The organism is Pseudomonas sp. UFMG81 (assembly GCF_015354575.1).
Classification (GTDB): domain Bacteria; phylum Pseudomonadota; class Gammaproteobacteria; order Pseudomonadales; family Pseudomonadaceae; genus Aquipseudomonas.
Genome location: NZ_JACAFQ010000001.1, coordinates 168,671 through 226,341, shown reverse-complemented (window position 1 = coordinate 226,341; position 57,671 = coordinate 168,671). Strand labels below are relative to the sequence as shown.

Below are 57,671 nucleotides of genomic sequence, written 5' to 3'. Positions count from 1 at the left end.
GCTTCCGCAAGATCACCTACTACCTCGACCGCCCGGACGTGATGAGCACCTTCACCACCACGGTGATCGCCGAACAGCATCGCTACCCGGTGCTGCTGTCCAACGGTAACCCGATCGGCAGCGGGCCGGCTGAAGACGGCCGCCACTGGGCGACCTGGGAAGACCCGTTCAAGAAGCCGGCCTACCTGTTCGCCCTGGTGGCCGGTGACCTGTGGTGCGTCGAGAGCGAATTCACCCGCCAGTCCGGCCGCGACGTCACCCTGCGTATCTATGTCGAGGAAGAGAACCTCGACAAGTGCGACCACGCCATGGTCAGCCTGAAGAAGTCCATGCGCTGGGATGAAGAGGTGTACGGCCGTGAATACGACCTGGACATCTTCATGATCGTCGCGGTCAACGACTTCAACATGGGCGCCATGGAAAACAAGGGCCTGAACATCTTCAACTCCAGCTGCGTGCTGGCCCGTGCCGAAACCGCCACCGACGCCGCCCACCAGCGCGTCGAGGGTGTGGTCGCCCACGAGTACTTCCACAACTGGTCGGGCAACCGCGTGACCTGCCGCGACTGGTTCCAGCTGTCGCTCAAGGAAGGCTTCACGGTGTACCGCGATGCCGAGTTCAGCGCCGACATGAACTCGCGCACGGTCAAGCGCATCGAAGACGTCGCCTACCTGCGCACCCACCAGTTCGCCGAAGACGCCGGCCCCATGGCCCACCCGATCCGCCCGGACAGCTTCATCGAGATCTCCAACTTCTACACCCTGACGGTGTACGAGAAGGGCGCCGAGGTGGTCGGCATGGTCCACACCCTGCTGGGGGCCGAGGGCTTCCGCAAGGGCAGCGACCTGTACTTCGAACGCCATGACGGCCAGGCGGTGACCACCGACGACTTCATCAAGGCCATGGAAGACGCCAACGGCGTCGACCTGACCCAGTTCAAGCGCTGGTACAGCCAGGCCGGCACCCCGCGCCTGGAGGTCAGCGAGCAGTTCGATGCCGCCGCGCAGACCTACAGCCTGACCTTCCGCCAGAGCTGCTCGCCGACCCCGGGGCAAGTTGAGAAACTGCCGTTCGTGATCCCGGTGGCGCTGGGCCTGCTGGACGCCCAAGGCAAAGACCTACCGCTGCGCCTGGCCGGCGAAGGGGCCGCCACCGGCACCAGCCGCGTGCTGTCGGTGAACGAAGCCGAGCAGACCTTCGTCTTCGAAGGCATCACCGCCAAGCCGCTACCCTCGCTGCTGCGCGGCTTCAGTGCGCCGGTCAAACTGAGCTTCCCCTACGACCGCGACCAGCTGATGTTCCTCATGCAGCACGACAGCGATGGCTTCAACCGCTGGGAAGCCGGCCAGCAGTTGTCGGTGCAGGTGTTGCAGGAATTGATCGGCCAGCACCAGCGTGGTGAAGCGCTCAAGCTCGACCAGCGCCTGATCACGGCGCTCGGCACGGTACTGGGCAATGAGTCGCTGGACCCCGCCATGGTTGCCGAGATGCTCTCGCTGCCTGGTGAGGCCTACCTCACCGAGATCAGCCAGGTGGCCGACGTGGACGCCATCCACGCCGCCCGCGAGTTTGCCCGCAAGCAGATTGCCGAGCAGTTGTTCGACGCCCTGTGGTCGCGCTACCAGGCCAACCGCGAAGTGTCGCGCAAGACCCCTTACGTAGCCGCTGCCGAGCACTTCGCCCGCCGCAGCCTGCAGAACATCGCCCTGTCGTACCTGATGCTCAGCGACAAGCCGCAGGTGTTGGAGGCGACTCTGGAGCAGTTCGACCAGTGCGACAACATGACCGAGCGCCTCACCGCCCTGGCGGTGCTGGTCAACTCGCCGTTCGAGGCCGAGCGGGCCAAGGCGCTGGAGGCCTTCGCCGAACACTTCAAGGACAACCCGCTGGTCATGGACCAGTGGTTCAGTGTGCAGGCGGCCAGCAGCCTGCCGGGCGGGCTGGCGCGGGTCAAGGCGCTGATGCAGCACCCAGCCTTCACCTTGAAGAACCCGAACAAAGTGCGCGCGCTGGTCGGTGCCTTTGCCGGGCAGAACCTGGTGAACTTCCACGCCGCCGACGGTTCGGGGTATCGCTTCCTGGCGGACCTGGTGATCGAGCTCAATGCGCTGAACCCGCAGATCGCCTCGCGTCAATTGGCGCCGCTGACCCGCTGGCGCAAGTATGACGATGCGCGCCAGGCGTTGATGAAGGGCGAGCTGGAGCGGATTCTCGCGTCCGGGGCGCTGTCCAGCGATGTGTATGAGGTGGTGAGCAAGAGCCTGGCGTAAGCCTGGAGAGATTGGGGCTGCTGCGCAGCCTTCGCGGGTAAACCCGCTCCCACAGGGTACGTGCAATCCCTGTGGGAGCGGGTTTACCCGCGAAGGCCGCGCAGCGGCCCCAATTGTTTTCACGGTTAACAAAACATAACGTCCCGCTCGTTGTTTTCTGTCAGACAATCCCGATAGCATGGCCCGAAGCTATTCCAGGGCTCTGGAACAGGGATTTCACAGCACCTGGCAATAGATTGACCCACCACAAGAACACAACAGGGGGCAGTCATGAGAGAGCGGGCACACGCACGCCAACGCCTGGCGGCCGGCGCGATGCTGGCGCTGGCGATGGCTATCGGGGCGGGTAATGTCCAGGCGGCAGTGGCCGCCGAGGAATACTCGGTGGAATCGGCCAAGGCCAGCCAGAGTCTGCTGATCGGCGCCGCCCACGCAGGCCAGCGCCTGGTGGTGGTCGGCGATCGCGGCCATATCCTGTTCTCCGACGACCAGGGCAAGACCTGGACCCAGGCCCGGGTGCCCACCCGGCAACTGCTCACGGCGGTGTTCTTCCTCGACGACAAACGCGGCTGGGCCGTCGGTCACGACGCCCAGGTGCTCGCCAGCAACGACGGCGGCGCCACCTGGAGCAAACAGTTCGAAGACCTCACCCGCGAAGCCCCGCTGCTCGATGTGCGCATGCTCGACCCGCAACACGGCTTTGCCGTCGGCGCCTACGGCGCGTTGCTGGAAACCCTGGATGGCGGCCAGCACTGGCAGGACGTCGCCGAGCGCCTGGACAACCCCGACCAGCTGCACCTGAACGCCATCACCCAGGTGAAGGACGCCGGCCTGTTCATCGTCGGCGAGCAGGGCAGCATGTTCCGCTCCAGCGACAACGGCCAGAGCTGGTCGAAGGTCGAAGGCCCTTACGAGGGCTCGCTGTTTGGCGTGATCGGTACTGCACAAGCCAACACCCTGCTGGCCTACGGCCTGCGTGGCAACCTGTTCCGCTCCACCGACTTCGGTGACACCTGGCAACCGATCGAACTGCAGGCCGAACGCGGCCCGCTCGAATTCGGCCTGGCAAGCGCTACGCTTCTCGAAGACGGCAGCGTAGTGCTGGTCGGCAACGGCGGCAGCGTGCTGCGTAGCCATGACGGCGGGCAGACCTTCAGCGTGCGCAACCGCGCCGACCGCATTGCCCTGGCCGGAGTCAGTGGCCTGAGCGGCGGCGGTCTGCTGCTGGTAGGGCAGGGTGGTGTGCACCTGGCTTCTGCCGATGGCACCCAGGAGGCACGCCCATGACCAGCCGGGAGAGCTTCGACATGCAGCACAAGGACAAGGCCACCCTGCTGGAACGCCTGATCTTCAACAACCGCCCCATGGTTATCGCCATCTGCCTGCTGGTGAGCGTGTTCCTGTTCTGGCAAGCCACGCAGATTCGCCCCTCCACCAGTTTCGAGAAGATGATCCCGCTGCAGCACCCGTTCATCGAGCAGATGATGGAGCACCGCAACGACCTGGCCAACCTCGGCAACACCGTGCGTGTCTCGGTGGAAGCGACCAAGGGCGACATCTTCGACAAGGCGTACATGGAGACGCTGCGCCAGATCCATGACGAGGTGTTCTACATCCCCGGCGTCGACCGCGCCGGCCTGAAGTCACTGTGGAGCCCCAGCGTACGCTGGAGCGAAGTCACCGAGGAAGGCTTCTCCGGCGGCGAGGTGATCCCCAACACCTACAACGGCTCCCAGGACAGCCTCGACACCCTGCGCGACAACGTGCTCAAGTCCGGCCAGGTGGGGCGCCTGGTGGCCAACAACTTCAAGTCGAGCATTATCGACATCCCGCTGCTCGAGAGTTACCCCGACCCGCAGGACCCTGGCCGGCAGATCAAGCTCGACTACCAGCAGTTCTCCCATCAGCTGGAAGAAAAGATCCGCGACAAGTTCCAGGCGCAGAACCCCGATGTGAAGATCCACATCATCGGCTTCGCCAAGAAGGTCGGCGACCTGATCGATGGCCTGGTGATGGTGGCGATGTTCTTCGGTATCGCCCTGGTGATCACCTGGGCACTGCTGTACTGGTTCACCTGGTGCATCCGCAGCACCATCGCCGTGCTGATCACCACGCTGGTCGCAGTGGTCTGGCAGCTGGGCCTGATGCACGCGGTGGGCTTCGGGCTCGACCCGTACTCGATGCTCGTGCCGTTCCTGATCTTCGCCATCGGTATCTCCCACGGGGTGCAGAAGATCAACGGCATCGCCTTGCAGTCCAGCGACGCCGACAACGCCCTGACCGCCGCCCGGCGCACCTTCCGCCAGCTGTTCCTGCCGGGGATGATCGCCATCCTGGCTGACGCCGTGGGCTTCATCACCTTGCTGATCATCGACATCGGGGTGATCCGTGAACTGGCCATCGGCGCCTCGATCGGCGTGGCGGTGATTGTCTTCACCAACCTCATCCTGCTGCCGGTGGCGATCAGCTACGTCGGCATCAGCCAAAAGGCCATCGCCCGCAGCAAGAAGGACGCCACCCGCGAACACCCGTTCTGGCGCCTGTTGTCCAACTTCGCCAGCCCCAAGGTGGCGCCGGTTTCCGTGGTGCTGGCGCTGCTGGCCTTCGGTGGCGGCCTCTGGTACAGCCAGAACCTTAAGATCGGCGACCTCGACCAGGGCGCCCCGGAGCTGCGTCCGGACTCGCGCTACAACCAGGACAACAGCTTCATCATCAGCAACTACTCCACCAGCTCCGACGTGTTGGTGATCATGGTCAAGACCCCGGCCGAGCAGTGCTCGATCCACTCGACCATGGCCCCCATCGACGCGCTGATGTGGACCATGGACAACACCCCGGGGGTGCAGTCGACCATCTCCCTGGTGACCGTGTCGAAACAGGTCATCAAGGGCATGAACGAGGGCAGCCTGAAGTGGGAGACGCTGTCGCGCAACCCGGACATCCTCAACAACTCCATCGCCCGCGCCGACGGCCTGTACAACGCCGACTGCTCGCTGGCACCGGTGCTGGTGTTCCTCAACGACCACAAGGCCGAGACGCTGGAACGGGTCACCGCCGCGGCCAAGGCCTTCGCCGACAGCCACAACAAGGATGGCCTGCAGTTCCTCCTGGCGGCCGGTAACGCCGGCATCGAGGCGGCCACCAACGAAGTGATCAAGTCGGCCGAGCTGACCATCCTCATCCTCGTCTACCTCTGCGTGGCGGTGATGTGCATGATCACCTTCCGCTCCTTCGCCGCCACCCTGTGCATCGTGTTGCCGCTGGTGCTCACCTCGGTGCTGGGCAACGCACTGATGGCGTTCATGGGCATCGGCGTCAAGGTCGCCACGCTGCCGGTGGTGGCCCTGGGCGTGGGTATCGGCGTGGACTACGGCATCTACATCTACAGCCGCCTGGAAAGCTTCCTGCGTGCCGGCCTGCCGTTGCAGGAGGCCTACTACCAGACGCTGCGCTCCACCGGCAAGGCGGTGCTGTTCACCGGCCTGTGCCTGGCCATCGGCGTGTGCACCTGGATCTTCTCGGCCATCAAGTTCCAGGCCGACATGGGCCTGATGCTGACCTTCATGCTGCTGTGGAACATGTTTGGTGCGCTGTGGCTGCTGCCAGCGCTGGCGCGGTTCCTGATCAAGCCAGAGAAGCTGGCGGGCAAGGAGGGCGGGTCGATCTTCGCCCATTGAGGCCTCGGGGCTGCTCTGCAGCCCTTCGCGGGCAAGCCCGCTCCCACAGGGTCGCGCAGGTTGTGAAACCGACGCTGTACCTGTGGGAGCGGGCTTGTCGGAGCGCCGAACCGCCGCGAAGGGCCGCAGAGCGGCCCCGTTGGTTATAATGGCCGACCCATTTTTCCGGACATACCCATGACTCTCGCTACCGCCCTCACAGCCTGCGACATGCTCCTGATCGACGGCCTGCACGCCTTCGACTTCACCTTCGACCAAAACGGCCTTGTGATCGAATGCATGGACGGTCGCCAGCTACGCCGCTGGACCTTCACCCCCGAGCAAGTCACTGCCGCTACCGGCGCGGGCGACGACTGGAGCCTGAGCGCTGCCGACGGCGAGCATCGTCTAGTCTGTATGAGTGCCTTTCGCGCCCCGGATGAAGACGATGATGAACAGGAAGTGGAAGAGCCTGCTGACCGCTAGCCTGATGACCCTTGCAATCGATGCCCACGCCGCGACATTGCTGGTGGGCAGCTACACCGATGGCGCCAGCCAGGGCATCTACCGTTACGACTTCGACGAAAACAGCGGCCAGATCGCCACGACGCCCAAGCAGGTGGTCAAGAGCGTCAGCCCATCGTGGCTGGTGCTGTCCGCCGACCAGCGCTGGCTGTTCGCCGTCAACGAAACCCCACAAGGCCATGCCAGCAGTTTCTCGTTGGGCAAGGGCGGCCAGATCAAGCCGCTGAACCAGGTTCCCAGCCAGGGTGACGAGCCAACCCACGCCAGCCTCAGCCACGACCAGCGCTACCTGTTCGTCGCCAACTATGCCGTTGCCCCCGACCCCGGTGGCAGCCTGGTGGTGCTGCCGGTGGCCAGGGACGGCAAGCTCGAGCCGCAAGTGCAGCAACTGCGGCACACGCCCAGCAAGGTCAACCCCGAGCGCCAGGCCGGTGCCCATGTGCATTCGCTGGTGCTGTCGCCCGATGGGCGCCACCTGTACGCCTGCGACCTGGGTGCGGACAAGGTGTTCATCTACCGTTACGACGGCGCCAGCCCGGAGCACCCGCTGAGCCCGGCGATCCCGGCCTCCGTGGCGCTGCCTCCGGGCAGCGGGCCACGCCATCTGCTGTTCGATGCCAAGGGCCGGCACGCCTACCTGACCCTGGAAATGAGCGGTGAGGTGGTGGTGTTCAATGTCCAGGATGGCGCGCTCGACGAGCGCCAGCGCCTGCCGTTGACCGAGCGCAAGGAGGCCGCTGCCAAGGCGGCGGGTGGGCTGCACCTGTCGGCCGATGGCCGTTTCCTCTACGTCAGCAACCGTGGCACGGCCAATGAGATCGTGGTGTACGCGGTGGGCAAGGACGATGGCCAGCTGAGCCTGCTGCAACGGCGTTCGGTGGAGGGTGACCACCCGCGCGAGTTCGCCCTCGACCCCAGTGGTGATTTCCTGCTGGTGGCCAACCAGAAGAGCAACCAGATCGTGGTCATGCGCCGCGATCCACGCAGCGGCAAGCTCGGTGACACGGTGCAGAAGCTTGAGCAGCAGGCGCCGTCGGACCTCAAGTTCCTCGAGTGACTCACGCCCCCTGTAGGAGCGGCCTCGTGCCGCGAATGGGCCGCACCGCGGCCCCAGATCTTAATGCCAACTCAAGATTGCTGGGGCTGCTACGCAGCCCTTTGCGGCCGCTCCTACAAAGGGCGAGAGGCAATTATCGATGGCCGTGATAATCGCTACTGCCGCAATGAATTTCAGCAGGCGCCCCCATCGGCGTAAGTTTTGACCCAAGGCCCCGACGGGCCAACGTCAAACCACCGAAGTCGAGGTCAGCCCACATGAACTTCAATCTCTTCTCGCTCATCGCCGCTTCCGCCATTTCCGCCTCGGTCGTGCTGCCGGCACACGCGCAAGCCGAACACGGCAGCAAGCCGTCCACGACCCACAGCTACACCGACAAATACCTGCAACAGAGCGCGCACTTCCACGCTGCCCTGAGCAAGCACTCCAATTGAGTGTGTAAAGCCATTGGTAATAGCACAAAGCCATGTGATTTAATTTGACGCTAAATTTTTGACTCGCCAAAGGGGCTGAGCATGATGTGGCGTATCACGGCGGTAGTGTTGTTGCTGATGTCGGCGCCGATCCTGGCGCTTTGAGCTCGAAGCCTGGTGGCCGGCAAGCCGGCGCCTACGGGAACGTGCTTACATCGCTGTAGGAGCCGGCTTGCCGGCGAACAGATCCAATCACTTGGCCATGACCGCCTTGAACAGCGGCGATGCCAGCCATCCCTGCAACCAGCTCCGCAGCCGCGGATAAGCCGCCTCGGCGAACCACGCAGGTTCGACCCCGGCAAACTGGCGCATCAAGGGCAGCAAGGCGGCATCGGCCAGGCTTGGGTGATCGGCGAACAGGTAGGGCCTGCCTGCAAGCAGGTCTTCCAGTTCCTGTAGCCAGGTTTCGGCCTGCCCACGGTAGTACTCCCGGGAATGCTCGGGATAGCGCTCGGCGTATTTGTACAGGTTCACCTGCGCCTTGAACGTGCTGTCGTTGCGCGCGATCAGCGTTTCGGCGCGTTGCGCCGCCGCTGGGTCGGCCAGCAGCTGCCAGTCCTCGGGGTCATGCCGGCCCAGCGCCCAGCGCATGATGTCCAGGCTTTCCTCCAGCACACCCTCACCCGTGTCGAGTACCGGCACCGTGCCCTTGGGCGACAGCGCCAGCAGCTCGGCCGGCTTCTCCTTCATCTTCACTTCGTGAATCTGCACGTCGCACCCGGCATAGCGCAGGGCCAGCCGCGCGCGCATGGCCCATGGGCAGCGGCGGAAGGAATACAGGATCACCCGCACACCTCCACGTCGCTCAGGCCGTTGCCCTGGCGGCGCACCTGGATCTGCACCGGAATGCGCTCGTGCATCTCTTGCACGTGGGAGATCACCGCCACCTTGCGGCCCTGGGCCTGCAGACCGTCGAGGGCATCCATGGCTAGTTGCAACGACTCAGGGTCGAGGCTGCCGAAACCTTCGTCGATGAACAGCGACTCGATGCGCAGGGTGCTCGAGGCCATCGACGCCAGGCCCAGGGCCAGGGCCAGGGACACGAGGAAGGTTTCGCCACCGGACAGCGAGTGTACCGAGCGCAGTTCATCGCCCATTTCGGTGTCCAGCACCAGCAGGCCAAGGGCGCTGCCGCCGCGTTTGAGGCGATAACGCCGGGCCAGCTGGCGCAGCTGGCTATTGGCGTGGTGCAGCAGCAGGTCGAGGTTGTAGCCCTGGGCGATCTTGCGGAACACGTCGCCGGAGGCCGAGCCGATCAGCTGGCTCAGGCGTGCCCAGCGTTGCCACTGTTGGCGTGCCTGTTCGATCTCTTGTGCCAAGGCCTCGCTGGCCTGCTGCCGGCGCTGGTCGTCAGCCTGCCTGGCGCGCAGTTCGGCACACTGCTGTTCATGGGCCGTCAACTGTTGCAGCAGGTCGGCGAGGTGCTGCTCCAGCTCCTCGGCGGGTAGTTCGCCATGGGGCTGGGTGGTGTGCTGCTGCAGGCGCTGTTCGCGCTCCTGGAGTAACACGCGGCTCTGCTCGACGGCTTTTTCCGCGGTTTGCAGGTGCTGGCGCAGCTCACCGAACTGGGCGTCGTCGATGGCCAGCAGGCGGTCGAGGCCGGCATCGTCCAGCTCGGGATGCTCAGCTCGCCACTGGGCGATATCGCCCTGCAACTGCTGGTGCTCCTGTTCCAGTGCCTGCTGACGCTGGCCGTTGGCCTTGAGTTCGCCGGCCAACTGCACACCCTGGGTCTGCAATGCTTGCAGGCGCTGCGCGGTGTCGGCCTCGGCGGCGCGGGCCTGCTCCAGCTGCGTGTCCAGGTGCTGTTGCCAGGCCTCGGCGCTGGGGTGCTCGCCGAGCAGTTCGGCAAGGGCGGCCTGGGCCTGCTGGCGCTGGCGCTCGAACGCAGCGAACTTGTCCTGCAATTGCTGCTGGTTGCGCAGGCGGCCCTGTTGCTGATCGTGCAGCTTATCCAACTGATGTTGGCGGGCCTGTTGTTCTTCCTGCTCGTCCTTGCGCTGGTCGAGCTGTTGGCGGCGCAGCGAGATTTGCTGATCGAGGCCGAGGAAGGCGTTGGCCGGGTCGTCGCGCAGGGCCTGGAGAATGTCCGCAGGCAGCACGCTGGCCAGGTCGCCCAAGCCTTGCTCAAGCTGTTGCTCATCGCTGGCCAGGGCCTGATGCTGCTGGTCGAGGTGGCGCTGGGCTTGTTGCTGGGCATCACCGGCAGCCTGCAACTGCTGGTTGAGGCGGGCGGCATCCTTCTGCAGGGCCAGCAGGGCTCCCTGGCGTTTCTCGTCGCGGTCGATCTCTTCGCCAAGACGGCGCAGCTGGCTGTCCAGCCAGGTGCTGCGGGCCTTGTCGTCCTGGGGGGCAAGGGCTGGCCAGAGGGCGTGGGCCTGGACCTGCTCGGTCAGCGGTTGCAGCTGTTCGCCCAGCTGGACCTGCTGCTGTTGATAATCCTTGAGCTGGGCATTGACCACGCCCAGCTGGGTACGCAGCTCCACCAGCTTGCCGTTGAGCTGTTCGACTTGTTGCTGCGCCGTGTCCTCTTCGGCCTGGTCATGGCGACCCAGGCTCTGCAACAGGGCTTCAGGCTGATGGAAGGGGTGCTCGGCGCTGCCGCACACCGGGCAGGGCTCGCCGTCGCGCAACTGCGCACGCAGCTCCTCGACACTGGTGTTGCGTGCCAGGCGCTGGCGTTCGAGCAACTGGCGGGTGAGGGTCAGTGCCTGTTCGGCGCTTTCCAGCTCGGCCTTGGCCGCGGTGCCTTGGCTGATCAGTTGCTGGCGCTCGTGCATGGCCTGCTGCTGGCGCTCACGCAGGGTATCGAGGGTTTGCCGCAGCTCCAGTTCGCGGCCGTGCAGGCGCGACAGTTCCTCGACGGCGCGCTGCTGTTTGCGGTTGTCCTGGAGCATGGCGCCAAGCAGGTCGATCTGCTCGGCCAGCGCCTGCGGCTCGGCGCCGGCTTCGCGGAACAGCAGGTCAACATGCTCGCGCTCGGCCTGCAGCTGGGTGTTGGTCTGGCTGAGCTGGGCTTGCAGCCCGGGGAGTTCCTCGCGGCCTTTGGCCAGGCGGCCGCCGACCAGCATCACCTGCTTGAGCTGCGGCAGATAGGCCTGCCAGGCGTCGGCCAGGCCGGCGAGGTGGGCGCTGTCGGCCAGCGCGGCGTCGATCTGCGCCAATTGCACAACGCTGCGCTGCTGGTGTTCTTCCAGCTGTTGCAGGTGCTGCTGGCCCTCGGCAACTTCCGCTTCGGCCTGCTGGCAGGTATCGCGCTGCTCGCCCAACTCCCTGTCGATGCGAGTCACGTCGCCTTGGCTGGCGAAAGCCTGGCGCAGGCGCGGTGCGCTTTCACTGTGCAGGCCCTGGCTGTGGGCCAGGAGTTCGCGTGCGCTGGCCAGTGCTTGTTGCTGCTGCTCGGTGTGGGCTTGCAGTTCGCCCTGCTGGCGCTGTTGCTCCGTGATCTCGTTCAGCAGCGGCGCCAGTTGCCCGGCCAGGTGCTGCTGGCGGTGGAACTGGTGACGCTGGGGGGCAAGGCGCTCCAGACGTTGCAAGTCCACGCGCTGCTCTGCCAGTTGCTGCCATTGCAGTTCGGCGCTTTGCAGGGCCTGGCCTGCCTCAGCGCACTGGGCCTGCAATCGACGTTGCTCATCGAGCCAGGCGCGTTGCTGCTCAAGCTGGCGCTGGCGTACCTGATCAGCCTTGAAGCGCTGTTGCGCCTGCTCCAGCTCCTCGTCGAGGGCGATGCGGGCTTCGGCGGGCATGGGTAACAGATGCTCGGCCTGCTTTTTCAGGTCGTTGTGCACTTCGCCGGTTTCCCGGGCCTTGCTGAACGCACGCTGGCCAAGGCGGGTGTAGATCGCCGTGTTGGTGAGCTTTTCCAGCAGCTCGCTGCGTTCTTTGTCGTCGGCCTTGAGGAAAGCGCCGAACTCGCTTTGGGCCAGCATCACCGCGCGGGTGAACTGCTCGAAGTTCAGCCCAAGGCGGGCCTCGACCAGTTGTTTGTACTCGTTTTTGCCGCTGCCCAGCAGTTGCTCGCCGTCCAGGTCGTAGAGGCTCTGGCGGCTGTGCTGCAACTTGCCGTTGGCCTTGTCGCGGGCGCGGTTGGCCTCCCAGCGGGCGCGGTAGCGACGGCCATCGATGCCGACGAAGTCGACCTCGGCGAAGCCGCTGCCGGTACCCCGGCGCAGCAGGTTGCGCGGATCGCCCGTGAGGATGTCGCCGTCGGCATCGGGCACCCGGGCTTCCCGGGCAATGTCGTTGAGCCGTGGCACGCTGCCGAACAGTGCCAGGCACAGGGCGTCGAGCAGGGTACTCTTGCCGGCGCCGGTGGGGCCGGTGATGGCGAACAGGCCGGCGCTGGCCAGGGGTTCGGCGGTGAAGTCGATGTCGATCGGGCCGGCCAGCGAGGCCAGGTTCTTCAGGCGGATGGCGAGAATCTTCATGGCTGCTGCTCCTCGTGCAGGACGTCCTGCAGCAGTTCGGCGAAATCGGCCAGGGCCTGCTCATCGACGGGGTTGCCGTAGGCCTGCTCCCAGGCGCGGCCGAACAGGTCCTGCGGGGTCATCTGCGACAGCTCGACGAAAGCCAGGTCGTCATCGTCCTGGCGGCCGAGGCCTGCGTATTCGGCGCTGATGCGCACCAGGCGCACGGCCTTGCCCTGCAGGGCGGTCTCGATCTGCTGGCGCAGGTCGGGCTGCGGCTCGTCCAGGCGCACCCGCACCTCCAGCCAGGGCTGGCGGTTGGGGTCGTCGAGCAGGTCGACCACCGGCAGTTCGGCGAGCTGTACCAGCAGCTCACCCAGCGGGGCCGGGCCGACCCGCTGCAACGCCACGGCCCGCGGCACCAGGCGCGGCTCGACGCTCACCAGCTCGCTGCCGTCGAGTTCCACTTCCAGCACCTGGTGCGGGTAATTGATCTCGGCGAACGACAGCGGGATCGGCGCGCCGCTGTAGCGGATGCGGTTCTCGCGGTTGACCTTCTGTGGTTTGTGCAGATGGCCCAGGGCGACGTAGCCGATGGCCTTGTCGAACAGCCGCGCCGGCAGGGCTTCGGCGTTGCCGATGATCAGGCTGCGCTCGGAGTCTTCCGAGATGCTGCCACCGGCCATGTGCGCATGGCTGATGGCGATCAGCGCCTGCTCCTTCTTGCGTTTCTTCTGCGCCGCCGCGATCAGCTGCTCGTGTACCTGGGTGATGCCTTGCAGGTAGTCGTCCCCCAACGTCGGGCCGGTGACTTCGGCCGGGCGCAGGAAGGGCAGGGCCAGGCACCAGGCCGCGACCTTGCCACGGCCGTTGGTCAGCGGGATGAGCAGGCGCTCGGCGTCCAGCTGGCCCTCGTCGAGCCAGTGCACCCGGCCCAGGGCGTGGGTGCGCAGGCGGCGCATCAGCGGCGCCGGCAGCTCGATGCGCGAGCCGGAGTCGTGGTTGCCGGCGATCATCACGATGTCCAGCTTGGGCTGTTGTTCGTGGGCCTGGACGATGAAGTCGTACAGCCGTTCCTGGGCTTTCACCGGCGGGTTCACGGTGTCGAAGATATCGCCGGCGATCAGCAGCGCGTCGGGCTGGCGCAGGCGCAGCTGGCCCAGCAGCCAGTCGAGGAAGCAGGCGTGTTCGAAGTCGCGTTCCTGGCCGTGCAGGCTCTGGCCCAGGTGCCAGTCGGAGGTGTGAAACAGACGCATGGAGGATCCGTTGGGTGAGCGGCAGGGGGGGCGGTTGGAGGGCGGTATGGTAACCCATTGCGGGGTAAGCTCGCTTTCGCTGTGCCACCTTGATTCCGCGCCTTGTTTGTACGGCGCGGTTTCTGCGTGGACGCTACCGTAGCCCCACATGACTGAAGACATGCACCAAGGCGGACGGCGGAGATCTCACAGACATAACTGGCCTGAAACAGATGTAGGAGCCGGCTTGCCGGCGAAGCGCCGCGCGGGCGGCGCTCGATCTTGAGAGCGCTGAAAATCTGACAGCAGGCACTTGGTGGCCCTCATGCGATCCCAAGACAGGCGCCTGGGCGCCACACCGCTGGAATTGGACAAGCAGAATCGCGCGGTGGGCTGCGGGTGCCTGTCGGGATATCCGGTGAGGGCCACCAGGTGCNTGNCGGTGTTTTTGCAGCGCNCTTGAGATCGAGCGCCGCCCGCGCGGCGCTTCGCNGGCAAGCCNGCTCCTACAGTTTGTTTCGGGCCAATCCATCCTGTGAGGTCTCCACTGTCCGCCTTGGTGCATGTCTTGAGTCATGTGGGGCGGCGATAGCGTCCACACAGAAACCGCGTCGCACAAACAAGGCGTACAGCCGCGGCGGCGCTGGCATAACTGGCCCGAAACAAACTGTAGGAGCCGGCTTGCCGGCGAAGCGCCGCNCGNGCGGCGCTCGATCTTGAGGGCGCTGCATATCTGTCGGCATGCGCTTGGTGGCCCTCATGCGATCCCAAGACAGACGCCTGGGCGCCACACCGCTGGAATTGGATAAGCAGAATTGCGCGGTGGGCTGCGGGTGCATGTCTGGATATCCGGTGAGGGCCACCAGGTGCTTGCCGGTTTTTTTGTAGCGCTCTCAAGATCGAGCGCCGCCCGCGCGGCGCATCGCGGGACAAGTCGCAGCGGCGAACCGCCGCTCCCACGTTTGTTTCGGGCCAGTTATGTCTGTGAGGTCTCGACCGTCCGCCTTGTTGGCACGACGCGGCATCGCGTTGGCGCTGCTGGCGCAGCGCATGGCTTGTGAATGCGGCGCAAAGTGGTTCCACCCTTCTGACAGATCACAACTCGAGGATGTTTGTTGTTCAGCGCAAGCCATGGCCGAGTGAGTATTCCGCCTTTTCCGTAGGACGTTTCCTGATCTGCTTCCGGCGCCGCCGGAAGCGTCATCGAGCTGCTAGCGTTCGGCGTTTTCTGCGCACAAGGAAAGGCCGCATGACCAGCAACCGCTTCAAGGGCATCGCCGCAGGTGAGCGCCCATGACCTATCGCATCGTGATCTACGGCAAGGGCCAAGGCCTCGACGGTGACCGCACCACCACCGGCGCCATTTGTATCGGCAAACGGGCAGCGGGTAACGTGAATGGCCATGCCTGGCTGCTCGAAGGCGACCAGACCACCGCCTGCCCGAAGTGCGGACAGGTGGGGACCCTCATCGATGGCGAACAGCGCTTCCTCCAGGATGGCGTACCCACCGTCGTCGATGGCGCCCGCGTACGCTGTGGCTGCCCGCTGGGCAGCAACCGCCTGATCGCATCGTCGGATGCCGCCCCGGCCAATGCTCCTGCACCCTCACCGGTGGCTGCCGAGCGCACCACACCCACCCCACAGGCCGCCATGGCGACCCCTGCCGCGCTGCAACCCGGTTTCTATATCGTGCCGCGCAGCATGACCGGCGAGCAGGTGCTGCAACAGCTCGCCGCGCTGCCGGGCAACCTGCCGCTGTCGCTGGTGCGCCGGCTCAACCCCACCTTCGACCAGGGCTTCAAGGCGGGCGAGCTGTTCGTGCTCGGCGCCCCCGAGCACAGCTACGCCTGCACCCGTGAAGAAGCCGAGCTGATGGCCGCGGCGCGCAGCGCCCGGGCGTCGCTGGCGCTGCTCAGTACCGAGGAAGCCGACTTCATGATGCGGCACATGGCCGAGATCGCCGGCGTGCTCAACGGCGCGAGCCAGTCGATGGGGGTGGGCAAGGACATGCTGTCGCGAGGGCTGGGGCAGGTGACGGACACGCTCAAGGGCATCGAGCGTTTGCACCAGCGCGAGTTCATCGCGCATCGGCACCTGAACAGCCCGCAGTTCTTCGCCGAGCGCAAGGCGCTGTATGGCCAGCTGAACGCGCAACTGCGCAGCGCGTTTCTCGGCAAGTACCTGAACCTGGGGCAGCACGAGGACCTGCGTCGCGGGCTGGGGATCTCGACCAAGAGCCTGGTGCATCACTGGTCGAAGGCCGGCGCACCGGGGGCGATCCCTGGGTATGCGACGCACCTGGATGAGGTGGCGAAGATGACCAAGTACCTGAAATACGGCGGGCATGTGGCGGTGGGGTTGGGGGCGACTTCGTCGTACATGAAGATCTACGAGGCGTGCCGGGCGGGGGAGACCGAAGAGTGCAAACGGATTAGGTTCACTGAGACAGGCAGCTTTGCGGGTGGGTTGGCCGGAGGAACAGCTGGCGCTTTGGCCGGGCAGTCGGCAATCAAGTACGTTTGCTACTTCGGCCCTTGGGGGCGAGCAGTCTGCGGAATAGCAACAGTTGGGGCAGGTTCTTTTGCAGGCAGTTCGTTGATGGGGCAAGCCGGCGAGCATGTTGGAGAGACAATTTACGAGACATTCTATGATTGATCTGAGCAATTGGCCGGCAGGTGTGAAAATCGCAGTGTTGATTACACCCTTTTTAACTGGGCTCACAGGCATAGGAATCAGTGCGCATATCGCTTCCTCAAGGCACTTTGACTTGATGTGTGAAGCACTTCAGAGAAGTAAATGTCTGCATGATGAGTTGAGGCGGGGAGGAGGCTTTACATTAAAACTTCGATGGATGACGGTAGGCGCTATTGCGGGAGTGCTAGTCTGGCCAGGGTTATCAATTAGGCGGGGTGATCTAGACTCGGAGGACTACCGCAATTTTCCTGTCTATCTTAAGAGACGTATAAGAATCGCTATTTTCTGTGTCTATATTTCTTTGGCTTGGGCAGCTGTCGTTGAACTGTTTGTCGAACTGAAGCGGACATAATAGTTGCGGGCTCAATTATCTTGGCTAGATAGATGAAGGGTATCACTCGGCTCAAAGCGGTCATGGGATCGAGCGGCGCCCGACTTGGTGCATGCCTTGAGTCATGTGGGGCGGCGGTAGCGTCCACACAGAAACCGCGTCGTACAAACAAGGCGTACAGCTGCGGCGGTGCTGGCATAACTGGCCCGAAACAAACTGTAGGAGCCGGCTTGCCGGCGAAGCGCCGCGCGGGCGGCGCTCGATCTTGAGAGCGCTGCATATCTGTCGGCATGCACCTGGTGGCCCTCATGCGATCCCAAGACAGGCACCCGGGCGCCACACCGCTGGACTTGGATAAGCAGAATTGCGCGGTGGCCTGGGTGTGCATGTCGGGATATCGGGTGAGGGCCCCTAGGTGCCTGGCGGTGTTTTTGCAGCGCTCTTGAGATCGAGCGCCGCCCGCGCGGCGCTTCGCCGGCAAGCCGGCTCCTACAGTTTGTTTCGGGCCAATCTATCCTGTGAGATCTCCACCGTCCGCCTTGTTGGCACGAAACGGACCGCGAAGTGAGCAGCCGAAAAGGACCTACTTCGGATACAGCGGCGGCAAGCTGCCCGGCTCGCCCGTCGGCGTCAGCACTTGCTCGGCCGGGGGGATGTCCCCGATCGCGCGCCACAACTCATCGCCATGCCAGTACTGCCCGCTTTCGCTGTACAGCGCGCCGTTCAGCCCGTCGAGGGCATCGGACAACGGCACGAAGCGCGCCGCCATCTCGGCCAGGGTTTCCGGCTGCTGGCGCGCCCAGGCATCCAGGGCCTGGCGCGTGGCCTGGGGGTCGTTGGCCTGGCAGGCGCGCTTGAGGTCGTCAAGCAGGGTGCGCGGGCTTGGGCCGGTCTGCGCGGCGCGCAGCACCGCCGGTTGTGACCGGGCGCGCCACCACAGGGCAAAGCCGAGCAGCGTGGTCAGGGCGAACACCAACGTGGCCAACTGCCAGGGCCACAGCGGGCGGTTGCTGGTGGTGCCGTCACCGACCGGGGTGTCGGCGCTCAGTGCCGGGTTGTCCTGCACATTCAGGGTGCGCGCCGGCAGGCTGCTGTGTTCCAGGTGATTTTCGCGGGTGTTCCACCAGGTGACCTCCAGCGCCGGCAGGGCCAGTTCGCCACTGTGAGTAGGCACCAGGGCTTCGCGTTCCTCGCGGTTGGCGACCATGCCGCGTTCGCCGATCTCGTTGCGCAGCAACGGCTGGTCGGGGTAACGGCGCAGGCCGAGGGTCTCGGTGGCGGGCAGCGGTGGCAGCTGGGTGCTGGAAAGCCCCTCGGCACGCAGGGTGATATTGCGCGTCAGCGAGTCGCCGATCTGCGTGGGCTGGCTGGCCGGGTCGGGGTTCCAGTGCTCTTCCAGGGTGAGGCCGCGCGCCGGTAGCCAGGGAGTGTCCTTGGGGTAGCTGGCCGGGATCGGTTTGACCGTCAGGCGCAACGGCAGCGAACTGACCTGCACCTGGCGCCCGACCCGGGGTGTGCCGGCCGGCTGTTCGCCGTTGTCGGCGGCGGTGGCGGTGAAGGCGAGCGGGGGGATGTCGAGGTTGCCGCTTTGCTGTGGATAGATCGCGTAGCGGGTCTCGATGACGCCGTGGCGCACACCGTTGATGTCTTTTTCATAGGTACGCGACTCGCCCAGCGGGTCGACCTTGGCATTTTCCAATTGCAGGGGGCTGAGGCTGCTGTCGTCATACAGCGCCACCGAGTGGTAGATGCGCAGGGTGAGCACGGCCTGGGCCTGGACGTAGACCTCGCTGCTGTCCAGGGTGGCTTCGACGAACACCTGGGAGGCCGCATCCGGGCGCTGGCTGTCGGCCTGCTGCACCTGCAGCTCGATGGCCTGGCTGTGGGACTGGCCAAGTTGCAGTTCGGGGATGCGCAGGCTGCCGCTGCGCCGAGGCAGCAGGGTGATGATCCAGCGCGTGCTGGCGCGGGTCTCGCCGTCGAGGGTGTGCAGGCTGTTGAGCTGGCGCGTGCCGCGCACTTCGAAGTCAGGCTCCAGGGCGCGCAGGTCGGGCTTGCCGAACTGGGTGACGTCCTGGCTTTCGAGGGTCAGCTCGAGGGTTTCGCCGGCTTGCAGGCGGGTGCGATCAACGCTGGCCTGCAGGGTGAGTTCGGCCTGGGCCGCGAGGCTCAACAGCAGGGTAATGAGAAAGACGCCGAGGCGACTCATCGTGGGGTTTCCTGATGCAATTGCTGTTCATACCAGAATTTGCGCCGCAGCAGTTCCGCCGGGTTGTCGGGGATCTCCCGCAGCCACTGTTCCAGGGCCTGGCGCTGTTCGGCGTCGAGGCTGGTGGAGAGTGGCCGCTGGGGCGGCCGGGTGACACTGTCATCGTCGCCGCCGGCGGTACCGGGCGGCGCCTGGGTGTTGCCTTTGCCTTCGCTCGACTGCTCGGCCTGGGCCCGTTCGTCGCTGCCGGGCGTGCCCTGGGCCTGGCTGCTGGACGAGCTGCTGTTGCCTTCGCTGTCTTTGTCCGGCGTGCCCTGGGCGTCATCGTTGGCCGGCTGTTCCTCGGCGCTGGCCTCGCGCTGCTGCAACAGTTGCTGGACCAGGGCCTGGTTGTCCAGTGCCGGCTTGAGATCGGGCTGGCGCTCGAGCGCCTGCTCGTAGGCGTCCAGCGCGGCCTCCAGCTCGCCTGCACGGGCCAGGGCATTGCCTCGATTGTAGTGGGCGGCGGCGGTGCTGCCCTGGGCGAAGGCTGCGGCGGCACCGGCGAAGTCGCCGGCCTGGTAAAGGGCCATGCCGCGCCATTGCGAGTCAGCGAAGTGACGTGCGGCTTCGGCCGGTCGTTGGCGTTGCAGCAGGCGCTGGCCCTGCTGGTCGGGGCGTAGCCACAGGTCGTTGAATTCGAAGGCCTGGCTTGGTTGCGGCAGCGCCAGCAGCAGCGGCAGGCAGAACAGCCAGCCGCGCCGGCCGGCGCAGGCAGCGAGCAACAGCAGGGGCAGCAGCAGCCAATAACCTTGGTCGGCCCAGCTGTCCAGTTGCACGGTCTGGCCGTCGTCACGCAGCAGCCGCGGATTGTCGTACAGCCCCAGGCCGCGCAGGTCGAGGTCGTCGATGCGGGCATGGCGGTAGCGTCCGCCGGTGCCGGCGATGAAGCGCTTGAGCGAGACGCTGTCCAGGCGTGGCAGGAGGATGCCGCCCTGGTCGTCCTTGAGGTATTCACCGTTGGCCTGGCGCACCGGGGCGCCTTCACTGGTGCCGATACCCAGCATCAGCAGGCTCGGCCCTTGCCGGCCCAGGGCGCGCGTGATGCCGTTACGCTCCTGTTCGCTCAGCGCCGAGCCGATCAGCAGCAGGCGCCCTTGGCCCAGGCCACTCTGGGCCAGCAGCGCCAAGCCCTTCTGCACCGCCAGGTCGGCGCGCTGGCCGGGTTGCGGCATGATCGACGGGTCGACGGCTTCAAGCAGGTTGCGCGTGGTGCCCAGGTCATCGGACAGCGGCACCAGGGTGTGGGCGGAGCCCGCGTAGACGATCAGCGCGGTCTGGCTGTCACGGCGGTGCTCCAGCAGGTCGAGGACTTTGCGCCGGGCTTGCTCCAGGCGATTGGGGGCGCTGTCCTCGGCGAGCATCTGCGGGGTGAGCTCGAGCAGGATCACCAATGGGTCGGCCGGGCGTTGGCGGGTATCTTCCAGGCGCTGCCAACTTGGGCCCAGCAGTGCCAGCATGACCAGCAGCCAGGCCAGGCCCAGGGCGACCCAGGGCAGTTTGCTGGTGCTGCCGCTGCCGCCGCCGAGCAGCACAGCGTGGAACGGCTGGGGCAGGATCAATTGCCAGCGCCCGGTGCGCTTGCGCCGGTGCCAGAGCTTGAACAGCAACCAGCCCAGCAGCGGCAGAGCCAGGAGCCAGAGCGGGCGCAGCCATTGCGGCCAGAACTCGATCATCGCCGCCTCCTCAGCCGCAAGCGTTTGAGGCGCTGGCGCCATTCCGGGTGTGGCTGCAGGAAGCGTGGCTTGCGCAGCAGCCGCTGCAGCCGATTGTCCGGCCATTGCACGGCCACCACCAGCAGCACGCTGAGCAGCAGCGCCAGGGCCAGTGGCCAGGCATAAAGTTCATGGGCGGTGCGTGCCTGGGTCGGCTGCTGGGCCACCGGCTCCAGCTGGTCGAGGGAGTCGCCGATGGCGTCGAGTTCGGCGCCGTCGTGGGCGCGGAAGTAGCTGCCGTGGGTAATGTCGGCGATCTCCCTGAGCGATGCTTCGTCCAGGTCCAGGCTCGGGTTCAAGCCCAGCAGGCCTGGGGTTCCGCTGGCCTCGGGGTTGGCGCCGATGCCGATGGTGTAGATGCGCACGCCTTCCTGCGCCGCCAGGCGGGCCGCGGTCAGCGGGTGGATCTGCCCGCCATTGTTGGCGCCGTCGGTGATCAGGACCAGCACCCGGCTCTGCGCCGGGCGCTGGCGCAGGCGCTTGACCGCAAGGCCGATGGCGTCGCCGATGGCGGTGTTCTTGCCGGCGATGCCGATCTGCGCCTCGTCGAGGAAGGTGCGCACGGTACGGCGGTCGAAGGTCAGCGGTGCTTGCAGGTAGGCTTGGCTGCCGAACAGGATCAGCCCCACCCGGTCGCCCTGACGGTCCTGAAGGAAGTCGCCCATCAGTGCCTTGACCAAGTCCAGGCGGCTGATTTCCTCGTTTTGCCACTGCATGTCGGGGAAGTCCATCGAGCCGGACACGTCCACCGCCACCAGCAGGTCGCGGCCGCTGGCCGCCACCGGCACCGGGTCGCCCAGCCACTGGGGCCGTGCGGCGGCCAGCAGCAATAGCAGCCAGATCACGATGAACGGTGCCTGCTGGCGCCAGGTCGGCAGGTTCAGCCGCGCGCGGCGCCCGGCCAGGCCTTCGAGCTCGTCGAGGAAGCCCACCTTGAGCACCGGCTCGCCGCTGTCGGCGGCGGGCAGCAGCAAGCGTGCGAGCCAAGGCAGCGGCAGCAGCGCGAAGATCCACGGCCAGGCCAGTTCAAACATGCTTGCGGATCCAGGTTTCGACCGCCTGGGAGAGCCCGGCGATGGCCTTGTCGTCGAGTTTGCACTCGGGTTTGTAGGCGCCCTCGACCAATACCATCCAGCGGGTCAGCCCGGCGGCGGGGCAGCGGTTGTCGAGAAACGCCAGCCACTGCCGGCCATTGAGGGTGTGGCTGTTGGCGCCGGGGTAATGGTTGCGGCACAGGCGCTTGAGCAGGGCGTTGATCTGCTGCAGCCAGGCACCCGCCGGGGCGCCGTCGTAGGGGCGTGGCAGGCGGGCGAGTTCGGCCAAGGCCTCGACGCGCACCGGGTCCAGCGGTTGCTCGGCCCGCACCACCTTGCGCTTGCCGGGGCGCCAGCGGCGCAGGCGCCACAAGCCCCAGCCCAGCAGCGGCAGCAGGGCGAGCAGCAGCCACCAACCGGGTGCCGGCGGCCACATACTGACCGCCGGCGGGGCAATCAGCGGTTGCAGCTGGTCCAGGCTGTTCATTGCCGGCTCCCGGGGCGCTGGGCGTTCAGGTATTCGCGCAGTTGCTCGATCATCTCGCTTTGGGTGCTCAGCGGCATCAGCACCACCCGTAGCTTCTGCGCCAGCAGTTCCCAACGCTCGATGCGCGCCTCGGCCTGCTGGCGGTAAGCCTGGCGCAGGTTGGCGTCGAGGGTGTCGAGCTCCAGCTGCGCGCCGCGCTGGGCGAAACGCAGCAGGCCGGCGGCGGGCAGGGCATGGTCGAGGGGGTCGCTGACCGGCAGCAGCAGCACGTCGCAATGGCGCGAGAGCATGGCCAGGTGTTGCTCGACGCCGGGGCTGAGTGCACGCTCGTCGCAGATGATGATGGCCAGGCTGCCTGGGCGCAGCACCTCGCGGGCGCGGCGCAGGGCCAGGCCGAGGCTGTCCGCCTGGGGCACGGCTTCGGTGTGCAGGGCCTGGTTGGCCTTGGCCAGGCGGTTGAGCAACTGCAACAGGCTCTGCTTGCTGCGCCGCGGCTTGATCTCGAGGTGTTCGTTGTCGCCGAACACCAGCCCGCCGATGCGGTCGTTGTGGCCCAGGGCGGCCCAGCCGAACAGCGCGGCGGCCTGGGCCGCCAGCACCGACTTGAACATCAGCCCCGAGCCGAAGAACAGCCGTTGGCTCTGCTCGACCAGGATGAAGATCGGCCGTTCGCGCTCTTCATGAAACAGCTTGGTGTGCGGCTCCTGGGTGCGTGCGGTGACGCGCCAGTCGATGTTGCGCACGTCGTCACCTGCCTGGTACACCCGCACCTGGTCGAAGTCGACGCCGCGCCCGCGCAGCTTGGAATGGTGCAGGCCCACCAGCGGGCTGCGCTGGCCAGGCCGCGAGAAAAGCTGGATCTCGCGCACACGGTGACGCATGTCGATCAGCTCGGCCAGGCCGATGCGGATGCCGGGGTCGGCCAGGTGCGAGGTGGGCATCGATCAGGCGACGGCGACGACGTCGAGGATGCGCTGGACCACGCGATCCTGGTCGACCCCCGCGGCCTCGGCTTCGAACGACAGGATGATGCGGTGGCGCAGTACGTCGAACAGCACCGCCTGGATATCCTCGGGGCTGACGAAGTCGCGCCCGGCCAGCCAGGCGTGGGCGCGTGCGCAGCGGTCCAGGGCGATCGAGCCGCGCGGGCTGGCGCCGTAGGCGATCCAGTCGGCCAGTTCGCCGTCGAACTTGGCCGGGGTGCGAGTGGCCATCACCAACTGCACCAGGTATTCCTCCACCGCATCGGCCATGTACAGCCCAAGGATTTCCTTGCGCGCGGCGAAGATCGCCTGCTGGCTGACCCGGCGTTCGGGTTTCACCTCACCGCCCAGTGCTTCGCCGCGGGCCTGGAGCAGGATGCGCCGTTCGACCGCAGCGTCGGGGAAGCCGATCTTCACGTGCATGAGGAAACGGTCGAGTTGGGCTTCGGGCAGCGGGTAGGTGCCTTCCTGCTCGATCGGGTTCTGCGTGGCCATTACCAGGAACAGCGGTGACAGCTCGTAGGTGCTGCGCCCGACGCTGACCTGGCGCTCGGCCATGGCCTCGAGCAACGCCGATTGCACCTTGGCCGGGGCGCGGTTGATTTCGTCGGCCAGCACCAGGTTGTGGAAGATCGGCCCTTGTTGGAACACGAAGCTGCCGGTTTCCGGGCGATAGATTTCGGTGCCGGTGATGTCGGCGGGGAGCAGGTCGGGGGTGAACTGGATGCGGTGGAACTGCGCCTCGATACCCTCGGCGAGCTCTTTGATGGCTTTGGTCTTGGCCAGGCCCGGGGCACCTTCCACCAGCATGTGGCCGTCGGCGAGCAGCACGATCAGCAGCCGTTCGACGAGTTTTTCCTGGCCGAGAATCTGGGTGGAGAGAAAGGTGCGCAGCGCGATCAGCGCCTCACGGTGTTCCATCGTCGACGGTTCCTGGGGATAGGGGCCGGATGCGCTGGGGCGCGGTTGCCGGGTGGGTGGATACTTTAATGCATCCGAGGGGGCGGCGACCAATGGCGGGGGGTAAATATCTTGAAAAGAGGTGGGTGGGTTTTGCGGTGAGGCTGGCGGGTGCTTGCCGAAAGGTTTATGGCGCCCTTGAGATCGAGCGCCGCCCGCGCGGCGCATCGCTGGCAAGCCAGCTCCCACATTTGTTTCGGGCCAGTTACTCCTGGTCCATCTCCACTGTCCGCCCTGTTTGTACGACGCGGTTTCAGCGTTGGCGCTGATGCCGCCCCACTAGACTTGAGGCATGCACCAAGGCGGACAGTGGAGACCTCACAGGCATCATTGGCCCGAAACAGATGTGGGAGCTGGCTTGCCAGCGATGCGCCGCGCGGGCGGCGCTCGATCTCAAGGGCGCTGCAAGCACATCTGCAAGCACCTGTCAGCCTCACCGCAATACCCACCCATGCACACGCAAACACCGATTCCCCAACTTCCCGCAAAGTTGGAAAGCTTCTTGCAGAGGCAGCGCCAGGCGCCACTCAGGCGTCAAAGTTTTGCTTCAAGAGGACTCGCGGTGGATCGCACTCAGTTAATCAGCAACGCCCGTAACAACCTGGCCGGACTCGGCCGGGGCAACCTCGGCGTGCCGCTGTTGCTGCTGGTGATGTTGGCAATGATGATGTTGCCGATCCCGCCGTTCCTGCTCGACGTGTTCTTCACCTTCAACATCGCGTTGTCGATCGTGGTCCTGCTGGTCTGCGTGTACGCCCTGCGTCCGCTGGACTTCGCCGCCTTCCCGACCATCCTGCTGGTGGCCACGCTGCTGCGCCTGGCGCTGAACGTCGCCTCGACGCGGGTGGTCATGCTCCACGGCCAGGAGGGCCATGGCGCGGCGGGCAAGGTGATCCAGGCGTTTGGTGAAGTGGTGATCGGTGGCAACTATGTCGTCGGTGCGGTGGTGTTCGCCATCCTCATGATCATCAACTTCGTGGTGGTGACCAAAGGTGCCGGGCGCATCTCCGAGGTGAGCGCCCGCTTCACCCTCGACGCCATGCCTGGCAAGCAGATGGCCATCGACGCCGACCTCAACGCCGGCCTGATCGACCAGGCCCAGGCCAAGGCGCGCCGCGCCGAGGTGGCGCAGGAGGCCGAGTTCTACGGCTCGATGGACGGTGCCAGCAAGTTCGTCCGTGGCGACGCCATCGCCGGCCTGCTGATCCTGTTCATCAACCTCATCGGTGGCATGCTCATCGGCATGCTGCAGCACGGCATGACCTTCGGCGATGCCGGCAAGGTGTACGCCCTGCTGACCATCGGTGACGGTTTGGTGGCGCAATTGCCATCACTGTTGCTGTCCACCGCCGCGGCGATCATGGTCACCCGTGCCTCGGGCTCCGAGGACATGGGTAAGCTGATCAACCGGCAGATGTTCGATTCGCCCAAGGCCCTGGCGGTGTCCGCCGGCCTGATGATCGTCATGGGCCTGGTGCCGGGCATGCCGCACATGGCCTTCCTCAGCCTGGGCGGCCTGGCCGCCGGCGGTGCCTGGCTGTTGTGGAAGAAGCAACAGAAAGCCAAGGTCGAGGCGCTGGCCGAGGCGCAGCGCCAGCAGGACCTGCTGCCCTCGCCGCAGCGCGCGCTGGACACCAAGGAGCTGGGCTGGGACGACGTGACCCCGATCGACATGATCGGCCTGGAAGTCGGTTACCGCCTGATCCCGCTGGTCGACCGCAACCAGGGCGGCCAGTTGCTGGCGCGAATCAAGGGTGTGCGCAAGAAGCTCTCGCAGGACCTGGGCTTCCTCATGCCCACCGTGCACATTCGCGACAACCTCGACCTGCAGCCCAGTGCCTATCGCCTGACGCTGATGGGGGTGATCCTGGCGGAGGCCGAGATCTACCCGGACCGCGAGCTTGCGATCAACCCGGGCCAGGTGTTCGGCACCCTCAACGGCATCGCCGCGCGCGACCCGGCGTTCGGTTTGGAGGCGGTGTGGGTCGATGTCGCCCAGCGCGCCCAGGCGCAATCGCTGGGCTATACCGTGGTCGACGCCAGCACCGTGGTGGCCACCCACCTCAACCAGATCCTGCAGAAACACTGCCATGAGCTGATCGGTCACGAAGAGGTCCAGCAACTGCTGCAAGTGCTGGCCAAGGCGTCGCCGAAGCTGGCCGAAGAGCTGGTGCCGGGTGTCATTTCCTTGTCGGGGTTGCTCAAGGTGTTGCAGGCGTTGCTGTCCGAGCAGGTGCCGGTACGCGACATCCGCAGCATTGCCGAAGCCATCGCCAACAATGCGGTGAAGAGTCAAGATACCGCCGCGCTGGTGGCGGCGGTGCGCGTCGGATTGTCTCGCGCAATCGTGCAAAGCATTGTCGGCGTTGAGTCCGAGCTGCCTGTGATCACCCTGGAGCCAAGGTTGGAACAAATCTTGCTAAATAGTCTGCAAAGGGCCGGGCAGGGTCAGGAAGATGGTGTTCTTCTTGAACCTAGCATGGCCGAAAAGCTTCAGCGCTCGCTGATCGAGGCGGCCCAGCGTCAGGAAATGCAGGGCCAGCCGGCCATCCTCCTGGTTGCCGGCCCGATCCGCGCCATGCTGTCGCGCTTCGGTCGCCTGGCTGTACCGAATTTGCATGTTTTGGCGTATCAGGAAATACCTGACAACAAGCAAGTCACCATCGTTGCCACCGTGGGCCCCAACGGCTGAGGTAGTGGGTTATGCAAGTTAAGCGTTTTTTCGCCGCCGATATGCGTCAGGCCATGAAGCTGGTTCGTGATGAGCTCGGCTCCGATGCCGCCATCATCGGCAACCGGCGCATCGCTGGCGGTGTCGAACTGACGGCCGCGCTGGACTACAAGCTGTCCGCCCTGGCCCCGCGCGTGCCCAATGTCGAGCTGGAAGACGAGTTGCGCAAGACCCAGTCGCGCATCGTCACCGCCCAGGCCGAGATCAGCAGCCGCAGCGAAGTGGGCGAGGGTAACCGCCAGCTGTTCGCCGGGCAGTCGCTGACCGCCTCCGAACCCCTGGTCGAGCCGCACGTCGAAGAGCCCGTGCCGGCAATCAAGCCGGCTCCTGCGCCGGTCGACCCGCGCCTGTTCGATGCCATGCGCTTTGAGCTGACCGGCCTGCGCGAGCTGCTTGAAGTGCAGCTCGGCTCGCTGGCCTGGAGCCAACTGCAGGGTAGCAAGCCGCAACAGGCCAACCTCTGGCGCCGCTTGCAGCGCCTGGGCTTGTCGGGTGGGCTGGCGCGCGAGCTGCTGGAACTGACCGCCGAAATCGAAGAGCCGCGCCACGCCTGGCGCATGGTCCTGGCGCACCTGGCGCGGATGATCGACGTCCCGGAGATCGAGCCGATCGAGGAGGGCGGGGTGATCGCCATGGTCGGCCCGGCCGGCATGGGCAAGACCACCACGCTAGCGAAACTGGCCGCACGCTATGTGCTCAAGTACGGCGCGAGCAATATCGCGCTGGTGAGCATGGACAGCTTCCGCATCGGTGCTCAGGAGCAGCTGAAGACCCTGGGGCGCATTCTCAATGTACCGGTAACCTACGTCGATCCGGGCGAGTCCCTGGCCCAGGCGCTCGAGCCGCTGCTGCGCAAGCGCGTGGTGCTGATCGACACCGCCGGCCTGCAGGCCAGCGACCCGGCCCTGCGCATGCAGCTGGAGACGCTGGCCGGGCGTGGCATCGCCTCGAAGAACTATCTGGTACTGGCCACCACCAGCCAGAAGCAGGTGCTCACCGCCGCCTACCACAGCTACAAGCGCTGTGGCCTGGCCGGTTGCATCCTGACCAAGCTCGATGAAACAGCCTGCCTCGGTGAGGTGCTGAGCCTGGCCATCGGTCACGAGTTGCCGATTGCCTACCTCACCGACGGGCCGCGTATCCCGGATGACCTGCAATTGCCGCGCAAGCACCAGCTGGTGAGCCGCGCGGTGAGCGTACAGATGCAGGACGAGCCCAGCGAGGAGGCCATGGCCGACATGTTCGCTGATCTCTACCACAACCCCGGCAAGCGTGCGGGTTGAAGGTGAATACTGTGCAACGTACCTACATCATGGGGTTGCCCGGCCTGTCCGTGGCCTTGAGCGTTCAGCCCCTCATGTGGCCTGGGTCCAAGCGAGACAAGGTAAAGAACAGACATGGGTAGCATGCATCCCGTACAGGTGATCGCCGTGACCGGTGGCAAAGGTGGCGTCGGCAAGACTAACGTTTCAGTGAACCTGTCCCTGGCGCTGGCCGAACTCGGTCGCAGGGTCATGCTGCTGGACGCCGATCTGGGCCTGGCCAATGTCGACGTCCTGCTGGGCCTGACGCCCAAGCGCACCCTGGCCGACGTCATCGAAGGCCGCTGCGAGCTGCGCGACGTGCTGCTGCAGGGCCCTGGCGGTGTGCGCATCGTGCCGGCCGCCTCGGGCACGCAAAGCATGGTGCACCTGGCACCTGCCCAGCACGCCGGCCTGATCCAGGCGTTCAGCGAGATTGGCGACAACCTCGATGTGCTGGTGATCGACACCGCTGCGGGCATTGGTGACTCGGTAGTCAGTTTTGTCCGCGCGGCGCAGGAAGTGTTGCTGGTGGTGTGCGACGAGCCCACCTCGATCACCGACGCCTATGCCCTGATCAAGCTGCTCAACCGCGACTACGGGATGAACCGTTTCCGCGTGCTGGCCAACATGGCGCAGAGCCCGCAGGAAGGGCGCAACCTGTTTGCCAAGTTGACCAAGGTCACGGATCGCTTCCTCGACGTCGCCCTACAATACGTCGGTGCCGTGCCGTACGACGAATGCGTGCGCAAGGCGGTGCAGAAGCAGCGGGCGGTCTACGAGGCCTTCCCACGATCCAAGTGCGCGCTGGCCTTCAAGGCCATCGCGCAGAAGGTCGACAGCTGGCCGCTGCCTGCCAACCCACGCGGTCACCTGGAATTCTTCGTCGAGCGCCTGGTGCAGCCCACCAGCGCGGGGCCGGTGCTATGAACGCGAGCGGTTTCAAGATGTACAGCAAGGCATCCAAGGATGCCCAGTACGAGCTTGTGGAACGCTACGCGCCGTTGGTCAAGCGCATCGCTTACCACCTGCTGGCGCGCCTGCCGGCCAATGTGCAGGTCGAAGACCTGATCCAGGCCGGCATGATCGGCCTGCTGGAAGTCGCCAACAAGTACGACGCCAGCAAGGGCGCCAGTTTCGAAACCTACGCCGGTATCCGCATTCGTGGCGCCATGCTCGACGAGGTGCGCAAGGGGGACTGGGCGCCGCGTTCGGTGCATCGCAACACGCGCATGGTCAGTGACGCGATTCGCTCGGTTGAAGCAAGAACCGGTCGCGACGCTAAAGATCACGAGGTTGCTGCCGAACTCCAATTGAGTCTCGATGATTACTACGGGATTTTGAACGATACCTTGGGCAGCCGCCTGTTCAGTTTCGACGACCTGCTGCAGGACGGCGAACACGAGGGCTTGCACGAGGATGGAGCGAGCGGCCAGTTGGAGCCATCGCGCGACCTGGAAGACGAGCGCTTCCAGAGCGCCTTGACCGAAGCGATCGCTAACCTGCCGGAGCGCGAGCGCCTGGTCCTGGCGCTGTACTACGACGAAGAGCTGAACCTCAAGGAAATTGGTGAGGTACTGGGGGTCAGCGAATCGCGTGTCAGCCAGTTGCACAGCCAGTGCGCGGCGCGTCTGCGCAGCCGCCTGGGGGAATGGCGGGCACGTTGAGTGCGGGTCCGTTGCAGTCGTTTTTTGTGGTGCCGAATTGATTGACTGCGCGCTCGGCGCCGAGCGCGTTTAAGACTGCTTGGAGGTCTAATTGAACAAAGACATGAAAATCCTCATCGTTGACGACTTTTCGACGATGCGGCGGATCATCAAGAACCTGTTGCGTGATCTGGGCTTCACCAATACCGAAGAAGCCGACGATGGCACCACGGCGCTGCCGATGCTGGAGAACGGCCACTACGACTTCCTGGTGACCGACTGGAACATGCCTGGCATGTCGGGTATCGACCTGCTGCGCAAGGTGCGTGCGCACGATCGCCTCAAGGGCATGCCGGTGCTGATGGTGACTGCCGAAGCCAAGCGTGACCAGATCATCGAAGCGGCCCAGGCCGGGGTCAACGGCTATGTGGTCAAGCCATTCACCGCCCAGGTGCTCAAAGAAAAGATCGAGAAGATCTTCGAACGCGTCAACGGCTGAGTCACGTCAGGGGGCGCCATGGAGTCAACCAACAACTCTCTGGGTGAGTTCGAATCAACCCTGAAAAAACATGCCCAGGAACTGGTCGAGAGCCTCGAGCGCGGCCGGTTCGGTGAAGCGGTGCAGCTGATTCATCAGCTCAACCAGACCCGCGACCGTGGCCTGTATCAGGAAGTCGGCAAGCTCACCCGTGAACTGCACAGCGCAATCGTCAGCTTCCAGATCGACCCGGCCATGCCGCAGGCCGAGGAAGTCTCGCAGATCACCGATGCCACCGAGCGTCTCTCCTACGTGGTGCGCCTGACCGAAGGCGCCGCCAACCGCACCATGGACCTGGTGGAGGAGAGCACCCCGGTGCTCAACGATCTAGCCGCCGAGGCCCAGAGCCTGTCGGGCGACTGGCAGCGCTTCATGCGCCGCGAAGTGGCGGCGCCGGAATTCCGCGAGCTGGTCAAGCGCGTCGACAGTTTCCTGACGCACAGCGCCGAGGGCAACCGCAAGGTCGCCGGCCACCTCAACGACATTCTGCTGGCTCAGGACTATCAAGACCTGACCGGCCAGGTGATCAAGCGGGTAACCGCGCTGGTCACCGAAGTAGAAAGCAATCTGCTCAAGCTCGTGCTGATGGCAAGCCAGGTCGACCGCTTTGCCGGGATCGAACATGACCACCAGCAGCTGCGTGCTGAAAAAGATGAAGAAAAACATCCGACTCGGGGTGAAGGTCCGCAGATTCATGCCGATAAGCGTGAAGACGTCGTGTCCGGTCAGGACGATGTCGACGATCTGCTGTCCAGCCTGGGTTTTTAAGGAGCACGTTTAATGAGCTTCGGCGCCGATGAAGAAATCCTCCAGGATTTCCTGGTAGAAGCCGGCGAAATCCTCGAGTTGTTGTCCGAGCAATTGGTCGAGCTGGAAAGCCGGCCTGATGACGCGGACCTGCTCAATGCGATTTTCCGCGGTTTCCACACTGTTAAAGGGGGCGCCGGCTTCCTTCAGCTCAATGAGCTGGTGGAGTGCTGCCATATCGCCGAGAACGTGTTCGACATCCTGCGCAAAGGTGAGCGCCGGGTCGACGCGGAACTGATGGACGTGGTGCTTGAAGCACTCGACACGGTCAACAGCATGTTTGGCCAGGTGCGCGAGCGTAGCGACGTCACCCCCGCCACCCCGGAGCTGCTGGCGGCGCTGTCGCGCCTGGCCGAGCCCGGTGGCGCCGAAGCGCCCGCCGCAGTGCAGGCCGCGCCGGAGCCCGTGGTCGAAGCCGCCGCCGAAGCGGACATCACCGACACCGAATTCGAGCAACTGCTCGACTCGCTCGATGCGGTCAAGGCCGAAGCTGCGGCCCACGAGCAGCTGCAGGGCGAAGGCCCCAGCAGCGGTGGCGATGAAATCACCGATGCCGAGTTCGAGAACCTGCTCGACCAGTTGCATGGCAAAGGCCAGTTCTCGGCGGAAGCGACCGCCAGCGAGCCTGCCGCCACTACGGCGACCAGCGACGAGATTACCGACGACGAGTTCGAGTCGCTGCTCGACCAGTTGCACGGCAAGGGTACCTTTGCCGTCGACGCGCTACCGAGCGCTGCCGCGCCAGCGGCCAGTGCCGCACCGGCTGGTGCCGGTGGCGAGGACATCAGCGAACACGAATTCGAAGCGCTGCTGGACCAGTTGCATGGCAAAGGCAAGTTCTCCGGCGACGCGGTCGTCGCCGAGGCACCTGCCGCCGCTGTAGCAGCCGCGCCAGCCGCGCCCAAGGCCGAGCCCAAGGCGGTCGCCAAGCCGGCACCGGCAGCCGCGCCAGCAGCGGCCAAGCCTGCCGCGCCAGCCCCTGCCCGCGCCCCGGCTCCTGCCGCTGCCGCCGAAAAGCATGGTGCCAGCGAAGCGGAAACCACCGTGCGGGTCGACACCGCGCGCCTGGACGAGATCATGAACATGGTCGGCGAACTGGTGCTGGTGCGTAACCGCCTGGTGCGCCTGGGCCTGAACAGCGGCGACGAGGCCATGTCCAAGGCCGTGTCCAACCTCGACGTGGTCACCGCCGACCTGCAGACCGCGGTCATGAAGACCCGCATGCAGCCGATCAAGAAAGTCTTCGGCCGCTTCCCGCGCCTGGTTCGCGACCTGGCCCGCCAGCTCAAGAAAGAGATCAACCTGGAGCTGGTCGGTGAAGAGACCGACCTCGACAAGAACCTGGTCGAGGCCTTGGCCGACCCGCTGGTGCACTTGGTGCGCAACGCCGTCGACCACGGTGTCGAGATGCCCGACGAACGCGAGGCCTCGGGCAAGGCCCGTACCGGCCGTGTGGTGCTGTCGGCGGAACAGGAAGGCGACCACATCCTGCTGTCGATCTCCGACGACGGCAAGGGCATGGACCCGAGCGTGCTGCGTGCCAAGGCCGTGGAAAAGGGCCTGATGGACAAGGACGCGGCCGATCGCCTGAGCGAGTCGGACTGCTACAACCTGATCTTCGCCCCGGGCTTCTCGACCAAGACCGAGATCTCCGACGTGTCCGGCCGCGGCGTGGGCATGGACGTGGTGAAGACCAAGATTTCGCAGCTCAACGGCTCGATCAACATCTTCTCGGCCAAGGGCCAGGGCTCGAAGATCGTCATCAAGGTGCCGCTGACCCTGGCGATCATGCCGACGCTGATGGTGATGCTGGCCAACCAGGCCTTCGCCTTCCCGCTGGTCAACGTCAACGAGATCTTCCACCTCGACCTGTCGCGCACCAATGTGGTCGACGGCCAGGAAGTGGTGATCGTACGCGACAAGGCGCTGCCGCTGTTCTACCTCAAGCGCTGGCTGGTCCAGGACCATGAGCACGAAGAGCAGCACGAAGGCCATGTGGTGATTCTGTCGGTTGGCACCCAGCGCATCGGCTTCGTCGTCGACCAGCTGGTGGGCCAGGAAGAGGTGGTGATCAAGCCGCTGGGCAAGATGCTGCAAGGCACGCCAGGCATGTCCGGCGCCACCATCACCGGTGACGGCCGCATCGCGCTGATCCTCGACGTCCCGAGCATGCTCAAGCGTTACGCCGCCCGGCGTATTTGATTTCGGTGGTGCGCCCTGGCGGGTGCACCACCTAACGGAGTGTTTATGGCAGTCAAGGTCCTGGTGGTGGATGATTCCGGTTTCTTCCGCCGCCGTGTCTCGGAAATTCTCGCGTCCGACCCGACCATCCAGGTCGTGGGTACCGCGACCAACGGCAAGGAAGCGATCGACCAGGCGCTGTCGCTCAAGCCCGATGTCATCACCATGGACTATGAAATGCCCATGATGGACGGCATCACCGCCGTGCGGCATATCATGCAGCGCTGCCCGACGCCGGTGTTGATGTTCTCCTCGCTGACCCACGAAGGCGCCCGGGTGACGCTCGATGCGCTGGATGCCGGCGCGGTCGACTACCTGCCCAAGAATTTCGAAGACATCTCGCGCAACCCCGAGAAGGTCAAGCAGATGCTGTGCGAGAAGGTCCACACCATCTCGCGCAGCAACCGCCGTTTCAGCGCCTATTCCAGCCCGGCACCGGCCGCCGCGCCGGCACCGGCCAGCAGCCATGCACCGGCCAGCAGCCTCGCCAGCACCGCGCCAACGCGCCCGGTTGCTCCGGCGCGCAGCGCCGCACCGGCGGCCGCGCATTCGCCGGCGCCCAAGCGCAAACCCTACAAGCTGGTGGCCATTGGTACTTCCACCGGTGGCCCGGTGGCGCTGCAGCGGGTGCTGACCCAACTGCCCGCCAACTTCCCGGCGCCGATCGTGCTGATCCAGCACATGCCGGCGGCGTTCACCAAGGCGTTTGCCGAGCGCCTCGACAAACTGTGCAAGATCAACGTCAAGGAAGCCGAGGACGGTGATGTGCTGCGTCCGGGCCTGGCGCTGCTGGCCCCTGGCGGCAAGCAGATGATGGTCGACGGCCGCGGCACGGTGAAAATCTTGCCGGGCGACGAGCGCCTGAACTACAAGCCCTGCGTCGACATCACCTTCGGCTCCGCCGCCAAGTCCTATGGCGACAAGGTGCTGTCGGTGGTGCTCACCGGCATGGGCGCCGACGGTCGCGAAGGTGCGCGCCTGCTCAAGCAGGGCGGCAGCACCGTATGGGCCCAGGATGAAGCCAGCTGCGTGATCTATGGCATGCCCATGGCCATCGTCAAGGCCAACCTGGCCGACGCGGTGTACAGCCTGGACGAGATCGGCAAGCACCTGGTCGAGGCCTGCGTCTGATGGATGTCCTGAGCCTGATCGGCCTGATCCTCGCCTTTGTCGCCATCGTCGGTGGCAACTTCCTCGAGGGCGGCCACGCCGGTGCGCTGATCAACGGCCCTGCGGCCCTGATCGTGCTCGGCGGCACCTTGGCGGCGGCGCTGTTGCAGTCGCCGCTGTCGTCGTTCAAGCGTGCGTTGCAGATCGTGCGCTGGATCTTCTTCCCGCCACGGGTCGACCTGGCCGGCGGTATCGACCGGGTCGTCAACTGGAGCCTGACCGCGCGCAAGGAAGGCCTGCTGGGCCTGGAAGGGGTGGCCGACGCCGAGCCCGACCCCTATGCACGCAAGGGCCTGCAACTGCTGGTCGATGGCGCTGAGCCCGAAGCCATTCGCAGCATCCTCGAAGTCGACTTCCTGACCCAGGAAGCCCGTGACATCCAGGCGGCCAAGGTGTTCGAAAGCATGGGCGGCTACGCGCCGACCATCGGTATCATCGGTGCGGTGATGGGCCTGATCCACGTGATGGGCAACCTGGCCGACCCGTCGCAGCTGGGCAACGGCATCGCCGTGGCCTTCGTCGCCACCATCTATGGCGTGGCCAGCGCCAACCTGATCCTGCTGCCGGTCGCCAACAAGCTCAAGGCTGTCACCCTGCGGCAGTCGCGTTACCGCGAAATGCTGCTCGAGGGCCTGCTGTCGATCGCCGAAGGCGAGAACCCGCGCTCGATCGAGCTGAAGCTGCAAGGCTTCATGGAGTAAGCCATGGCCCGCCGTCGCAAAACCGAAGAGCACGAGAATCACGAGCGCTGGCTGGTGTCGTACGCCGACTTCATCACCCTGCTGTTCGCCTTTTTCGTGGTCATGTACTCGATCTCGTCGATCAACGAAGGCAAGTACAAGCAGATCTCCCAGGCACTGATCGGGGTGTTCAACGACCCCGATCGCAGCATGAAGCCCATCCCCATCGGTGACGAGCGGCCACTGAGCGTCAAGCCCGCCGAGCCATTGATCAAGGACAGCGAGCAGACCGATGCGGGCCTGGCACAGACCAGCGTCGACCCGCTCAAGAGCATCGCCGACGATGTGCGTGATGCCTTCGGCGACCTGATCAAGTCCGATCAGATGACCGTACGCGGCAACGAGCTGTGGATCGAGATCGAACTCAACTCTTCGTTGTTGTTCGCCAGCGCCGATGCCATGCCCAGTGATGTCGCCTTCTCGATCATCGAGAAGGTGGCGAACATTCTCAAGCCGTTCGCCAACCCGGTGCACGTCGAGGGCTTCACCGACAACCTGCCGATCCGCACGGCGCAGTACCCGACCAACTGGGAGCTGTCCTCGGCGCGGGCGGCGAGCATTGTCCGCCTGCTGGCGATGGAAGGGGTCAGCCCGGCGCGCATGGCTTCGGTGGGCTACGGCGAGTACCAGCCGGTGGCCAGCAACGACACCGCCGAAGGCCGTGCGCGCAACCGTCGCGTGGTGCTGGTGATCTCGCGCAACCTCGAGGTGCGTCGCAGCCTGACCGGCAGCGGCAGCGCCCATGCGACACCCGATGCGGCACTGCGGCGGGCTGGCACACAAAGTGCACCAACCCCGCCAGCACCGGTGGCGGGGCATTGATTCGTCAATTCCCCGGCACCGGTAAATGATGATGTGCTGTCCTGCAGGCGCGGGCTTGGCCCGCGAACCAGGCGGCGCATAGGTGGCACCGGCTTTGCCGGTGTTCGCGGGACAAGCCCGCTCCTACAGAGTCTCGCGCCAAATCAACGAGATAGAATTCGTCCTATGAGAGTCTGGGCAGTAGCCAATCAAAAGGGTGGTGTCGGCAAGACCACCACCACCATCGCCCTGGCCGGCCTGCTGGCCGAGGCGGGCAAGCGCGTGGTCGTGGTCGACCTCGACCCGCATGGCTCGATGACCAGCTACTTCGGGCACAACCCCGACGCGCTGGAGCACAGCTGCTATGACCTGTTCCTGCACAAGGGCACGGTGCCCGAAGGGCTGCCGGGCCAGCTGCTGCTGCCTACCAGCGACGAGCGCATTTCGCTACTGCCATCGAGCACCGCCCTGGCCGTGCTGGAGCGCCAGTCGCCGGGCCAGAGTGGCCTGGGCCTGGTGATCGCCAAGAGTCTGGCGCAGCTGTGGCAGGACTTCGACTTCGCCCTGATCGACAGCCCGCCATTGCTGGGCGTGCTGATGGTCAATGCCCTGGCCGCCAGCCAACAGTTGGTGATCCCGGTACAAACCGAGTTTCTCGCGGTCAAGGGCCTGGAGCGCATGGTCGGCACGTTGGCCATGGTCAACCGCTCGCGCAAGCAGGCGTTGCCGTACCAGATCGTCCCGACCCTGTTCGACCGCCGCACGCAAGCCTCGCTGGGCACCCTTAAAGTGCTGCGCGACACTTACGCAGAGCAAGTCTGGCAAGGTTACATCCCGGTGGACACGCGTTTGCGCGATGCCAGCCGCAACGGTGTCACCCCTTCGCAGTTCGACGGCAAGAGCCGCGGTGTGATCGCTTATCGGGCACTGCTCAAGCACCTGCTCACCTACCGTTCCGCGTTGCAGGTGGCCTGATGAACCACGCCCGTTCTATCGCCAGCAAACCGCAGATGGCCCTGCAGTCCTACCTCGACGGGCTGCTGCAGGAAGCCACCGAGCCGTTCGAGCTGCCGCCAGAGCTGCCGGCTGCGCCGATCAGCGAAACCCCCAGTGATGAATTCGAAGCCGCCGTGCGCGAAGAGCAGGCCGCCGATGCCCGGCGTCAGGCCGAGCCCGCGCCGGCAACGGCACGGCCGTTCGCCGAGCCGCAGCCCAAGGTGCTGCCCACCGTCCTGGCGCCGGTGCAACCGGCGGACGAACCAGTGGTCAGCATGGTGGAAAGCGAGGTGGTGGCCGAGGCCAGCATCCCGCTACTGACCGACGTCCAAGCCAACGAACCGGTGGCGCCGCTGGTCGACGTGCACCTGCCGGCACCCGCCGCGCCGGTGCCGCCGGCCACGGTCGATGGCCGGCCGGCCTGGGCCGCCGAGCCATTCGAATGCCTGCTGTTCGATGTCGCCGGCCTGACGCTGGCGGTGCCGCTGGTGTGCCTGGGCTCGATCTACACCCTGGCCGGCCAGGAGCTGACGCCGCTGTTCGGCCAGCCAGACTGGTTCCTCGGCATCCTCAGCTGCCAGGCGGGCAACCTCAAGGTGCTCGACACGGCGCGCTGGGTGATGCCCGACCGCTACCGCGACGATTTCCGCCAGGGCCTGCAATACGTGATTTCGGTGCAGGGCTACGAATGGGGGCTGGCGGTACACCAGGTCAGCCGCTCGCTGCGCCTGGACCCTAACGAGATCAAGTGGCGCAGCCAGCGCGGGCAGCGCCCGTGGCTGGCCGGCACGGTGATCGAACACATGTGCGCGCTGCTCGACGTTGCCGAGCTGGCCGAGCTGATCGCCAGTGGCGCGGTCAAGCAGATGAACACCAAACACAACTGAATCAACGCCGCTTCTGCCGCGGCTACACAGAGCACACCGCCAACGGCGGGTTTAGAGGGCTAGGGGAATGAAGAAGTCGTCTGCACAAGGTTCCGAAGATCCGATCCTGCAATGGGTCACCTTCCGTCTGGACAACGAGTCCTACGGCATCAATGTGATGCAGGTGCAGGAAGTCCTGCGCTACACCGAGATCGCCCCGGTACCGGGCGCCCCCAGCTACGTGCTGGGCATCATCAACCTGCGCGGCAACGTGGTGACGGTGATCGACACCCGCCAGCGCTTCGGCCTGATGCCTTCGGACGTCACCGACAACACCCGCATCGTCATCATCGAGGCGGACAAGCAGGTGGTCGGCATCCTCGTCGACAGCGTCGCTGAAGTGGTCTACCTGCGTCAGTCGGAGATCGAGACCGCGCCGAACGTGGGCAACGAAGAGTCGGCCAAGTTCATCCAGGGCGTGTGCAACAAGAACGGCGAGCTGCTGATCCTGGTCGAGCTGGACAAGATGATGACCGAGGAAGAGTGGTCCGAGCTGGAGAGCATCTGAGTTGATTTTCGAGGTTGCAGTCATCTTCCTCGCGCTGCTGTGGGCGCTGAGCCTGTGGTTCTTCCTCAACTACAGCAAGCGCCAGCGCGAGCTGGCCGCCCAGCAGGCCCAGGGCGACGCGCTGCGTGACCAGCGCATCAAGGACCTGGCCAAGCGCCTGGACGACTACCAGAACGGCACCGTGCGCATGGGCGAGGCGATTCACGAACTGCGCGCGGTGGTGGCGCCATTGCCGGAGAAAGTCCAGCAACTGGAGCAGCGCGACCCCAACAGCGTGACCTTCACCCAGGCGGCCAAGCTGGTGGGGATGGGCGCCAGTGTCGAGGAGCTCACGCAAACCTGTGGCCTGACCCAGGCCGAGGCCGAGTTGATGAGCAAGCTGCATCGCGGCGAGTGATGAAAGCCAGCGTCGACCGCAGGCTCAATGCTGTTCACTCAAGATCGCCGGGGCCGCATTGCGGCCTTTTCGCGACACAAGGCCGCTCCTACAGTACCCATGTGAGCCCCGTAATTGATGGCTTGCACGGTCGGTGTAGGAGCGGCCTTGTGCCGCGAAGGGCTGCGTAGCAGCCCCACTGGTCACCTTTCTACTGCCTGCGATTCAGGGTTTTGCCCAGGAGTGCAGGCCACCCACGCGGATGAAGCGGTTGAATGGCAGCAACAGGCGCAAAGCCGCCCGGTAAGCGTCCAGATTCACGTATTGGAAGGCATTGATGCGTGGCATCTGGTACAGGTTGGTGATCTGGCGCAGGATACCCAACGCAGGTAACTGCCGATCGACCACGTCGGTGAGCAAGCCTGGACCGGTCAGGCGGTTCAATGTGCTGGCGTAGCGGTAGAAGCCCTCAGGGTCGTCCTGCAGGTGCGGCCGGCTGTCGTAGAAGCCGGGTTCGGCCAGGTAGCGTGCGCGCATCTCCTCGGAAATGGCCAGCAGTGTCGGGTTGCCCGCGTGGCTGCCGATCAGGCTGGAGTTGAACTGGCAGTTCATGCCCAGCTTTTCATTGGACATTGGCGGGAACAGCAGCAGCCCCTCGTCGGTGGTGTGCAGCTCGACCTGGGTGAGCGCTTCGCCCGGATTGCCCAGCCCTTGGCCATTGCGCGTATAAGGGTGCTCCCCCTCGGCCAGCAGGGTGTCATCGACATCCATGTAGATCCCGCCCTCGCTGTGCAGCATGGGGTAGCGCAGCACGTCCGAAGCCGATGAAAAGTTGCCACCCTCTATAGCTGCCTGGTATTGCGCGTGATACGGGCCGTCACGGAAGCTGGCGAACCAGGGCTGATCTTCCAGCGGCAGCACTTCGACCCCCGGGGCATGTACCTGGAGCAGGCGCAGGTTCTCACTGTAGACACCAGCATTGGCCCTGGACAGGCACAGGCGCAGGTTGTACGCAGTGTCGCCCAGACGCTCGGCATTGCTGCCCAGGTTGCTCAGCAACTGTGCGTCGAGCACCTTGTCCCCCACCCACAGGCTGAGAAACTGTTTGGGTATCGCCCGCGCACCGGCCAGCGGCGTGGCCGGTATCAGTACCGGCAGGTGCAGGTCGACGCCCAGGGCACGCAGGCTGGCCATGCGCATCGGATCGCTGACCAGGCGATTGCGCACATTGACCGGCATCAGGTCGCGGGTGCCGGCGCGCGCCACGTAGTGTTGTGGCTCGACCTCGTTCAGGTCGCCCTCGAGGATGAAACTGTCGTTTTCCAGGTCGTAGACCACTTCAGCGTTATACCCATCGATCGAGGCTGCCAGCAGATCAGGCGTGCCGTCGTAGCGCGGCACCCGGTCGATTGCTTCGTAGGTGGCCGCGTCGGCGCCCTCCAGCGCCGGGATGGCGTCGGGGATGTGGAAGTAGGGCGCAACCTCTTCGAAGGGAAGATGCGGTGGCGAGACCGGGCTCAGCGGATAGCCCAGCCTGCCGTTGACCTCCTGGGGCACGACGAAACCGTCGGCCTTGATCCGGAACAGCCCCGCGCCTTTGGATACGCCGGCCTGCGCCAGCGGCAGGGCGTTGAGCACGCCGAACGTGGCCGTGCCCACGCCTTCGGCCTGCGCCTGCTGGCCGTGAGCATTGATGGCCTGATCAAGCCCCAGGCCGAACTGGGCAACGCCACCCAGGGCGAAGATCGGCGCCAGCTCCGGTACCACGATGGCCAGGGGGGCGAGCAGGTTGATCGCCGAATTCAGGTAGCCGCGCCAGCGCGCCTTGGTTACCTCACCGTCACTGGTGATGCGGTAGTCGGCATCTGCGTAGCTGCGCGTGCGCTGCTGTCGAGTCAGGGCCTGGAACAGGTCGCCTTCGAGCAACGGGCTGTACGTGGCGGTTTTGTAGTTGATAAAGGTGTGCGGGTGCCAAACCCCTTCGTTGGTGAAGCCTGGGCGGTTGCTGGGCAGGTCGTTGGCGCGAGGGTACACGGCAAGGCCGTCCAATGCGGTGCTCAGGCCGCTGAAGTCCAGGCCGTCGGGCAGGTCGGCGAGGGCGAAATGCCGTTGCAGGGCGGCCCGGGTGTCCAGGTTGCGGCACTGTTGGGCAACCCAGTCCTGCAGGCTGGCCTGATCGCTGAAGGCGTGCAGCGGTGAGGTGTTGCCGGGGATGTACAGCAGGGTTTGCCCAGTGCCTGGGTCGCTGATCTGCAGCAGGTCGGTGGCTACGTATCCATAGATGTTCAGAAAACGCCTGTGCAAGGGGCGAGGCGAGCTTTCCAGGCCCGCCGCGCGCCAGGCTAGCCGGCGTGCATCGTCGCTCAGGCTGCCTTCGGCGACTTGGCGGTTGCAGGCGGTGATGAAGGCGATCCTGGCCGCCAGACGGTGGCTGGCCTCGCCGGTGCGCCAGTAGGTGTCCAGCATGGTGCGGTAGGCACTGTGGAAGTCGAGGTCCCAGATGAAGCGTTGGAAATCTTCGGCGGCCAGTTGCACGTGGGTGCGGGCACTGTACTCGGCGGGGTGGGTCTGGCGGAACAGGCCGTTGTAGACGCTATAGCCGGTACCGCTCTGCAGTGGGCCCGGCGGCTCGAGGCGCTCGACCAGGGTGATGCGCTGGCTGTCCGGGAAGCTGCCGGCCCAGGGCTCGCCGAAGGCGGCGCCGAGCAGGTTGCTGGCCGACTCGCCTTGCCAGTTGGCCAGCACGGCCTGGGTGAGGGTCATCTGCTGCGCGACCACCCCGACATCACCAGTGCCGTGGCGCCATTGATGGTGCAGCACTACAACGTCGGTACGGTCGGGGTCCAGGGCTTGGCCGCGCTCGCGCGCCCAGTTGCGAATGGCATCGGCCGCAGCGCGGTCGGGGCGGGGGAAGTCTTTCAGGTGCTCACGCAGGTAGCGCACGCCGGTAGCATTGACGTAAGGGGCGTTCATCAGGGTGGTCCGAAGCAATAGTGGGCTACCACGATGAGTGATACTGCCCGCAGGTGAGCGTTAATGATGTATCACCCAGCGCCCGGTCAGGTGTGACAGTCAGATAGCCGCAGGGTAATGTCGCGTTCCCCCGCAGCTATGTCGTCGAACCCTGACGGTTTTCCTGGACTCAGGTATGCATCCAGGAATGGTTGGCACCGACACTGGCAATGCGGTTCAGGGGTAGCAGTTTCCGGCACAGCGCCTGGTAGTGCGGGAAGTCGACATACATTTCGGCGTTGATCCGCGGCAGCGCCTCCAGGTTGGCGACTTGCCTCAGCAGGCGCAGCATCGGCAAGCGCTGGTCGACGACGTCGGTAAGCAGCTTGGGCCCGGTCAGTGTGTTGAGTTGGTTGGCGTAGGCGAAGAATGCCGCGCGATCAGTGGCCAGGCTGGGCTTGCTCAGGTAGAAATCCGGCGCTTGCGTATAGCGCTCCAGCATCAGCTCGGAAATGGCGTCGAGGGTCGGGTTGCCGGCATGGCTGCCAATCATGCTGGTATTGAACTGTGTGTTCATGTTCAGCATTTCATTCGACAGAGGAGGGTGCAGCAGCAGGCCATCAGCCGTGGTTTGCAGCGGGACACTGTCGATAGCTTCACCGCTTGCCCCCATGCCGGATTCACCGAGGGCGAGCAAGCGGTCATCCAGGTCCATATACAGGCCGCCATGTTCGTGCAGCAGGCGGTAGCGCAGTATGTCCGAGGCCGAAGAGAAGTTGCAGGCTTCGCCGCCATTGCCATACAGGGCTGCGCGGTACTGTGCGAAGTAGCGGCTTTGGGCGAAACGCTGGAAGGCCGGCTGGGCTTCCAGTTCAAGCACTTCCAAGTCCGGCACATGGGTGGCCAGGGCCGCCAGATTTTCGCTGAAGGCCTCGGAGTTGCTACGGGACAGGTAAAGTCGAAAGTTGTACAGGCTGCCCTTCAACTTTTGCCCATTGCTTGCCATGTTGGCCAGCAATGGCGCGTCGATCGGCTTGTCGCCGACCCAGACGCCGAAGATCACCTTGGGTATCGGGCTGGCAAGTGTATCGGCACCTGTTTCAAACCGTACGGGCAGTTCGAGGTCAACGCCCAGGGCTCGCAAAGTGCTGGTGCGAGTCGCCATGCTAACGATCCTGTCCGGTGCCTGGGCGATGACCAGCCGACGAGGGGAGCCTCGCAGTGGCGAACTGGGAACAGGCCCGCTTTGGGCGATGTAGCGCACGGCGCCCTGTTCCGCCGGTGGGTTCAGCACGAAGGCATCCGCGTGCAAGTCGTAGGATAAGTCTCGGGAATAATCTCCGATGCAGGCCTGCAGCCGGTCTTCATGACCGTTGAACTGCGGTGTCCTGAGTACCGTCTCGGCGGTTTCGGCAGGGGCGTCGGGTAACGCGAGGATCGGCTCGGGCAAGTGGAAAAAACCGGCGACTGCTGGCTCTGGCCAATGCGGCGCGTTCATCGGGCTGAGTGGATAGCCCAGTCGACCATTGACTGGCATCGGTCGGATAAAGCCAGGCCTGAGGCTGCGCAACAGCGTTGCCCCGCGGCTGCCCAGTGCGTATGTACCTGGCGCGGCATTGAGCAGGCCAAACCCCGCCTGGAGCAGGCCACCCACCCGGTCACCCAGCGCCTTGTCGTTGATCGCCTGGTCCAGGCCCAGCGCGAATTGCGCTGCACCACCGACCGCCAGCAACGGGATGAGCTCGGGGGCAAGCAGCGTCAATGGCGCGAGCAGATTGATAACCTGGTACAGGTAGCCGCGCCAGCGAGCCTTGCCTACGTCACTGTCGCGGGTTATCAGAAAGTCTGCATCTGCCAGGCTGCGTTGGCGCATTGCCAGGGCCATGGCCAGGAACGGATCGTCGCCCACATGCGGGCTGTACGTGTCGGCCTGGTAGTTGACGTAGATCTGCGGTGGCCATTGCTCGCGCGTAATGGGGACCCCCCCGAGGACTGTCGGCGGCAGGTTGTCCGGATACCTCCCTAGCCCTTTCAGCGCTACGGCCAGGCCATGGTAGGTCAAGCCGTCAGGGAGGTCCTGCAGCTTGAAATGGGCAAGCAGCGATGCACGCAGTGAACTGTCCCTGCACTGGCTGGCCAGCCATTCGCGCAACTGCTCGTGGCTGGCGAATTCATGGATCGGGTTGGCGTTGCCGGGTATGTACAGCAATGCCAGGCCACTGTGTCGATCGCGCAGGCAGAGGATATCGCTGGCCACGTACCCGTAGACATTGAGCATGCGTGCCTCGATGCCATTGGCCGCGAGGCCGCCAGCCGGGCCGGGCTGCTCGATGCCTGCTGCACGCCAGGCCAGCCGGCGGCCGGCGTCGCTCAGGCTGCCGTTCAGGCGCTGGCGGTTGCAGGCCGCCAGAAACCCGATGCGACAGCTGCTGGCGTAGTCATCCAGCGACTGGTTCCAGAACGTGTCGAGCATCCCTTTGAACACATCATGGAAGTCGAGATCCCAGATGAACTGCTGAAAGAGCGTGGCATCCAGCGGTACCAGGGTGGAGGCATCGTAACGCTGTGGTTCACTTTGCCTGAACAACCCATAGAACACGTTGTGATCGTCGATGTCGGCGAAGGAGCCTGCCAGGGGCAGCTCTTCGACCAGGCGGAACTGGTTGTCGCTCAAGGCTTTGGGGAAGGTGGCCTGGGCGTGCCTGAACTGCCACGGACGCAGCCCCAGCATGTCGATCAGCCCGGTGCTGCCGGCGAACGCCAGGTTGGCCGCCGGCGCGAGCGAGAGGGCTTCAGGCTGCCAGTTCTCCAGCAGCGCCTGCCCCATGCTGCGGCTGTCGGCGACCTTGGCCAGCCAACCTTGCCCCTGCGCATAGGTGTAGTGCAAGGTCACTGCCAAGGTGCGCTGGGGGTCTAGATCCTGTCCGTTGCGTGTGGCCCAGGCGCGAATCGCGTCATTGGCGGCGTGGTCGGGCCGAGGCATGCGTCCTAGTAGTTCGCGGATGAACTGATCGCTTGCAGGGCCAACTATCTCGGTACTCATTGGGAACCTCCGGTTTTATGGGAGGCACGAGGTTGCGCGCTGCCGGGGCAGGATGAGCGGTAGCCAACTACCGCTCGGCAGGGAGTTGCCATGGCGGGGCACCTGGCGCCCGCCATGGCGAAGGATCAATTGATCCAGGACTGGCTGGAGCCGGTCTTGACCACTCGGTCCAGGGCTAGGTGGATGCGCGCCTCACGGAAGTAATCCGCGATGTCGGCCAACCTATCAATGTTGAATGATGGCAAGCAACGCAACAGGAAAAGCAGGCGCAGCTTGTGCAGGGTGGGCAGGCGTTGTTCGATGACCTCTGTCAGCACGCGCGGCCCCGTCAGCTCATTGAGACGGGCGCAGTAGCGGTCGAAACCCAGGGGATCGTCGGCGCGGATGGGCCTGGTCGAATAGAAGTCGGGGTGTTGCTGGAAGCGGGCGTGGATTTCCTCGGAGATCGCATCCAGGGTGGGGTTGCCGGCATGGCTGCCAATGGCGCTGTTGTTGTACTGCAGGTGCATGTCGAGCAGTTCGTTGCTGGCCGGCGATTGCAGTATCAGGCCATCGGGCGTGGTGGACAGGGTCGCATGGCCGATACCGACATCGCCGGCAGGCCTGGTGGCCAACAGGGTGTCGTCGATGTCCAGGTAGATCCCTCCCTCATGGTGAAGCATGCGGTACCTGAGGATGTCGCAGGCCGAGGCGGGGTTACCGCCTTGCAGCGCCTTCTGGTACTGCGCGTGGTAATGGCTTTGCTCGAACGTCTGGTAGAACGCCTGGTCTTCCAGCGGGCGCACGTCCAGGCTGGGAATCCTGCCCAAGTTTTCCAGGTTGCGCAGGTACGCGGTCTGGTCGGCCCGGGACAGGAACAGGCGGAAGTTGAACTCGTACGGCGTGCCCTTGAGGGCTGCGGCATTGTGGGCAAGGTTGTCGAGCAGTTCGGCACTGATCTGGGCGTCTCCCACCCAGATGCACGAGCACTGCGTGGGAATCGGCGTCAACAGCCCTGGGGGCTGAACCGGTAGCTCGATCGGTAGCGGTACATCGATCCCCATGGCCTTCAAGGTGCGCTGGCGCATCTGCTGGGTAACCGCACGCGGGCGATTGGGCAGCCGCTCCAGGCCGTCGGCAGTGGCGACGAAGCGGTCGACCTCATGCTGCTCGATGGCGGTATTGACCTCGTCGATAGGCCTGACTCGCTCGTCCACCTCGTTGCTGGCGCGATCTATGAGGTCTTCGAAGTCATCCTCGCGAAGGAACAGGTCACGATCCAGGTCGTAGTACAGGTAGTCGGTAGAGCCGTCGACCATCCGACCTGTCAGTACATCGCGCTCGCCTTGGTAGTTGCGGAAGCGACTAATGGTGTCGGCGGTTTGGGGGTCGGCGCCCTCCAGCGGCTCGACCCTGATCTGGCCACGGCGAAAGTGAGGGGCGACCTCTTGCTGCGCAACGTTGCCACCTGGCATGTCGTCGGCGGGTGGCACCTCGGCAGGCCCTGGCTCGGGCAGAACCTCCTGCTCCGGCAGCCGGGGCGGGTCGATCGGGCTGAGCGGGTAGCCGAGGCGTCCGTTGATCCACTTTGGCGTGCGGAAATGCGCATCCTTGATGTGGAACGTGTTGGCCGCCTTGCTCACGCCCTCCAGCAGCAGAGGCGCTGCGTTGAGCAGGCCGAAGGATGCCAGTTCGACCCCCGCGGCGCGTTGCTGCTGGGTCTTGCCATTGATCACCTGGTCCAGCCCCAGGCCGAACTGCACCACCCCGCCGAGGGCGAACACCGGCGCCAGCTCGGGCACGACCAGCGCCAGCGGGCTGAGCAGGTTGATCGCCGAAGTGAGGTAGCCACGGCAATCGGCCTTGATGACATCACTGCGGCTGGTGATCAGGAAGTCGGCGTCGGCCTGGCTGCGGCGCTTCTGGCGCTGGGTCAGGGCGCTGAACAGGTCGCCGTTGATCGCCGGGCTGTACTTGGCAGGTTTGTAGTTGACATAGTCCTGCGGCTTCCAGCGGCCGCTGTTGGTGATGCCGGGCCTGTCCGCGGGCAGGTCGAAACTGCGTGGGTAGGCTGCCAGCCCGGCCAGCGCCGTGGCCACGCCGCTGAAGTCGAGGCCGTCGGGCCGGTCGGCCATGGCGAAGTGTTGCAGCAGCGCCTCGCGTTTTTGCTCATCCTTGCACTGTTTGGCAAACCAGTTCTGCATATCCTTGGCCGTGGCGAACTCGTGCAGGGGCGATGAGTTGCCGGGGATGTAGAGCACGGTGAGCGAGCTGTCGCGCCGTTGCAGGCACAGCAGGTCGGTAGCGGCGTACCCATAGACATTCAGCGCGCTGGCGACGAAATGTTCGCTGCGCTGCTCGAGCCCTGCGGCCTGCCATGCCAGGCTCCGGCCTGCCTCGCTCAAGCTGCCTTCGACGACTTGCCGGTTACAGGCAGTGATGAAGTTGATCTTGCAGGCCAGGCGGTGGTCTTCCAGGTGGTTCTGCCAGTAGGTGCGCAGCGTCGCGCTGTAGCGGCTGTGGAAATCCAGATTCCAGACGAACGCCTGGAAGTCCTCGGCGCGAATGCCGACATGGTTGTCCGGGCCGTAGTGGGCCGGCTCGGATCGTCGGTAGAGGCCATTGAAGACCAGGTACTGGGCACCGTTGTAGAACGCATTGCCGAGTGTTGGCAGCGCGTCGACCAGGCGTACCGCGCCGAGGGGCGCCAAGCCGGCCCAGTCGCCGAAGTGGGCCAGGTAGCCTGTGGCAAGTTCGCCCTGCCAGTTGTCGAGTACCGCCTGGGTCAGCGCGCTGCGTTGGCTGACCACGGCGATGTCGCTGAAGCCCAGGTGCGCTTCGGCCGGGTCGGGGGAGCGGTAGTGCAGGGTCACCACTTCGAGGTCGGCGGGGTTCAGGCCGGGTTGCTGGCTGTCCAGCCACTGATGCAGGTCAGCCAGGGCCAACTGGTCGGGGCGCGGGAAGTTGCGCAGGAGGTTACGAACGAAATCGCTGCCGGATTCGTCCACGAAAGGTGCATGAAGTGTCATGGGGGTACCTGGATTGCTTGGCGGAGCCAGCGAGTGTGGCCGCTTGGTCAGGTACGCCTGCTGTAGATAAATACCACCTGCGTGGGGCGACGTTACGGTGGCGGCGGCAAGGCCGGCAGCGTGGGGGTGATGTCCCGTTCGCCCGGCGGGGTATCGACGAAGCCCGCTGGCACCTTGCCGCGCAGTTGCCAGGCGAAGGCGATGATTTCGGCGATGGTCAGGTACAGCGCTTCGGGGATCTGCTCGCCCAGCTCCAGGCGCGCCAGCAGCCGCACCAGTTCGGCGTTCTCGTAGATCGGTACTTCATGTTCGCGGGCCAGCGCCAGGATGGCTTCGGCCAGTTCGTCGTCGCCCTTGGCGCTGAGGGTGGGGGCCTGCTGGCCGTCGTAGCTCAGGGCGATGGCCTGGCGTGGTGCTCGTTGTGTCATGCGGTTTCGTCCACCCAGCGTTGTTCCAGGCGTGTGCGCGGGCCTTGCGGCGGGCTGCCGGGGTGGCATTCCAGGTCGCCGACGTCCAGGCCGCGGTCCAGCAGGCGTTCACGCAGGGTGCCGAGCTGGCTGGCGATCAACTGCGCGGTGCGTTCATGCTCTGCCCACAGCTGGCCCGACAGGCGGCCCTGGGCCAACTGGGCCTGGACTTGCAATGGGCCGAGTGGCGCCAGGTCGAAGGCCAGCTCGATGCGCCACAGGGCCGCCAGCGGGTCGCGTTGTTCGCGCTCGCGGTCGGCCTGTTGCTCTGGGGTTTCCTCGCGTTGCAGCTTGACCTGCAGGGGGATGAACTCCTGGCCGTGGCGAACCGGGATTTCAGTCTGCCAGCTGGTTTGCAGGTTGCCGTTTTCCAGGGTGCCGGTTTGTTGCAGGCTGGACAACGCATGGCTTTGCAGGCGTGACACGGCGGCAGCGGCCAGGCGCAGCAGTTGTTGCAGGTCGCCTTTGTCTTCGAGGCTTTGCAGCAGTCGTTCGGGCAGCGGGAACGCCCCCGGTTGCGGGCGTGGGCTGACCTGGCCGAGCATGCCCAGGGCGCTGCGGGCGAAGCCTGGCAGGGCCTGGGCCAGGGTGCTGGCGAGCAGTGCGGGGTTGGCGGCGGAGCCGGCTGGCGAGCCGGGCAGTTGGGCGATCAACTTCACCAGCTGCGCCTTGAGATCGAGTGGCGTGCTGCTGGCCTGGCCGCCGAGCAGCTTGGCTTCGAGAAAGCTGCCACTGTTGTTCAGGGCTTGTGCGAGGGTTTTCGGGTCCGACAGCTGGCGTGCATCGGGCAGGCTGGCCAACAGCCGTTCGGCGCTGGCACGCAGCTCGCTGCCGACGTCAGGGCTGCTGGCAAGCTGTTGCAGGGCAGTGAGCAGGCTCGGTAGGGAGGCCTGCTGGCCCTGTTGCGTCTGCAATTGCTGGGCGATGGCCAACTGGTCCTGGCGGCCGCTCAGTGGCACGAAGCGCAGCGATTGGTCACCTTGCACCAGGGCGCTGAGCAGGCTGCCCACCGGCAGCGGCCGGGGGCTGTCGATGCTCAGGGTGGCGCCGGCCTGGCGGCTATTGAGCAGGCTGACCAGCGAACGGAAGCTGGCGAGCTCACCGGCTGTTTGTGGCAGTGCCTGGCTGGTGAGCACTTTGCCCTGCAACAGCGTGCCGACGGGCACTTGCGTGGTGTCGAGGCGGGTGAGGGTGGCGACGTTGGCCTGTTGCACCAGCACTGCCAGGCGGTTGCTCTCGGTCTGGGTGACCATGACCTGGGTGCCCTGGGGCAGCGGTTGGTTGGCGCTGGCCTGGAGTTGGGTCTGGCTGCCGTTCTGCTGGGTGAGCCGCAGCAGCATCTGGAAGTCCTGGCCGACCTGGCGCAGCGACAGCACCTCGGCACGCGCCGTTTCACCGGGGGGCAGCAGCCCTGGCTGCGGCTGCAGCAGGCGCAGCAGTTCGCCGGTCATGGCCGCTTTGGCCGACTGGGGGCTTAACGCAGTTTGTGCGCCGAGACTATTGATTTCAGTCATGATTGTATACAACCTGTCGAGCCAGCCCTCTTGGCAGCGGAGTAACGCATGTAATAATGCGGCCCGCCCGCCACTGCCCAGTATAACGGCAGGGTAGGGGGCGACTTGAGACACAGGGTTCCCGTCAGCGTTGTCTGCTTCGCGGGTAAACCCGCTCCCACAGGATCGCGCCAACCCCTGTGGGAGCGGGTTTACCCGCGAAGCAGACGCCGCCGAACAGGCATCCAACCAGAATAAGGCGATACCGTGACCTTCCACCTCCAAGCCGTGGGCCTGGCCTGCGAGCGCGACTGGCGACTGCTGTTCGAGCACCTGCACTTCGAACTGCACCCAGGTGACATGCTGCAGATCGCCGGCCCCAACGGCAGTGGCAAGACCAGCCTGCTGCGCCTGCTGGCCGGGCTGATGCAACCCACCGCCGGGCAGATCCTGCTGGGAGGCCAGCCGCTGGCCGATCAGCGCCATGCCCTGGCCAGCATCCTGCTGTGGATTGGCCACGCCGCTGGGATCAAGGACCTGCTCACCGCCGAAGAAAACCTCGCCTGGCTCTGTGCGCTGCACAAACCAGCAGGTCGCGATACGATCTGGCAGGCATTGGAGGCCGTCGGCCTGCGGGGCTTCGAGGATGTCCCATGCCATACCTTGTCCGCCGGCCAGCAGCGCCGCGTGGCATTGGCGCGGCTTCACCTGGACAGCCCGCCATTGTGGATTCTCGATGAACCCTTCACTGCCCTCGACAAGCAAGGCGTGGCTCAGCTTGAGGCGCACCTGGCCAAGCATTGCGAGCAGGGTGGCACCGTGGTGCTGACCACCCACCACACCCTTGAACGCAAGCCCGCAGGCTATCGCGAACTGAACCTGGGGCAATGGGCGGCATGAGCGTATTCCTTCTTTTATTGCGCCGCGAAGCGCGCCTGTTGTTTCGCCGGCCTGCGGAACTGGCCAACCCACTGGTGTTCTTCGCCATCGTCGTGGCCCTGTTCCCGCTGGCGGTCGGTCCTGAGACACAATTGTTGCAAACCTTGTCGCCAGGGTTGGTCTGGGTGGCAGCTTTGCTGGCGGTGCTGCTGTCGCTGGACGGGCTGTTCCGCAGCGATTTCGAGGATGGCTCGCTGGAGCAGTGGGTGTTGTCGCCGCATCCCTTGGCGCTGCTGGTGCTGGCCAAGGTGCTGGCGCACTGGATCTTTTCCGGCCTGGCGCTGGTATTGTTGGCGCCACTGCTGGCGCTGATGCTGGGTTTACCGGCCAGCTGCCTGCCGGTGCTGCTCGCTTCGCTGCTGCTGGGTACCCCGGTACTGAGCCTGCTGGGCGCGGTGGGCGCGGCGCTGACGGTCGGTCTCAAACGCGGCGGTTTGCTGCTGGCGCTGCTGATTCTGCCGTTGTATATCCCTGTATTGATCCTGGGCAGTGGTGCGTTGCAGGCGGCGTTGCAGAATATGCCGGCCACCGGCCACCTGCTCTGGCTCGCCAGCCTGACGGCCCTGGCGGTGACACTGGCACCCTTTGCGATCGCCGCCGGCCTGAAGATCAGCGTCGGCGAATAACGAGTGCCGGGCATTGCAGCCCGGCCAAGACCCTGGATGTACCCTGATGAAAATAAGCTGGACGTGGTTCCACAAGCTCGGTTCCCCCAAATGGTTCTATGCCATCAGCGGCCGCATGCTGCCGTGGCTGACAGTTGCCGCCATCCTGCTGCTGCTGGTGGGCATCACCTGGGGCCTGGCCTTCGCCCCCCAGGACTACCAGCAGGGCAACAGCTTCCGCATCATCTATATCCACGTGCCGGCGGCGATGCTGGCGCAGTCCTGCTACGTGCTGCTGGCGGTGGCCGGGGTGGTGGGGCTGGTGTGGAAGATGAAGCTGGCCGACGTCGCTTTGCAGTGCGCCGCACCGATCGGCGCCTGGATGACCGCGGTGGCGCTGGTCACCGGCGCCATCTGGGGTAAACCAACCTGGGGTAGCTGGTGGGTGTGGGATGCACGTCTGACCTCCATGCTGATCCTGCTGTTCCTCTACTTCGGCATCATCGCCCTGGGCCAGGCCATCAGTAACCGCGACAGCGCGGCCAAGGCCTGCGCGGTGCTGGCCATCGTCGGGGTGATCAATATCCCGATCATCAAGTACTCGGTGGAGTGGTGGAACACCCTGCACCAGGGCGCCACCTTCACCCTCACCGAAAAGCCGGCGATGCCGGTGGAGATGTGGCTGCCGCTGCTGCTCACGGCGCTGGGTTTCTACTGTTTCTTCGGCGTCGTGCTGTTGCTGCGCATGCGCCTGGAAGTGCTCAAGCGCGAGGCGCGCGCCAGTTGGGTCAAGGATGAGGTGTTGAACAGCCTGGGTCGGGAGGCCGCACGATGAGCTTCGCCTCGTTCAATGATTTCCTCGCCATGGGCCACCATGGCCTGTACGTCTGGTCGGCCTACGGCATCTGCCTGGCGGTGCTGGCGCTGAATGTCGCCGCGCCCCTGCTGGCCCGCCGTCGCTACCTGCAAGAAGAGGCGCGCCGTCTGCGCCGGGAGAGCAAACCGTGAATCCGCAGCGCAAGAAACGCCTGTTCATCATCCTCGGCCTGCTGGCCGGTGTCGGCGTGGCCGTGGGCTTTGCCCTCAGTGCCCTGCAGCAGAACATCAACCTGTTCTATACCCCCACGCAGATCGCCAATGGCGAAGCGCCGCTGGACACTCGCATCCGTGCCGGCGGCATGGTCGAGAAAGGCTCGGTGCAGCGCTCGGCCGATTCGCTGGACGTACGCTTCGTGGTCACCGACTACGCGAAATCCGTGCCGATCACCTACCGCGGCATCCTCCCCGACCTGTTCCGTGAAGGGCAGGGCATCGTGGCGCTGGGCAAGCTCAACGCCGACGGCGTGGTGGTGGCCGACGAGGTGCTGGCCAAGCACGACGAGAAGTACATGCCACCGGAGGTCACCAAGGCCTTGAAGGAAAGCGGCCAGGCGGAGGCCAAGCCATGAACGCAGCCCTGGTGATCCCCGAACTGGGCCAGTTGGCGATGATCCTGGCGATCTGCTTCGCCACCGTGCAGGCCACGGTGCCGCTGTTGGGCGCCTGGCGTGGCGACACCCTGTGGATGAGCCTGGCGCGCCCGGCGGCCTGGGGGCAGTTTGCCTTCCTCGCCTTTGCCTTCGCCTGCCTCACGCATGCCTTCATGACCGACAACTTCTCGGTCGCCTATGTGGCCAGCAACTCCAACAGCGCCTTGCCCTGGTACTACAAGTTCAGCGCCGTATGGGGCGCCCACGAGGGCTCGCTGCTGCTGTGGGCGCTGATCCTCGGCGGCTGGACCTTCGCCGTGTCGATCTTCTCGCGCCAGCTGCCCCAGGTGATGCTGGCCCGGGTGCTGGCGGTGATGGGCATGATCAGCGTCGGCTTCCTGAGCTTTTTGATCATCACCTCCAACCCGTTCTCGCGCCTGCTGCCACAAGTGCCTGGCGACGGGCGTGACCTCAACCCGCTGCTGCAGGACTTCGGCCTGATCGTCCACCCACCCATGCTGTACATGGGCTACGTGGGTTTCTCGGTGGCCTTCGCCTTCGCCATCGCCGCACTGCTCGGCGGGCGTCTGGACGCGGCCTGGGCGCGCTGGTCGCGGCCCTGGACCATCGTCGCCTGGGCCTTCCTCGGCGTGGGTATTACCCTCGGCTCGTGGTGGGCCTACTACGAGCTGGGCTGGGGTGGCTGGTGGTTCTGGGACCCGGTGGAAAACGCCTCGTTCATGCCGTGGTTGGTGGGCACGGCGCTGATCCACTCGCTGGCGGTCACCGAAAAGCGTGGGGTGTTCAAGAGCTGGACCGTGCTGCTGGCTATCGCCGCGTTCTCGCTGAGCCTGCTGGGCACCTTCCTGGTCCGTTCCGGGGTGCTGACCTCGGTGCACGCGTTCGCCTCTGACCCGGCGCGCGGTGTCTTCATCCTGATCTTCCTATTGTTCGTGGTCGGTGGCTCGCTGACCCTGTTCGCCCTGCGCGCCCCCGTGGTCAAGAGCCAGGTCGGCTTTGCCCTGTGGTCGCGGGAAACCTTGCTGCTGGCCAACAACCTGGTGCTGGTGGTGGCAGCCTCGATGATCCTGCTCGGCACCCTCTACCCGCTGGTGCTCGATGCCCTGACCGGGGCCAAGCTGTCGGTCGGCCCACCGTACTTCGATGCCTTGTTCCTGCCGCTGATGGCGCTGCTGATGCTGGTGCTGGGCGTAGGTGTGTTGGTGCGCTGGAAGGACACCCCCGGCAAATGGCTGGCCAGCATGATGACCCCGGTACTGATCGGCAGCGCGGTGCTGGCGCCGCTCGCTGGGCTGCTGGTCGATGACTTCGACTGGCCAGCCCTGAGCGTGTTCGCCCTGGCTGCCTGGGTGGTGCTCAGCGGGGTGCGTGACATCCTCGACAAGACCCGCCACAAGGGCCTGCTCAAAGGCCTGGGTAGCCTCGGCCGCAGCTACTGGGGCATGCAGCTGGCCCACCTGGGGCTGGTGGTGTGTGCGCTGGGTGTGGTGCTGTCGAGCAACAACAGTGCCGAGCGCGACCTGCGCATGGCGCCGGGCGAGACCGTCGAGCTGGGTGGTTACCACTTCCTGTTCGAAGGCGCCAAGCACTTCGAGGGGCCGAACTTCATCTCCGACAAGGGCACCATTCGCGTGTCCCGCGAGGGGCGTGAAATCTCGGTGCTGCACCCGGAAAAACGCCTGTACACCGTGCAGCAGTCGATGATGACCGAGGCCGGTATCGATGCCGGCTTCACCCGCGACCTGTATGTCGCCCTGGGCGAGCCGCTGGAAAACGGTGCCTGGGCGGTGCGGGTGCATATCAAACCCTATGTTCGCTGGATCTGGCTGGGTGGTCTGTTGACTGGCCTGGGCGGATTGCTGGCGGCCTTCGACCGACGCTACCGCGTCAAGGTCAAGACCCGGGTGCGTGAGGCCCTGGGCGTGTCTGGAGCGACTGCATGAAGCGTTGGGTCATGGTGGTACCGCTGGCGGTGTTCCTGCTGGTGGCGGTGTTTCTCTACAAGGGTCTGTTCCTCAAACCCGACGAGTTGCCTTCGGCGATGATCGGCAAGCCGTTCCCGGCGTTCAACTTGGGCACGGTGCAGGGGGATCGCACGCTGACCCAGGCCGATCTGCTCGGGCGGCCGGCGCTGGTCAATGTGTGGGGTACCTGGTGCCCGTCGTGCAAGGTCGAGCACCCCTACCTCAACCAGCTGGCCGAGCAGGGCGTGGTGATCCATGGGGTCAACTACAAGGACGACAACGCTGCCGCGCTCAAGTGGCTGGCCGAGTTCCACAACCCCTACCAGTTGAACATCGCCGACCCGCAAGGCTCGCTCGGCCTGGACCTGGGCGTGTACGGCGCACCGGAAACCTTCCTGGTCGATGCCGAAGGCATCATCCGCTACAAGCACGTCGGCGTGGTTGACGCCACGGTATGGCGCGAGCAGTTGGCGCCGCTGTACCAGGGGCTGGTCGACGAGGCCAAGCCATGAAGCGCTGGTTAGCCGCCGCCGTGCTCGGGTTGAGCCTGGCCGGTGCAGCCAAGGCCGCCATCGACACCTACCAGTTTCGCGATGAAGCCGAGCGTGAGCGCTACCAGCAACTGACCAAGGAACTGCGCTGCCCCAAGTGCCAGAACCAGGATATCGCCGACTCCAACGCGCCCATCGCCGCCGACCTGCGCCGCGAGATCTTCCGCATGCTCGGCGAGAACAAGAGCAACCAGCAGATCATCGACTTCATGGTCGACCGCTATGGCGACTTCGTGCGCTACAAGCCGGCCCTCAGCGGGCGCACCTTCCTGCTGTGGTTCGGCCCCGGCATCCTGCTGGCCGGTGGTTTCGTGGTGCTGGCGCTGATTGTGCGCCGCCGCCGTGGCCAGGCTGCGGCCGGCACCGCCGAACTGTCCGCCGACGAACGCGAGCGTCTCGCCAAACTGCTGGATAAAGAACGTACCCATGACTGAATTCTGGCTTAGCGCGGGCCTGCTGCTGCTCGCCGCCCTGGCATTCCTGCTGATCCCGGTCCTGCGTGGCCGCCGCCAGCAGGCCGAACAGGACCGTACCGCCCTCAACGTGGCGCTGTTCGAGGAGCGTGTCGCCGAGCTGACTGCCCAGCAGCAGGCCGGCGTGCTCGACGCCGAGCAACTGGCCAAGGGCCGCGACGAGGCTGCCCGCGAACTGCTGGCCGACACCGAGCGCGACGACGCCGCGCGCCAGGGCCACCTGGGCAAGGCCATTCCGCTGCTGGCGGCGTTGCTGGTGCCGGCCATGGCGCTGGGGCTGTACCTGCACTTCGGCGCGGCGGACAAGGTCGAGCTGACCCAGGAGTTCGCCCAGGCACCGCAATCGATGCAGGAGATGACCACGCGTCTGGAACGCGCCGTACAAGCCCAGCCTGATTCGGCAGAGGGCCTGTACTTCCTGGGGCGTGCCTACATGGCCGACCAGCGCCCAGCGGATGCCGCCAAGGCCTTCGAACGTGCCGTGGCCCTGGCCGGGCGCCAGCCGGAACTGCTCGGGCAGTGGGCCCAGGCGCTGTACTTTGCCGCCGACAAGCAGTGGAACCCACAACTGCAGGCGCTCACCGACGAGGCGCTCAAGGCCGACCCACAGGAAGTCACCAGCCTGGGCCTGCGCGGCATCGCCGCGTTCGAGGGCGAGCGCTACCAGGAGGCCATCGACTATTGGCAGCGCCTGCTGGCGCAACTGCCGCAGGGCGATGCCTCGCGTGCCGCCCTGCAAGGTGGCATCGATCGCGCGGCGGACAAGCTCAAGGCCGGTGGTGGCAAGGTCGTCGAGGCGGCGCGCCTGAAAGTGCGGGTGGAACTGGCTGCCGCGCTCAAGGACAAGGTGCGCCCCGACGACACCGTGTTCATCTTCGCCCGCGCCAGCAACGGCCCACCCATGCCACTGGCGGCCAAGCGAGTGACCGTGGCGCAACTGCCGATCGAGGTAGAGCTGTCGGATGCCGACGCGATGATGCCGCAGATGAAACTGTCGGACTTCGCCGAAGTCCAACTGGTTGCCCGTGTCTCGCGCGCCGGCCAGCCGACCCAGGGTGAGTGGAAGGGCCAGAGCGCCCCGCTGGCCAGCGGCACGCGGGCCACGCAGCACCTGACCATCGACAGCCCCGACTCATAAGAGAGCAGCCCCATGAACAGCACCGTCCGCCTGACCCTGATCACCCTGGCCCTGGGTCTTTCCGCGTGTACGGTGCACCAGCCGGGCGAACGCGAGCCGTTGCCGCCAATCCAGACCACGCCGCCCCCGCACCAGGGGCCGGCGGTCAAGCCGCTACCGGGTGGCAAGCCCGCCACGCCCAGCGGCCCGGCGACGACGCCCAAGCCGATGCCACGCACCTCCGCCAGCTTCGCCCCGCCACCTGGCGGTGCCAGCCACTGGGACCCAAAGCTGGGGGTCTACGTGCTCGAGAAACAACCCAACACCTTCTACCGCCAGCGCACCTACTACCGCTGGAACAACGGCTGGAGCTGGTCGCTGAGCCCCAATGGTCCGTGGCAGGACACCGACAGCAGTGGTGTGCCGGGCGGCCTGGGGCGCGCGTTCGGCCAGTAGCCTCTTCTCAACCTATTGCGGGGCAGGCCCGCTTCCACGGGTTGCTGGGAGCGGGCTTGCCCCGCGATAGGGCCGGCAGCGCCAACAACTGGCATACTCGGCCATTCGCATTCAATGGGAGTGTGGCATGAGCAAGACAGTCCTGGTGCTGGTGGAAACCGTCGATGACTACCTACCGCTGCTGGAGCAGGCCGGTTACCGCCTGATCCGCGCGCCCTCGCCGCAACTGCGCGCCGATGCCATCGCCCGGCATGCTGG

46 protein-coding genes (2 of these 46 running past the window's edge) are annotated in these 57,671 nt (G+C 65.3%); 32 read left to right on the top strand and 14 right to left on the bottom strand.

From position 1 onward, the window contains the following. The 6 genes from pepN to IX761_RS00980 all read left to right on the top strand — a co-directional run. A protein-coding gene (gene pepN, locus IX761_RS01005; RefSeq protein WP_194787701.1) for an aminopeptidase N crosses the window boundary here: on the top strand, positions 1-2,270 show its 3' portion. 388 nt of this gene lie to the left of the window's left edge; the window shows 2,270 of its 2,658 coding nt (coding positions 389-2,658); its start codon lies beyond the left edge, outside the window; it ends in the stop codon at positions 2,268-2,270. A 270-nt stretch (positions 2,271-2,540) separates the two neighbouring features. Then, complete coding sequence (locus IX761_RS01000; protein WP_228533141.1) at positions 2,541-3,557, top strand: WD40/YVTN/BNR-like repeat-containing protein; 1,017 nt, start codon at positions 2,541-2,543, stop codon at positions 3,555-3,557. After that, a complete protein-coding gene (locus tag IX761_RS00995) occupies positions 3,554-5,947 on the top strand; it encodes an efflux RND transporter permease subunit (RefSeq protein ID WP_194787700.1) in 2,394 nt (797 codons plus the stop codon). The genes IX761_RS01000 and IX761_RS00995 overlap by 4 nt, the downstream gene beginning before the upstream one ends. A gap of 177 nt (positions 5,948-6,124) precedes the next feature. Then, positions 6,125-6,412, top strand: a complete 288-nt coding sequence (locus tag IX761_RS00990) for a DUF5629 family protein (RefSeq protein ID WP_228533140.1) — start codon at positions 6,125-6,127, stop codon at positions 6,410-6,412. Further along, complete coding sequence (locus tag IX761_RS00985; protein WP_194787699.1) at positions 6,378-7,508, top strand: lactonase family protein; 1,131 nt, start codon at positions 6,378-6,380, stop codon at positions 7,506-7,508. The genes IX761_RS00990 and IX761_RS00985 overlap by 35 nt, the downstream gene beginning before the upstream one ends. A 257-nt stretch (positions 7,509-7,765) precedes the next feature. Then, the gene (locus IX761_RS00980; RefSeq protein WP_194787698.1) at positions 7,766-7,942 is read left to right on the top strand and encodes a hypothetical protein; all 177 of its coding nucleotides are present in this window, start codon (positions 7,766-7,768) and stop codon (positions 7,940-7,942) included. A gap of 231 nt (positions 7,943-8,173) precedes the next feature. Here IX761_RS00980 and IX761_RS00975 read toward each other — a convergent pair whose 3' ends face one another. From IX761_RS00975 to IX761_RS00965, 3 genes are read right to left on the bottom strand one after another with little or no spacing between them, the layout of a single operon-like run. Continuing rightward, entirely contained in the window at positions 8,174-8,767 is a 594-nt protein-coding gene (locus IX761_RS00975) for a glutathione S-transferase (RefSeq protein ID WP_194787697.1), read from the bottom strand. Further along, entirely contained in the window at positions 8,764-12,408 is a 3,645-nt protein-coding gene (locus IX761_RS00970) for an SbcC/MukB-like Walker B domain-containing protein (protein ID WP_194787696.1), read from the bottom strand. Before IX761_RS00970 ends, IX761_RS00975 begins: the two co-directional genes overlap by 4 nt. Next, the gene (locus IX761_RS00965; RefSeq protein ID WP_194787695.1) at positions 12,405-13,643 is read right to left on the bottom strand and encodes an exonuclease SbcCD subunit D C-terminal domain-containing protein; all 1,239 of its coding nucleotides are present in this window, start codon (positions 13,641-13,643) and stop codon (positions 12,405-12,407) included. Before IX761_RS00965 ends, IX761_RS00970 begins: the two co-directional genes overlap by 4 nt. A 1,272-nt stretch (positions 13,644-14,915) precedes the next feature. On the opposite strand from IX761_RS00965, the gene IX761_RS00960 reads away from it, so the two are divergent. Beyond that, positions 14,916-16,277 carry a PAAR domain-containing protein gene (locus IX761_RS00960; RefSeq protein WP_194787694.1) on the top strand — a complete coding sequence of 454 codons (1,362 nt, stop codon included), beginning with the start codon at positions 14,916-14,918 and terminating at the stop codon, positions 16,275-16,277. 953 nt (positions 16,278-17,230) lie between these two features. Here the strand turns inward: IX761_RS00960 and IX761_RS00955 are convergent. From IX761_RS00955 to IX761_RS00930, 6 genes are read right to left on the bottom strand one after another with little or no spacing between them, the layout of a single operon-like run. Then, a complete protein-coding gene (locus tag IX761_RS00955; protein WP_194787693.1) occupies positions 17,231-18,856 on the bottom strand; it encodes a BatD family protein in 1,626 nt (541 codons plus the stop codon). Continuing rightward, a complete protein-coding gene (locus IX761_RS00950) occupies positions 18,853-20,571 on the bottom strand; it encodes a vWA domain-containing protein (protein ID WP_194787692.1) in 1,719 nt (572 codons plus the stop codon). Before IX761_RS00950 ends, IX761_RS00955 begins: the two co-directional genes overlap by 4 nt. Further along, a complete protein-coding gene (locus tag IX761_RS00945; protein ID WP_194787691.1) occupies positions 20,568-21,644 on the bottom strand; it encodes a vWA domain-containing protein in 1,077 nt (358 codons plus the stop codon). The genes IX761_RS00950 and IX761_RS00945 overlap by 4 nt, the downstream gene beginning before the upstream one ends. Then, positions 21,637-22,131, bottom strand: a complete 495-nt coding sequence (locus IX761_RS00940) for a DUF4381 domain-containing protein (RefSeq protein ID WP_194787690.1) — start codon at positions 22,129-22,131, stop codon at positions 21,637-21,639. The genes IX761_RS00945 and IX761_RS00940 overlap by 8 nt, the downstream gene beginning before the upstream one ends. Further along, positions 22,128-23,072, bottom strand: a complete 945-nt coding sequence (locus IX761_RS00935) for a DUF58 domain-containing protein (RefSeq protein ID WP_194787689.1) — start codon at positions 23,070-23,072, stop codon at positions 22,128-22,130. Before IX761_RS00935 ends, IX761_RS00940 begins: the two co-directional genes overlap by 4 nt. A gap of 3 nt (positions 23,073-23,075) precedes the next feature. Beyond that, on the bottom strand, positions 23,076-24,035 hold the full coding sequence (locus tag IX761_RS00930; protein WP_194787688.1) for an AAA family ATPase: 960 nt from the start codon (positions 24,033-24,035) through the stop codon (positions 23,076-23,078). Positions 24,036-24,636: 601 nt separating this feature from the next. Here IX761_RS00930 and flhA point away from each other — a divergent pair. The 14 genes from flhA (at position 24,637) to IX761_RS00860 (ending at position 38,876) form a co-directional block, all read left to right on the top strand. Beyond that, positions 24,637-26,766, top strand: a complete 2,130-nt coding sequence (gene flhA, locus IX761_RS00925) for a flagellar biosynthesis protein FlhA (protein WP_194787687.1) — start codon at positions 24,637-24,639, stop codon at positions 26,764-26,766. A gap of 11 nt (positions 26,767-26,777) precedes the next feature. Continuing rightward, complete coding sequence (gene flhF / locus IX761_RS00920) at positions 26,778-28,088, top strand: flagellar biosynthesis protein FlhF (protein WP_194787686.1); 1,311 nt, start codon at positions 26,778-26,780, stop codon at positions 28,086-28,088. A 114-nt stretch (positions 28,089-28,202) separates the two neighbouring features. Beyond that, a complete protein-coding gene (gene fleN, locus IX761_RS00915) occupies positions 28,203-29,036 on the top strand; it encodes a flagellar synthesis regulator FleN (RefSeq protein ID WP_016393812.1) in 834 nt (277 codons plus the stop codon). Further along, positions 29,033-29,773 (top strand): RNA polymerase sigma factor FliA, encoded by a 741-nt coding sequence (gene fliA, locus IX761_RS00910; protein ID WP_194787685.1) that lies wholly within the window; start codon positions 29,033-29,035, stop codon positions 29,771-29,773. The genes fleN and fliA overlap by 4 nt, the downstream gene beginning before the upstream one ends. Positions 29,774-29,876: 103 nt before the next feature. Next, positions 29,877-30,251, top strand: coding sequence for a chemotaxis response regulator CheY (locus tag IX761_RS00905; protein ID WP_011534888.1), 375 nt, complete (start codon positions 29,877-29,879; stop codon positions 30,249-30,251). An 18-nt stretch (positions 30,252-30,269) separates the two neighbouring features. Next, entirely contained in the window at positions 30,270-31,058 is a 789-nt protein-coding gene (locus IX761_RS00900) for a protein phosphatase CheZ (RefSeq protein ID WP_194787684.1), read from the top strand. Positions 31,059-31,070: 12 nt separating this feature from the next. After that, positions 31,071-33,299 (top strand): chemotaxis protein CheA, encoded by a 2,229-nt coding sequence (locus tag IX761_RS00895; RefSeq protein ID WP_194787683.1) that lies wholly within the window; start codon positions 31,071-31,073, stop codon positions 33,297-33,299. 45 nt (positions 33,300-33,344) lie between these two features. Further along, on the top strand, positions 33,345-34,469 hold the full coding sequence (locus tag IX761_RS00890) for a protein-glutamate methylesterase/protein-glutamine glutaminase (protein ID WP_194787682.1): 1,125 nt from the start codon (positions 33,345-33,347) through the stop codon (positions 34,467-34,469). After that, complete coding sequence (locus IX761_RS00885) at positions 34,469-35,209, top strand: flagellar motor protein (RefSeq protein ID WP_194787681.1); 741 nt, start codon at positions 34,469-34,471, stop codon at positions 35,207-35,209. The genes IX761_RS00890 and IX761_RS00885 overlap by 1 nt, the downstream gene beginning before the upstream one ends. Before the next feature lie 3 nt (positions 35,210-35,212). Continuing rightward, positions 35,213-36,070 (top strand): flagellar motor protein MotD, encoded by an 858-nt coding sequence (gene motD, locus IX761_RS00880; protein ID WP_194787680.1) that lies wholly within the window; start codon positions 35,213-35,215, stop codon positions 36,068-36,070. 165 nt (positions 36,071-36,235) lie between these two features. Next, a complete protein-coding gene (locus IX761_RS00875) occupies positions 36,236-37,024 on the top strand; it encodes a ParA family protein (protein WP_194787679.1) in 789 nt (262 codons plus the stop codon). Further along, positions 37,024-37,932 carry a CheW domain-containing protein gene (locus tag IX761_RS00870; protein ID WP_194787678.1) on the top strand — a complete coding sequence of 303 codons (909 nt, stop codon included), beginning with the start codon at positions 37,024-37,026 and terminating at the stop codon, positions 37,930-37,932. The genes IX761_RS00875 and IX761_RS00870 overlap by 1 nt, the downstream gene beginning before the upstream one ends. Before the next feature lie 67 nt (positions 37,933-37,999). Continuing rightward, positions 38,000-38,479 carry a chemotaxis protein CheW gene (locus IX761_RS00865; protein WP_194787677.1) on the top strand — a complete coding sequence of 160 codons (480 nt, stop codon included), beginning with the start codon at positions 38,000-38,002 and terminating at the stop codon, positions 38,477-38,479. A gap of 1 nt (position 38,480) precedes the next feature. Then, positions 38,481-38,876: a DUF2802 domain-containing protein gene (locus IX761_RS00860; protein WP_194787676.1), complete on the top strand. Its 396-nt coding sequence runs from the start codon at positions 38,481-38,483 to the stop codon at positions 38,874-38,876. A 204-nt stretch (positions 38,877-39,080) separates the two neighbouring features. Here IX761_RS00860 and IX761_RS00855 read toward each other — a convergent pair whose 3' ends face one another. The 5 genes from IX761_RS00855 to IX761_RS00835 all read right to left on the bottom strand — a co-directional run bounded on the left by IX761_RS00855 (position 39,081) and on the right by IX761_RS00835 (position 49,839). Further along, entirely contained in the window at positions 39,081-41,828 is a 2,748-nt protein-coding gene (locus tag IX761_RS00855; RefSeq protein ID WP_194787675.1) for a dermonecrotic toxin domain-containing protein, read from the bottom strand. 169 nt (positions 41,829-41,997) lie between these two features. After that, positions 41,998-44,850, bottom strand: a complete 2,853-nt coding sequence (locus IX761_RS00850; RefSeq protein WP_194787674.1) for a dermonecrotic toxin domain-containing protein — start codon at positions 44,848-44,850, stop codon at positions 41,998-42,000. A 125-nt stretch (positions 44,851-44,975) separates the two neighbouring features. Continuing rightward, positions 44,976-47,858 carry a dermonecrotic toxin domain-containing protein gene (locus IX761_RS00845; RefSeq protein ID WP_194787673.1) on the bottom strand — a complete coding sequence of 961 codons (2,883 nt, stop codon included), beginning with the start codon at positions 47,856-47,858 and terminating at the stop codon, positions 44,976-44,978. Positions 47,859-47,950: 92 nt separating this feature from the next. Beyond that, positions 47,951-48,286, bottom strand: a complete 336-nt coding sequence (locus IX761_RS00840; RefSeq protein ID WP_194787672.1) for an EscU/YscU/HrcU family type III secretion system export apparatus switch protein — start codon at positions 48,284-48,286, stop codon at positions 47,951-47,953. Beyond that, positions 48,283-49,839: a flagellar hook-length control protein FliK gene (locus IX761_RS00835; protein ID WP_194787671.1), complete on the bottom strand. Its 1,557-nt coding sequence runs from the start codon at positions 49,837-49,839 to the stop codon at positions 48,283-48,285. Before IX761_RS00835 ends, IX761_RS00840 begins: the two co-directional genes overlap by 4 nt. A gap of 246 nt (positions 49,840-50,085) precedes the next feature. On the opposite strand from IX761_RS00835, the gene ccmA reads away from it, so the two are divergent. The 11 genes from ccmA to IX761_RS00780 form a co-directional block, all read left to right on the top strand. Continuing rightward, positions 50,086-50,718 (top strand): cytochrome c biogenesis heme-transporting ATPase CcmA, encoded by a 633-nt coding sequence (gene ccmA, locus IX761_RS00830; protein WP_194787670.1) that lies wholly within the window; start codon positions 50,086-50,088, stop codon positions 50,716-50,718. Further along, positions 50,715-51,383 carry a heme exporter protein CcmB gene (gene ccmB / locus IX761_RS00825; RefSeq protein ID WP_110995309.1) on the top strand — a complete coding sequence of 223 codons (669 nt, stop codon included), beginning with the start codon at positions 50,715-50,717 and terminating at the stop codon, positions 51,381-51,383. Before ccmA ends, ccmB begins: the two co-directional genes overlap by 4 nt. A gap of 46 nt (positions 51,384-51,429) precedes the next feature. Further along, the gene (locus IX761_RS00820) at positions 51,430-52,197 is read left to right on the top strand and encodes a heme ABC transporter permease (protein WP_194787669.1); all 768 of its coding nucleotides are present in this window, start codon (positions 51,430-51,432) and stop codon (positions 52,195-52,197) included. Beyond that, a complete protein-coding gene (gene ccmD, locus IX761_RS00815) occupies positions 52,194-52,370 on the top strand; it encodes a heme exporter protein CcmD (protein WP_110995283.1) in 177 nt (58 codons plus the stop codon). Before IX761_RS00820 ends, ccmD begins: the two co-directional genes overlap by 4 nt. Beyond that, positions 52,367-52,810 carry a cytochrome c maturation protein CcmE gene (gene ccmE, locus IX761_RS00810; RefSeq protein WP_194787668.1) on the top strand — a complete coding sequence of 148 codons (444 nt, stop codon included), beginning with the start codon at positions 52,367-52,369 and terminating at the stop codon, positions 52,808-52,810. Before ccmD ends, ccmE begins: the two co-directional genes overlap by 4 nt. Positions 52,811-52,821: 11 nt before the next feature. Beyond that, positions 52,822-54,795: a heme lyase CcmF/NrfE family subunit gene (locus IX761_RS00805; RefSeq protein WP_194787848.1), complete on the top strand. Its 1,974-nt coding sequence runs from the start codon at positions 52,822-52,824 to the stop codon at positions 54,793-54,795. Next, positions 54,792-55,328 (top strand): DsbE family thiol:disulfide interchange protein, encoded by a 537-nt coding sequence (locus tag IX761_RS00800; protein ID WP_194787667.1) that lies wholly within the window; start codon positions 54,792-54,794, stop codon positions 55,326-55,328. Before IX761_RS00805 ends, IX761_RS00800 begins: the two co-directional genes overlap by 4 nt. After that, the gene (locus IX761_RS00795; RefSeq protein WP_194787666.1) at positions 55,325-55,801 is read left to right on the top strand and encodes a cytochrome c-type biogenesis protein; all 477 of its coding nucleotides are present in this window, start codon (positions 55,325-55,327) and stop codon (positions 55,799-55,801) included. The genes IX761_RS00800 and IX761_RS00795 overlap by 4 nt, the downstream gene beginning before the upstream one ends. Beyond that, positions 55,794-56,978: a c-type cytochrome biogenesis protein CcmI gene (ccmI, locus tag IX761_RS00790; protein ID WP_194787665.1), complete on the top strand. Its 1,185-nt coding sequence runs from the start codon at positions 55,794-55,796 to the stop codon at positions 56,976-56,978. Before IX761_RS00795 ends, ccmI begins: the two co-directional genes overlap by 8 nt. 12 nt (positions 56,979-56,990) lie before the next feature. Next, positions 56,991-57,413 (top strand): hypothetical protein, encoded by a 423-nt coding sequence (locus IX761_RS00785; protein ID WP_194787664.1) that lies wholly within the window; start codon positions 56,991-56,993, stop codon positions 57,411-57,413. A gap of 127 nt (positions 57,414-57,540) precedes the next feature. Continuing rightward, positions 57,541-57,671, top strand: partial view of a 2-hydroxyacid dehydrogenase gene (locus IX761_RS00780; RefSeq protein WP_194787663.1) — the 5' end (the start) only. It continues 808 nt past the right edge of the window; only the first 131 of its 939 coding nucleotides appear in the window; it begins with the start codon at positions 57,541-57,543; its stop codon lies beyond the right edge, outside the window.

Coding starts and splice junctions, on each gene's coding strand:
- IX761_RS01000 (WP_228533141.1), top strand. CDS start 2,541: ATGAGAGAGCGGGCACACGCACGCCAACGCCTGGCGGCCGGCGCGATG.
- IX761_RS00995 (WP_194787700.1), top strand. CDS start 3,554: ATGACCAGCCGGGAGAGCTTCGACATGCAGCACAAGGACAAGGCCACC.
- IX761_RS00990 (WP_228533140.1), top strand. CDS start 6,125: ATGACTCTCGCTACCGCCCTCACAGCCTGCGACATGCTCCTGATCGAC.
- IX761_RS00985 (WP_194787699.1), top strand. CDS start 6,378: ATGAACAGGAAGTGGAAGAGCCTGCTGACCGCTAGCCTGATGACCCTT.
- IX761_RS00980 (WP_194787698.1), top strand. CDS start 7,766: ATGAACTTCAATCTCTTCTCGCTCATCGCCGCTTCCGCCATTTCCGCC.
- IX761_RS00970 (WP_194787696.1), bottom strand. CDS start 12,408: ATGAAGATTCTCGCCATCCGCCTGAAGAACCTGGCCTCGCTGGCCGGC.
- IX761_RS00965 (WP_194787695.1), bottom strand. CDS start 13,643: ATGCGTCTGTTTCACACCTCCGACTGGCACCTGGGCCAGAGCCTGCAC.
- IX761_RS00960 (WP_194787694.1), top strand. CDS start 14,916: ATGACCTATCGCATCGTGATCTACGGCAAGGGCCAAGGCCTCGACGGT.
- IX761_RS00955 (WP_194787693.1), bottom strand. CDS start 18,856: ATGAGTCGCCTCGGCGTCTTTCTCATTACCCTGCTGTTGAGCCTCGCG.
- IX761_RS00950 (WP_194787692.1), bottom strand. CDS start 20,571: ATGATCGAGTTCTGGCCGCAATGGCTGCGCCCGCTCTGGCTCCTGGCT.
- IX761_RS00945 (WP_194787691.1), bottom strand. CDS start 21,644: ATGTTTGAACTGGCCTGGCCGTGGATCTTCGCGCTGCTGCCGCTGCCT.
- IX761_RS00940 (WP_194787690.1), bottom strand. CDS start 22,131: ATGAACAGCCTGGACCAGCTGCAACCGCTGATTGCCCCGCCGGCGGTC.
- IX761_RS00935 (WP_194787689.1), bottom strand. CDS start 23,072: ATGCCCACCTCGCACCTGGCCGACCCCGGCATCCGCATCGGCCTGGCC.
- IX761_RS00930 (WP_194787688.1), bottom strand. CDS start 24,035: ATGGAACACCGTGAGGCGCTGATCGCGCTGCGCACCTTTCTCTCCACC.
- flhF (WP_194787686.1), top strand. CDS start 26,778: ATGCAAGTTAAGCGTTTTTTCGCCGCCGATATGCGTCAGGCCATGAAG.
- fleN (WP_016393812.1), top strand. CDS start 28,203: ATGGGTAGCATGCATCCCGTACAGGTGATCGCCGTGACCGGTGGCAAA.
- fliA (WP_194787685.1), top strand. CDS start 29,033: ATGAACGCGAGCGGTTTCAAGATGTACAGCAAGGCATCCAAGGATGCC.
- IX761_RS00905 (WP_011534888.1), top strand. CDS start 29,877: ATGAAAATCCTCATCGTTGACGACTTTTCGACGATGCGGCGGATCATC.
- IX761_RS00900 (WP_194787684.1), top strand. CDS start 30,270: ATGGAGTCAACCAACAACTCTCTGGGTGAGTTCGAATCAACCCTGAAA.
- IX761_RS00895 (WP_194787683.1), top strand. CDS start 31,071: ATGAGCTTCGGCGCCGATGAAGAAATCCTCCAGGATTTCCTGGTAGAA.
- IX761_RS00890 (WP_194787682.1), top strand. CDS start 33,345: ATGGCAGTCAAGGTCCTGGTGGTGGATGATTCCGGTTTCTTCCGCCGC.
- IX761_RS00885 (WP_194787681.1), top strand. CDS start 34,469: ATGGATGTCCTGAGCCTGATCGGCCTGATCCTCGCCTTTGTCGCCATC.
- motD (WP_194787680.1), top strand. CDS start 35,213: ATGGCCCGCCGTCGCAAAACCGAAGAGCACGAGAATCACGAGCGCTGG.
- IX761_RS00875 (WP_194787679.1), top strand. CDS start 36,236: ATGAGAGTCTGGGCAGTAGCCAATCAAAAGGGTGGTGTCGGCAAGACC.
- IX761_RS00870 (WP_194787678.1), top strand. CDS start 37,024: ATGAACCACGCCCGTTCTATCGCCAGCAAACCGCAGATGGCCCTGCAG.
- IX761_RS00865 (WP_194787677.1), top strand. CDS start 38,000: ATGAAGAAGTCGTCTGCACAAGGTTCCGAAGATCCGATCCTGCAATGG.
- IX761_RS00855 (WP_194787675.1), bottom strand. CDS start 41,828: ATGAACGCCCCTTACGTCAATGCTACCGGCGTGCGCTACCTGCGTGAG.
- IX761_RS00850 (WP_194787674.1), bottom strand. CDS start 44,850: ATGAGTACCGAGATAGTTGGCCCTGCAAGCGATCAGTTCATCCGCGAA.
- IX761_RS00845 (WP_194787673.1), bottom strand. CDS start 47,858: ATGACACTTCATGCACCTTTCGTGGACGAATCCGGCAGCGATTTCGTT.
- IX761_RS00840 (WP_194787672.1), bottom strand. CDS start 48,286: ATGACACAACGAGCACCACGCCAGGCCATCGCCCTGAGCTACGACGGC.
- IX761_RS00835 (WP_194787671.1), bottom strand. CDS start 49,839: ATGACTGAAATCAATAGTCTCGGCGCACAAACTGCGTTAAGCCCCCAG.
- ccmB (WP_110995309.1), top strand. CDS start 50,715: ATGAGCGTATTCCTTCTTTTATTGCGCCGCGAAGCGCGCCTGTTGTTT.
- IX761_RS00820 (WP_194787669.1), top strand. CDS start 51,430: ATGAAAATAAGCTGGACGTGGTTCCACAAGCTCGGTTCCCCCAAATGG.
- ccmD (WP_110995283.1), top strand. CDS start 52,194: ATGAGCTTCGCCTCGTTCAATGATTTCCTCGCCATGGGCCACCATGGC.
- IX761_RS00800 (WP_194787667.1), top strand. CDS start 54,792: ATGAAGCGTTGGGTCATGGTGGTACCGCTGGCGGTGTTCCTGCTGGTG.
- IX761_RS00795 (WP_194787666.1), top strand. CDS start 55,325: ATGAAGCGCTGGTTAGCCGCCGCCGTGCTCGGGTTGAGCCTGGCCGGT.
- ccmI (WP_194787665.1), top strand. CDS start 55,794: ATGACTGAATTCTGGCTTAGCGCGGGCCTGCTGCTGCTCGCCGCCCTG.
- IX761_RS00785 (WP_194787664.1), top strand. CDS start 56,991: ATGAACAGCACCGTCCGCCTGACCCTGATCACCCTGGCCCTGGGTCTT.